Here is a 56,387-nt window from a genome sequence, read left to right as displayed (position 1 = left end):
CGGGCTGCCGATGACCTCCTTGACGACGAAGTCCTCCTCGCCGCCGACGGGGGCGTCCGGGTGGACGATGTTGCCGAGCTGCAGCAGGAGGCGGTGCGCCTCCTCGGCGGCCTCGTGCTGCTCGGCGTCGGCGGTCTTCACGGAGGCCTTGAGCTGCTCGGCCCGCTTCAGCAGCTCGGCCCGCTCCTCGCCCTGGGCCTTGCCGACCAGCTTGCCCAGCGACTTCTGCTCCGCGCGCAGCTCGTCGAAGCGGGTACTGGACGACCTGCGCCGCTCGTCTGCGGAGAGCAGGGCGTCGACGAGCGCGACGTCCTCTCCACGGGCGCGCTGGGAGGCGCGCACACGGTCGGGGTCCTCACGAAGCAGGCGAAGGTCAATCACGGGAACAGGCTACCGGTGCGCCGGGTGCCGACGCGACAAGTTAAGTGCTTTATGGGGTGTTATGTCCGCTTCGAAAAGCGGGTGCGGGGAATGCCGTACGGCCGATAATGGCGGGTCGGTTACCGTCAACCGAATTCTTCGCGTCCCTCCGGGGAGGGCATGTGGCCTGTGGACAAAGGCAGTTGGGGCAGGTCCGGAGCGGAGAGTTATCCACAGGGGGAGGGGGGTCCCCCTCACTTGTCCACAGCGGGTGTGGATGGGCTGTGGAAGATGGACCTGATCATTCCGCGGGGTGGGTGCGGGGGCATGGATTCCCGGTCCAAACCCTCCTAACACTCACTTTCGAGTGAGAACTCTTCCCTCTATCGAGTTGTTCGAAGGTATTGGGATGACGAATGATGACCTGGGGGTCTGTGGGACCAGTTGGCGCGAGTGTGCCGATTTGTCGATCTGGCGGTTCCTTGGGCGACTTGTTCTGTCGACTTATCCCCAGCCCGCGGCAAGGGCCTGTGGATAACGCGGTGGACAACCGAAGGGGCCACCGGTTGTTCACCGAAGGCCCCCGGGAAGCGGTGCGCGAGCGCCTCAGACCCGCCCGTCCAGGGCGCGCCCCAGCCAGTCCGCCGCGGCCGTGAACTCCTCGTCCGTGGTCCCCTTGCGCTGCTGCGGCGGCACCTCGTCCGCGCGCGGGTACGAGCCGAGGAAACGCACCTGCGGACAGATCCGCTTCAGGCCCATCAGCGCCTCGCCTACCCGGCGCTCGGTGATGTGCCCCTCGCAGTCCACCGAGAAGCAGTACCGGCCGATCCCCTCGCCGGTCGGCCGCGACTCGATGCGGATCAGGTTCACCCCGCGCACCGCGTACTCCTGCAGCAGTTCCAGCAGCGCGCCGGGGTGGTCGTCGCCCAGCCAGAACACCGCCGAGGTCTTGTCGGCGCCGGTCGGCGCGACCGGCCGGGCCGGACGGCCGACCAGCACGAAACGGGTCTCGGCGTTCGCCGCGTCGTGGATCTGCGTGGCCAGCGGCTCCAGCCCGTACGTCGGCGCCGCGAACTCGCCCGCGAACGCCGCGTCGTACCGGCCCTCCGCCACCAGCCGGGCCCCGTCCGCGTTCGACGCCGCCGACTCCCACGCGGCGTCCGGCAGGTGCGCCGTCAGCCACTTGCGGACCTGCACCTGCGCCGCCGGGTGACCGGTGACCGTCTTGACGTCCCCGAGCCCCGTACCCGGGCGCACCAGCAGCGCGAACGCGATGTGCAGCCGCACCTCGCGGTAGATCATCAGCGGGGTGCCCGCCGCCAGTTCGTCCAGCGTCGCGGTGATGCCGCCCTCCATCGAGTTCTCGATGGGCACCAGGGCGGCCGCGGCCTCCCCGCTGCGCACCGCGTCGAGCGCGGCCTGCACCGAGACCATCGGGACCAGCTCGCGTGTGGCGGCCTCCGGAAGCGTCCGGAGCGCGGCCTCGGTGAAGGTGCCCTCAGGGCCGAGATAGGTGTAACGGCTCGCCGGCGACATGTCTGTCAGCCTAGGCCCTGCCGCCGAAGTCCCGCCTCAGGACTCCAGCAGCCGCTGGCCGACGTACTCGCCCGGTGCCGCGCCGCCCGGGACCGCGAAGAGCCCGCTGGCCTCGTGCCGCAGGAAGCGCGACAGGCCGTCGCCCCGGTCGAGTTTGCGCTGCACCGGCACGAACCCCTTGAGCGGGTCGGCCTGCCAGGCCACGAAGAGCAGTCCGGCGTCCGGTGCGCCGTCGTCACGGTAGCCGTCGTGGTACGAGTACCCGCGCCGCAGCATCGCCGCGCCGCCGTTGGAGGCCGGGGCGGCGACGCGGACGTGCGCGTCGGCGGCGATCGCGAAGGTACGGCCGTCCGGGCCGAGCTTGTCGAGGTCGGGCCTGCTCGCCTCGGTGCCGCCGGACAGCGGGGCGCCGTCGGCCTTGCGTCGCCCGATCACCTTCTCCTGGCGCTCCGGGGGGAGGTTGTCCCAGGTGTCCAGCAGCATGCGGATGCGCCGGACGACCGCGTAGGAGCCGCCCGCCATCCACTGCGGGGAGCCGGAGGCGGGGACGAAGACGCGGGCGTCGAAGTCGGGGTCGGAGGGCCGGGGATTGTTGGAGCCGTCGACCTGGCCCATCAGGTTGCGGGCGGTGCGGGGCTCGGCGGTCGTGCCCGGGGTGCGGTTGAAGCCGTTCATCTGCCAGCGCAGCGTCGCCGTGCCCGCGGCCTCCTTCTGCAGCACGCGCAGGGCGTGGAAGGCGACCAGGGCGTCGTCGGAGCCGATCTGAATCCACAGGTCGCCGTCGCTGCGCCCGCGGTCGAGCGCGTCGGAGGCGAAGTCCGGCAGCGGGGCGAGCGCCTGCGGCATCCGCCCGGTCAGCTCCGTCCGGGCGAAGAAGCCGCGGCCGAAGCCGAAGGTGACGGTGAGCGAGGACGGCCCGGCGTCCAGGGCGATCTGGTTGTCGCCCGACGGGGCCCGGCCCTCCGTCATCGCCTCGGCCGCCGTCGACCAGCGGCGCAGCAGCGCCGCGGCGCCCTTGCGCCCGGCGCCCGCGGCCAGGTCGAAGGCGACCAGGTGGCCGCGGGCCTGCAGCGGGGTGGTGATGCCGGCCTGGTGGGTGCCGTGGAAGGGGACGGCCGTGGCGCCGACGGAGGTCAGCGCGGTGGCCTCGTCCCGCGTGGCGTGCGCGGTGACGGCGCCCGAGGTGCCGCCCACGAGCAGTCCCGCGGCGCCCGCCGCTCCGGCGGTGCCGAGCAGACGGCGCCGTGAGAGGTCCTGAGGGCGGTCGTTCATGAGCCGATCTTCACTACCTTCGTGCGGGTGACCTGGTCGATGTCCGAGGTCCGTACGGTCACGGCGACCGTCCACTCCCCGGGGACCGGGATCTGGACGTTCTCGGCGCTCCAGTGACCAGTGTCGATCTTCCCCAGCGTCACCGGGATGGGGCCGATCTTCTTGGACTTCAGGGTGAAGGAGACCTGCACCTCGGGGACGTCGAAGGCCCGTCCGTCGGGGGAGGTGACCAGCAGGTGGAGTTCGTTCTCGGCGACGCCGCCCGGGTCCAGGGTCACCTCCGCCTCGCCCTTGCCGTTCGTGCCGCCCGTGTCGAACGGGATCCTCACGTCCAGCGGCTCGGGCACCTCGGACACCGGCGCGGAGGCCTGCTGCTGCGCGGCGCCCTCCTCGGCGGCCCTGCCCGGCTGGGTGCCGGTCAGCAGCGTCGTGACGGCCAGCACCACGACCGCGACGGCCACCTCCGCCAGCACCGACTTGCGCAGGCCCGTGCGCTCGGTGTCGGCGTCGCGGTCCTTGCGGGCCCGCTCCTTGGCCAGCGCCGCCTCCTGGCGGGCCAGCTGTTCGGCACGCTCGGACGCACCCCCGCCACCGCCGCCGGCGCCCTTCCGTCCCGCGGCGACCGGCTGGGCGACGGCGGGCTTGCCGCGGACGGCCGTGTCGCCGAGCCGCGCGGTCCAGCGGCGGGACAGCCAGGCCAGCTCCACCAGGAGGATGACCAGGCCGATCTTGACCAGCAGCAGCTGGCCGTAGCCGGTGGACACCAGCGCGTCCCAGGAGCCGAGCTGGCGCCAGGACTGGTAGACGCCGGTGACGACCAGGGTCACCACCGCCCCGAAGGCGATCTTCGAGAAACGCTGCACCACGGCCCGTTCCACGCGCTGCCCGCTCCACAGCGCGACCAGCAGCGCGGTGAGACCGCCGAGCCAGACGGCCATGGCCAGCAGGTGCACGATGTCGACGGGCATCGCCACCGAGGCCTGGATGCCGACCGAGGCGTGCTCGGCCATGGCCCATGTCGCGGCCAGGCCGACCGACACGACCGTGCCGCCGATGGCCAGGCCCCAGGCGAGGTCCTGGCGTTCGACCGGGTCCTCCCGCTTGGCCCAGCTGCCGAAGAGCACGGCGATGAACACCGCGCCCGCGGCGAGCAGCAGCAGCCGGGACACCAGCGCGGCGCCGGGCCGGGTGTCCAGGACGTCCCGCACGCCGCCGAGGTCGAAGGCGTCGCCCAGCCCGCCCCCGTTGGCGTAGGGGGCGCGCAGCATCAGCAGCAGTATCGTCGCGGCGACCATCGCGGCCCAGCCGGCGGCCACCAGCCGCCGCATCGACCGCGTCCGCGCGCCGTCCGGCCAGCACACGCCGATGAAGAACGCGGCGCCGACCAGCAGTGCGAAGCCGAGGTAGGCGGCGTAGCGGGCGATGTCGTACAGGGTGCCGACGGTGCCCCCGCCCACCTCCTGGTCGGGCAGCTGGACGGAGGTCTTGGAGGGCGCGCCGATGGAGAAGGTGAAGGCGCCCGCGACCGGGTGGCTGTCGGCCGAGACGACCTTCCACGCGACGGTGTACGTGCCGTCGCCGAGCCCCGGGCGCAGGGCGACGGCCGCGGTCGTGCTCCCCCTGCCGCCGTCGTTCGCGTCGCCGGTCTCGGCGCGCTTGCCGTCCGGGCCGAGGACCCGGATGGAGTCCCTCGACAGCAGCACACCCTCGGAGAAGGACAGCCGCACCTGCGCCGGCGCGGTCTTGACGACCGATCCCTGGGCCGGGTCGGAACCGACCAGCGCGGCGTGCGCGGACGCCGGTGCCGCGGTGCCGAGCAGCAGGCCGAGCACGGCGAGCGGTACGGCCAGCAGCCGCAGCGCGGACTTCGTCATCACCCTCATGGCGCTCTCCTCAGTCCCCCGGGTGGTAGCCCGCGGGCTTGACCGGGACCCGTACGTCGATGGTGTCGGCGTCGTCGAAGTGCAGCCGCAGCGAGACCTGCTCGCCGGCCGCGGGCTTGTGCTCCAGGTCCGTCAGCATCAGGTGGTTGCCGCCGAGCGCGAGCGTGAGCCGCCCGCCCGCCGGGACCGTGAAGGAGGTCACCCGGCGCATCCGGTTGTCCTCGGTGCTGTGCAGGGTGATGTCCCCGGACAGGTCGCTGGTGACGGAGGTCAGCCGGGCGTCCCGGTCGCCGGTGTTGCTGACGGTGAAGTAGCCGGCCGCCATGTCCGCCAGCGCTGGCTGCGGGATGTAGGCGCCGCTCACCGTCAGTTCGGGGCCGTCCGGTGACCCGGAGCAGGCCGTGGCGCCGAGCAGCACCAGGGCCGCCGCCACGGGGATCCGCCGCAGGGAGCGGGTCGGGGTCACGGCGTCCGCCCCGTGATGATCTTCGGCAGGTCGGCGGCGAACTCCTCGGACGTCGTGCCCGACATGTACAGCGCGTGCGCCTTGTCGTCCTTCGGCGAGTACGCGATGACCTGGGCGCCGTGCGTCACGGTGATGCTGCCGTCCTTCTCCTTCACCGGCTTCTCCACGTCCACGCCGAGCGAGCGCGCGCCCGCCTGGATCGTGGCGAAGTCACCGGTGAGGCCGACGAAGGACTTGTCCTGCGCGCCCAGCCATTCGCCGAGCCGCTGCGGGGTGTCGCGTTCGGGGTCGGTGGTCACGAAGACCACGAGGAGTTCGTCCTGCTCGGCCGCGGGCAGCTTCGACTTGGCGATGGCGATGTCGCTCATCGTCGTCGGGCAGACGTCCGGGCAGTGGGTGTAGCCGAAGAAGAGCAGGGTCGGCCGGCCCTTGGTCCGCTCGACGAAGTCGTACGTCGCGCCGTGCGTGTCCGTGAGGATCATGTCCGGCTTCTCGAACGGCGTGTCCAGGACGGTCGCGGCCTTCGGTGTCCCCTCGACGGAGACGACCGGCCCGGCGCCGGAGGTGTCCGCCCCGCCGTTCGGGCCGCCGCAGGCGGCGAGGGTCAGGGCGAGTGCGGCGACGGCGGCGGCCGAGGCTGCCGCCCTGAGGGTGGTACGCATCAGGGGTTCCCCAGGAATTCGTTGCGGCGCCGGGGCGGCCGCGGTGCGTGCGCGGCGGCCGCCCCGGCGATGGTGCGTCAGGCGGACGGGGTGCCCGCGCCGCGACGGCGGCCGGCCACCACGCCGAAGGCGACGCCGAGCACGCCCACGACGATGCCGACGATGCCCAGCACCCGGGCCGTGGTGTCACTGGCGTCGGCGGAGGCGGCCTTCTCGGTGGCGCCGTCGCCGGACGCCGAGACGGCCTCGGCCTTGGCGTCGTCCTTCTTGTCGTCAGAGGTGGAGGCGTCGTGGCCGTGGCCGTCGTCCGCGGCGTCGGCCAGGGTCAGCACGGGCGCCGGGTGCTCCGGCTCCTCCTGGCCCTTCTGCTGCTCCTCGATCCAGCGCACGACCTCCTTGTTGTCGTACGTCTGGAGCGCCTTGAAGACCAGCTGGTCGGTGTCCTCGGGCAGCGGGCCCAGGGAGACGGGGAACTGCTGGAACTCGCCGGGCTTGATCTTCCCGCCGCTCCAGGTGATCTTCGTGACGGCCTCGGTGAGGTCGCCGTGCCCGGTCTTCAGCGGGGTCTTGAGCTTGGTCTTGGTGATCTGCACCGTCCAGCCGGGCACCGGCTGGGTGGAGACGGAGGCGATCGGGTGGTCGCTCGGCAGGTTGACCTCGACCTTGATCGTCGAGGCCTTGTCGTCCTCGTTGGGGACCTTGAACGCGACCGTGCTGTAGCCGCCCTTGGCGGCGTTGCCGGGCTGGACGCTCACGTGCGCGAAGGCGGGGACGGCGGTGGCGAGCACGGCCGCCCCGGTGACGGCGGCGAGGGCGGTGGCGCGGCGCATGACGGTGTTCATGATGCGGAGACTCCACGGTGACGGAGGGAAGGTGACGGATGGCACGCGTGCGGCGCGCGACTCCGCCCTCGTACGTCGGTGGAGCGGGTCGCGTTCAGGCCGCGGGGGCGTACGCCGGCGGACCGCGCCGGGCCAGGCTGTGCCGCAGCAGCACCGTGCGCGGCACGCGGGTGGAGCCGCCGGCACGGCTCGGGACGAGGACGGCGCGGGGCTCGGCCGGGCTGCCCGACAGCAGGAGGCGTACGAGCGCGACGGCGTGGCGCAGGGCGCCGCCCGACAGCTCGGCCAGCCCGCGGGCCGACAGGGCGACCAGCCGCCACAGCGCGGCCTCGCCGCGGCGCAGCAGCCAGCCGGCGGTCACCGCGGCGACGACGTGCCCGAGCAGCATGGGGAGGCTGTAGGAGAGCATCGTGCTCTCGGCGGCCGCGGAGGGCATGCCGGGCATCGCGGGCATGCCCACCATGTGGCCCGTCCCGGCCGCGGAGTGCGCGTGGGAGCGCAGCGCCGCCGCCCGCTCGTCGCAGAGCAGCCGCCCGGCGATCTCGGCTATCCCGCCGGCACCGCAGACCCCGCCCACGTTGAACAGCACGTGCAGCACGAGTTGTCCGCCCGCGAGCCCGGTCGCGATGGCGGGCATCGAGCGCTCCCGCCCGGCGAGCGGCGCGACGACCGCGAAGACGGCCAGCCAGCCCACCGCCAGCGTCCAGCCGGGCACCCCGTGCCCCGACGCCAGCATGTGCGCGCCCGCGGACAACACGACGCAGACCGCGGTGAACACCGCGGCCCGCAGCAGTCGCAGATCGGCGCCGGCGCGCACGGGGGTAGACATGACGGGCGTCATCTTCTCACCGCGCGCCCGCCTTGCGAACGGCGGGTCCCGGAACACGCCGGTCTGTGCTATGGCGTCCGGCGGCGTTCCTACCACCCGCCTGAGGAGCGACGGCATCCGCCGTATGGCTGGCATCACGTCAACGCCACGCTTACCGACCGTGTTTCGGGGCAATACGTATCGGTATGTCGAGCCGCAGCCAGGAGGCTGAGCATGAGCATCTGGTGGTCCCTCCATTTGCGGCGCGAGGCTGCGAGCGTTCCGCTCGCCCGCCGGCTCCTGCTGGGGACGATGGAGACCGCCGGGGTGGACCCCGACATCTCCTACGACCTGTCGGTCGCCCTCACCGAGGCCTGTGCCAACGCCGTTGAGCACGCCGCCCACGGCGAGTACCGGGTGACGGCCCGCATCGAGGGCGATCGCTGCCGCATCGAGGTGGCGGACTCCGGCCCGGGCTTCGCCCCGGACCTGCGCCGTACGCACCACTCCGTACGTCCGCTGGCGAAGAAGGACCAGCACGCCGAGCACGGGCGCGGGCTGTTCCTGATCGAGGCGCTGGTGGACCACGTCCACTTCCACAACCGTCCCGGGCACGGGGCGGTGGTCAGTTTCGACAAGATCCTCAAGTGGCGGGACGACTCGCTGCTCAAGGTCTCCTAGGCGACAGGGCCCAGGCGTACGGGGACCGGGGCCGGCCCGTGACGCACGGAGGCCGGGGCCCCACGGAGGTCCGTGGGGCCCCGGCCGTCGGTCCGGGCGGCGGGGGTCAGCCCTTGAGGGCGGCCATCCAGCGCTCGACCTCGTCGGAGCGGCGCGGCAGGCCGTCGCTGAGGTTCCGGTTGCCGTCCTCGGTGACGAGGATGTCGTCCTCGATGCGGACGCCGATGCCCCGGTACTCCTCCGGCACGGTCAGGTCGTCGGCCTGGAAGTACAGGCCCGGCTCGACCGTGAGGACCACGCCCGGCTCCAGCGTGCCGTTGACGTAGGTCTCCGTGCGGGCGGCGGCGCAGTCGTGGACGTCCAGGCCCAGCATGTGGCCGGTGCCGTGGAGGGTCCAGCGGCGCTGCAGGCCGAGTTCGAGGACGCGGTCGACCGGGCCCTCGACCAGGCCCCACTCGACGAGCTTCTCGGTGAGCACGCGCTGGGCGGCGTCGTGGAAGTCGCGGTACGCGGCGCCCGGGCGGACGGCGGCGATGCCGGCCTCCTGCGCCTCGTACACGGCGTCGTAGATCTTCCGCTGGATGTCGCTGTACGTGCCGCTCACCGGCAGCGTGCGCGTGACGTCGGCGGTGTAGAGGCTGTGGGTCTCCACGCCGGCGTCGAGCAGCAGCAGGTCGCCGGAGCGGACCGGGCCGTCGTTGCGGACCCAGTGCAGGGTGGTGGCGTGCGGGCCGGACGCGCAGATGGAGCCGTAGCCGACGTCGTTGCCCTCGACACGGGCGCGCAGGAAGAACGTTCCCTCGATGTAGCGCTCGGAGGTCGCCTCGGCCTTGTCCAGGACCCGGACGACGTCCTCGAAACCGCGCGCGGTGGAGTCGCAGGCCTTCTGCAGCTCGCCGATCTCCCACTCGTCCTTGACCAGCCGCAGCTCGGACAGGAACTCCTTCAGCTCGGCGTCGCGCTCGGCGGTGACCTTGTCGGTCAGCGCGGCCTCGATGCCGGCGTCGTAGCCGCGGACGACCCGCACCGGGCCGCCGGCCTCGCGCAGCACGTCGGCGACCTTGCGGACGTCGGCGCACGGCAGGCCCAGCAGGACCTCGCCCTCGGTCAGGCTGTGGCGGCGGCCGGTCCACAGCTCGCCCTGGCCGTCCAGCCAGAACTCGCCGTTCTCCCGGGAGGAGCGGGGGAGCAGGTAGGCGGTCGCGTCGTGAGATCCGTCACCGTTGGGCTCCAGGACCAGGACGGCGTCCTGGGTCTGGTCGCCGGTGAGGTGCACGTACTCGCTCGCGGCACGGAAGGGGTAGTCCGTGTCGTTGGCGCGGGTGCGCAGGTTGCCGGCCGGGACCACCAGCCGCTCGCCGGGGAAGCGCGCGGACAGCGCCGCGCGCCGCTTGGCGGCGTACGGTGCCTGCTCGATCGGCTGCAGGTCGCGCAGTTCGGTGTCGGCCCAGCCGGACTTCATCACCTCGGTGAGCTCGTCGGAGACGGCCGGGTACAGGCCGTTCTTCCGCTGCTTGATGGGCTCGTCGCCTTCCGGGGTCTCCGGAGCGCGGTCCTCGGCCACGTCATGCCTCCTCGCAGTAGACCACCCCATCGTAAGTGGGTGGGCGGGGAGGACCGGCGGCGGTCCCCGCCGGTGGTCAGTCGAAGCGGGCGGCGAGCAGGACGACGTCCTCGGTCGGGTGGGGGTCCTCGCGGTCGCCGGGGAGCATGGCGTGCAGGACGTGCTCCACCAGCTGCGCCGGGTCGTCCCGGGCGGTCCGCGGGGCGGACGCCGCGGCCGCGTGCAGGCGGGCGAAGGCGCGGTCGACGGGATCGCCGGTGCGGTGCAGCAGGCCGTCGGTGTAGAGCAGCAGGGTCTCCCCGGCCAGCGCCCGGAACTCGACGCTGGGCGCCTCCCAGCAGCTGAGCATGCCCAGTGGCGCGGACAGCGAGGTCTCCACGTACTCGACCCGGTGCCCGCCGACGATCAGCGGGGGACAGTGCCCGGCCCCGGCGACCAAGACCTTCCGGGAGGCCGGCTCGGCGTAGGCGAACAGGGCCGTCGCCGACCGGGCGGGCTCGGTCAGCCGCAGCAGCAGCTCGAGGTCGGACAGGACCGCGACCGGGTCCTCGCCCTCCATCACCGCGTACGCCCGCAGGGAGGCCCGCAGCCGCCCCATCGCGGCGACCGCGCTCATGCCGCCGCCGCTCACGCCGCCGACCGACAGCCCCAGCGCGCCCTCGGGCAGCGGGAGGGCGTCGTACCAGTCGCCGCCGCCCCCCGCGGCCGGGCGGTGCCGCACCGCCAGACGGACCCCGGGGACCCGGGGCAGCCGGGTCGGCAGCAGCTCCTGGCGGAGCGTGGCGACGGTGGCGCGGCTGCGGTCGAGCTCGAGCAGCCGGGCGAGGTGCTCGGTGGCGTGGCGGCAGTACAGGCCGATGAGGTGGCGCTGCCGTTCGCCGGGTTCGGCCGGCTCGTCGTAGAACCACAGGGCCGAGCCCAGCCGGCCTGCGGAGTCCGCGGACAGCCGGAGGGCGTAACTGGCGCCGAAGCCGAGCCGCAGGGCGACCTCGCGGTGGCGCGGGCCGAGTCCGGGCTCGCGGCACAGATCGGTGTGGATCTCCTCCGCCGGCACCGCCTCGGGTGCGGCCGGCAGCGGGACGGTCTCCAGCGCGCCGAGCTCGGCCGGGCCGAGACCGAGGCCCACGACGGTGGCCGGACCGAGCCGGTCGACCGGGGAGACGGCGGCCAGTCCGCGTCGCGCACCGACCAAGGTGCCGCCGGCGCGCAGCAGTTCGCGCAGCGCGTCCTGCAGGGTCGCGGTCCTGGCCAGCCGCCCGGTGAGCTCGTGCAGGGTGGTCAGGTCGGAGATCCAGGAGGCCATCCGGTCCTGGGCCGCGGTGAGTTGGCCGACCGGATCCGGCGTCCCGGAGTGTGCGTCCGGGTCGGCCGGATGGGATTGTTGTTCGACCGCGGGGGAGGAAGTGTGCGCCGGTGTCGGAATGGGTGCGTCGATTCCGGCCACTTTCGGTAGGCGCGCGGCGCTCATGGCCGCCGGCTTTCACGCTCTTCGTCGTGACGCGGCGACGGCTCCGCAGAGCAGCGCATTTCCCTCAATAGCATCGCAAACCCCCAAGCTCGTGCTGCGCCGCTATCAATGGATTACCTTGTACCGCCTACTCGTGGGTGTGTCCAGGATTGCGCAGGTGGAAGGGCTGGTGTCGGCGCGTCCGAGGAGATGCAGGACTATGGCCGAAAAAGGGCACCGCGTGCCACAATTAGTTGTCGACTGAAGGGGTTCGACAGCGCGTCATATCCATCGCAGCGGGTACGTAAGGGATGGGAGTTGGCGGCCGCAGGAACCCGGCGCCCTGCCAGGGCGTCATAGACGGAGACGGCCGACCCTCCCCCCATGGCGGGGTGTTGCACAGCCGGCGGGACCGCACACAGCAGCAAACGCAAGCACACGCAGCAGTTCCCAGCACTCCGCAGGACGAACAAGCGCCAGTGTGCGCCACCCCCCGCCACGTTCCACGCTCGGCTCGAGACGTGATGCGCTGCCTCGTAAGCGGTGTGTTCCAGATTACGTTGTGTCATGGGCAGATCCCTGAGCGCCAACGGAAAGGAACGAGCGCAGATGCGCGAGATCCTCGGAAAGCGACGCAAGAGCAGTCCTGAGCTGCTGCGTGCGGCGCTCACCTGCGCCGAGCGGTGGCAATGGCCCGTGGTGCCCGGAGCCGGTACGGACGCGCGGGGCGGATGCGCCTGTCTGCGGCCCGACTGTCCGGTGCCGGGCGCCCATCCGCACGATCCGGGCCTCCTCGCGGCGACCCGCGATCCACGGATGGTCCGCTGGTGGTGGACGCGGCGGCCGGACCAGCCGGTCGTGCTCGCCACGGGCGACCGGGTCTCGGCGGTGAGCCTGCCGGCCGTCGCGGGAGCGCGGGCGCTGGGCGTCTTCGACAAGCTGGGGGTGCGCACCGGCCCGGTCGTGGCCACCCCCACGCGCTTCGCGGTCCTGGTGGAGCCGTACTCCCTGGAGGAACTGGGCGAGTTGCTCGACCGCCACGAATGGGTGCCGACCTCGCTGCGGTACCACGGCGAGGGCGGCTACCTCGTCCTGCCGCCCTCGCCGGTCGGATCCGACGGTTCCGACGGCACCGCGGGGGCGCGCTGGGTCCGGCGGCCGGTGGTGGACCCGGGCGACCGGGCGCCGTGGCTGCCCAGCGTCCGGGTGATCGTCGACACCCTGGTGCAGGCGGGCCGCACGGCGCCGGACGGCAGCCGGCTCTCGTACTGAGCGGGACCCGGTGAGGGGTCCCGCGGGAGGTGCGTGACGGTCGCCGTCCCCGTCGGTCGTCACTCGTTCGGGTAGGAGCGGGGGCCGTTGCCCTGCGAACGGGCAACGGCCCCCGCTCCATGTCCGTTTCTCCCGCTATGTTCTGTGCATGATGCGTGCGCCGAACCTGCGGATGGCCGCCCTCGCCACGGTCGTGGCGGTCGCCGCGATGCTGCCCCTGACCGACGCCACCGCCGGGCCCGTCCTCCCCGCGGTGCCCGTGGACGTCACGACGGCGCTCACGGACGACAAGCCCTTGTCAAGCGGTCCCGGTGTCTTCGACGCCCTGCCGAAGCTGGCCGGATCCGAACGCCAGACCGCATCCTGCGGTCCCCAACTCACCTCCGCGGAAGGCCTGCGGGCGCAGACCTGCACCATCGACGAGGACGGCGACACCTGGGCGCGCACGCACTACAGCAACTCCACGGGCCGGCCCCTGGACGGGGTGCTGAGCCTCATGCGGCCCGACGGCGGGACCGTACAGGCGCGGTGCGTCATCACCGCGGACGCGGGGAGCGGGAGCTGCGAGACGCCGCGCGAGCCGACGGTGGCGGGGGCGGCGGAGCCGTACACGGCGGTGGCGGAGATCGCCGAGCGGGGCGGGGAACGCCCGTTGCTGCGCAGCGGATCCGCGTACTGACCCGCGCATGGAAACGTCCGGTCGCTGGCGACGGGGGATGCACCAGCGACCGGACTGTTTAAACGGTAACAAGACTTCGCCCGTACGCAAATCCGGGGTACGGGTTCCGGCCCGGGTTCCGGGCCCGGCCGGCAGCGGCTGTGACCAGGATCACCCGGGCGCGATCATGGCCTGAACTGCGGCTACCGGCGCGGGAGACCGGTCAGCTCAGGGTGATCTGCCGGTTGGTGAAGCCGCTGCGCGCCCGCCGCTCCTCCGCCGTCAGCGGGGTCGTCCGCTCCAGCACCTCGGCCAGCCGCTCGCCGAAGGCCGCCGCCGGCTTCTCGACCTCGTCCGCGAAGACGCCCGTCGGCAGGTCCCACACCGGGACGACCAGCCCGTGCGCCCGGAACGAGCCCACCAGCCGCGTGCCCTCGCCCAGCGACGAGGCGCCCGCGGCGTGCAGCCGGGCCAGCGCGTCCAGCAACTGCTCCTCCGGGTGCGGCATGACCCAGCGCAGGTGGTTCTTCTCCGGGGTCTCGCACCAGTACGCCGCATCGACACCGGTCAGCCGCACGGTCGGGATCACGGCCGCGTTCGCCCGCTCCAGCGAGGCGGCGACCTCGCCGGTGGCGGACTCCGCGTCCTCCAGCCAGAACTCGAAACCGGTGTGCACCACCGGCTCGAACGCGGCGTCCAGGTCCAGCAGGTCCTGCAGCCGGGGACCCTCGGGCGCCGGGCGCTCCCCGCCCACCGGGTTGCCCGGCTCCGCCTGCAGCGCGCGCAGCAGGGTGTCGGCCAGGTCCCGGCTGATGTCCCCGGAAGCCGTGTCGTTCTGCAGGCCCAGCAGCACCGTGCCGGTGTCACGGCGCAGCCCCGGCCACGCCATCGGCAGCACGGTCGCCAGCGTGACGGACGGCACGCCGTCGGGCAGCGGGTCCTTGAGCGTCAACGCGGCCGTGGCGGCGGGCACCAGCTCGCGCAGCGCCACCCAGTCGCACTCGGCCGGCAGGCCCTCGAACGGCCGTCGCACCAGCTCCGTCACCGCGTGCGCCGCCTCACGGCCGTGGCACGCCTTGTAACGCCGTCCCGAGCCGCACGGGCAGGGTTCCCGGGCCCCGACGACGGGGATCTCCCCGTCGGTGATCTGCGGGCGGGCAGGGGCCTTCGTCTTCGTCGGGCGCTTCTTCGCCATGGCTCGATCTCTCCCGGTAACGGCGGTGTTCCGGCCGTGAGCCTAGCGCCACGCCGTCCGCCCTCATCGGAGGTCGCGCCCGTGGAGGCCGGGCAACTCCCCTGCGGGGGCTACGGGAGGTCGTCGAAGGGGTCCGCGAAGTCGATCGGGATGTCGAGTTGGGGCACGAGGTCGTCGCGCCGCGCGTGCCGGCTGCGCACCGCGAGCATCGCCCACACCGTGACCTCGCCGGGGGCGTCGCGCACGCCCCAGCGCAGCGACAGGTTCCGCACGATGCCGAGCCCGCGGCCGCCGCGGGCGGTGAGCGAGGGACTGGCCGGAAGCGGGCGGGTGGGCCCGCCGCCGTCGGTGACCTCCACCGTCAGCAACCCGTCCTCGTCGATCCCCCAGGCGGCCCTGATGCCGCTGCCGCCCGAGGACGGCGCGTCCTCGCCCAGCGGCCGGGCGTGCCGGCAGGAGTTGCTGAGCAGTTCCGACAGGATGAGCACCGCGTCGTCGACGACCGGCTCCGCGACCCCGTACGCGCACAGTTCCTTGCGCAGCCTGCGCCGCGCCTCGGCCACGCCCGCCGGACCATGAGGCAGGGCCATGGTCGAGGACGTCGGCACCTCCTGGGCCACCACCAACGCCACCCCCGAGACCTCCTTCACCCCACGCCACGGGATGGATGCCCTCTCGTTCTGGGCCGGAAACCGGCCAACTGCGATCTCTTGGGGCACACACAACGATCGAACAGGTTCCGAACGCGCCGGTGCACACCACCCGGGGAGGGAGGGAATCCGTATTCCCTTCAGCAGCACCCGAGTTGGGCCAGAACCTGTCGTGGGCGGTTGGTGATGACGGCGTCGACGCCCAGTCGCACGCAGAGTTCGACGTCCTCGGGTTCGTTCACCGTCCACACGTGGACCCGGTGCCCCGCCTCGTGCAGCCGCTCCACGTACCCCGGGTTGGAGCGCAGGATGCGGATGCCCGGCCCGGCGATCCCCACCCCGGCCGGCAGCCGGCCGTCGCGGTGCCGGGGCAGTACGTACTGCATCAGGAAGACGGTCGGCAGGTCGCGCGAGGCCATCCGGATCCGGCGCAGGGAACGGGAGGAGAAGCTCATGACACGGACCCGGGACGGCTCGCCCGGCTCGGGCCACAGCATCCCGAACCGGTCCAGCAGCTCCACCAGCCGTTCCTCGACCTGCCCCGCCCAGCGCGTGGGGTGCTTGGTCTCGATCGCCAGCTCCACCCGGCGGCCGGTGTCCGCGACCAGTTCCAGCAGCTGCTCCAGGGTCAGGACGCGGCTGAGCTCGTCCGGGTCGCCGTCGGTGCGGTCGGGGGCCTCGGCGTCGGCGTCGAGGAGGGAACGCAGCTCCGCGGACGGGCGCCGCCGCGTCCCGCCGGCCCTGCCGGCCCCTCCGGCGCCCGGCTGCGCCTTCCAGCTGCCGAAGTCCAGGGTCCTCAGGTCCGCCAGCTCCAGCGCGGAGACCGCGCCCCGCCCGTTGGAGGTGCGGTTCACCCGGCGGTCGTGCACACAGACCAGCGTGCCGTCCGCGGTGAGGCGTACGTCGCACTCCAGGGCGTCCGCGCCGTCCTCGATCGCCTTCCGGTAGGCGGCGAGCGTGTGCTCCGGGGCGTCCTCGGACGCTCCCCGGTGAGCCACGACCTGGATCGCGCGGAGATCAGTCACCGGGCTATCGTGCCATCCGCCGGGCCGGGAACGGCCGCTGCTTACGGCGGCCTGACACCCGGTGGGAAAAGCTGTGTCCATCACGACGGTCGTCGTACGTACCGTAGCCGTAACCGTACGCACGGCATACAACGCATATCCGAGGAGAACAGCCGTGAGCACCGAGAACGAGGCCGGCCCGGTCCCGGCGGCGCTGCCGACGCAGCCGCCCGCTGACGCTGGGTCCGCCGCTCCCGCTGCACCTCCCGTGCCCCCCGCCGCCCCGCCCGCCGCTCCCCCGGCCCAGGCGCAGGCGCAGGCGTCGGCGCCGGGCCCGGCCGCCCCCGCGGCTCCGGAGGCTCCTGCGGCTCCTGCGGCCCCTGCGGCCCCTGCGGCCCCGGCGCCCGCCGCGGTGGCGCCTCCGGCCGGTCCCCCCGTCGGACCCCCTGCCGGACCTCCCGCCGCGCCTCAGGCCGCGCCTCAGGCCGCTCCCCCGGCCGCCCCCGCGGCACCGCCCGCCGAGGTGCACACCGCGCCCCTGCCGCCGGTCGCCCCGCCGCCCACCCAGCCGTACGGCGGTCCCGTCGGGCCCTCCGGCCCCATGGGCCCGTCCGGTCCCGTGGGCCCGGTGTGGGGCACGCCGGTGCCGGCCGCCCCCGCGCCCAAGAAGCGCGGCAACGGCGGCCTGGTCGCCGCCGTCCTGGTCGCCGCGCTCGTCGCGGGCGGCATCGGCGGCGGGGTCGGCTTCTGGGCCGCGGACCGCAACGACAGCTCCTCCTCGACCACCGTCTCCTCGGTCGGCAACCCCAAGGACCTCAGCCGCGCCGCCGACTCGGTCGCGGGCATCGCCAAGCAGGCCCTCCCCAGCGTCGTCACGATCGAGGCCACCGGCCGCCAGGAGAGCGGTACCGGCACCGGTTTCGTCTACGACAAGGAAGGCCACATCCTCACCAACAACCACGTCGTGGCCCCCGCCGCCGACGGCGGCAAGCTCACCGCCACGTTCTCCGACGGCAAGAAGTACGAGGCCGAGGTCGTCGGCCGCGCCCAGGGCTACGACGTCGCCGTCGTCAAGCTCAAGGGGGTCACCCCCGACAAGCTCACCCCGCTCGCCGTCGGCGACTCCGACAAGGTGGCCGTCGGCGACTCCACCATCGCCATCGGCGCCCCCTTCGGGCTCTCCGGCACCGTCACCACCGGCATCGTCAGCGCCCTGCACCGCCCCATCGCCTCCAGCGACGGGGAGGGGTCCAACGCCTCCTACATGAGCGCCATACAGACCGACGCCTCGATCAACCCCGGCAACTCCGGCGGCCCCCTCCTCAACTCCGAGGGCGCGGTCATCGGCATCAACTCCGCGATCCAGTCCACCGGTAGCGACGGCACCTCCCAGTCCGGCAGCGTGGGCCTGGGCTTCGCCATCCCGATCGACCAGGCCCGCCGCGTCGCCGAGGACCTGATCAAGAACGGCGAGCCCGTCTACGCCGTCATCGGCGTCCACGTCGACTCCAGCTACAGCGGCGAGGGCGCCAAGATCGCCACCGGTGCCGACGCCGTCACCTCCGGCGGCCCCGCCGACCAGGCGGGCCTGCGCTCCGGCGACGTCATCACCAAGTTCGACGACACCGTGGTCGACTCCAGCCCCACCCTCATCGGCGAGATCTGGCAGCACGAGCCCGGCGAGAAGGTCAACCTCACGTACACCCGTGACGGCCAGACCCGCACCGCCACCCTCACTCTCGGCGAACGCAAGGGCGACAGCAGCAGCTGAGCCGACCCGTTAGGCTGTCCCCGCGCCGCCCGGCCCACCAGCCGGACCCCGCGGCGCGGGGAGAGTTGCCCGAGCGGCCTAAGGGAACGGTCTTGAAAACCGTCGTGGCAGCGATGTCACCGTGGGTTCAAATCCCACACTCTCCGCAGTAGGCCGGCGAAGGCGCTGGACAGAAGGGGTGCCCCAAGACACGGGGGCGCCCCTTCTTCGTGCGCGATGGTCGCTGTGGATCCGGAAAACCGGATGCCGCACGCCGGACCTGGTGCGGCACCACGGCTCGGCCCTACAGTCCCTGATCATGACCTCGACAGACACCGTGTTCGAACTCGCGCTCCGCCGACGCGGTGGAGGGTTCCACTTCTACTACGGCACCCCCGGATTGGGGCTGGCGCTGCTGTGCCTGATCACTGTCGTGGCGGTCGTGATCTGGTGGCAGGTCACCAAGCGACGTGATGGCCGATGATCGGACCGCGCTGAACTTCGGGTAGTGGGGTGCAGGCAGGAGGCGCGGGGATGAGCGTGATGTGGGCGGCGACCGCGCCGGAATCAGGACGATTCTCCGCATTTGAGAGGCGCTCGGACGTGGCGGCTCTGGCGGAACGCTTCGGCGAACTGCGCACCCGTGGCCAGGGGTACGTTGAAGTCCGGCTGTCAGGCAGTGGCTTTCCCTTGCTGGCTCTGGGCTTTCGCGGTGATCAAGCGGTCATCCATCTGTTCGATGACGCGGACAGGTCGTCCCTTCTCTGCGGCGATGGCACCGCCGCGGCGGATGCCGTTGTCGAAGTCCCGGTCATGGACGACCTGGTTGTCTTCAGTGGCGATTTCGTCCTGGCTGTCGATCGCGCCTGGCTCCTGGTTCGCACGTTCATCCAGGCGGGGGCGCCTGGCGAACTGGGCGAGTGGCGTGAGTTGTGACCACGGCGCGAGCCCCGCGTGCCTGAACGGGACCGCCGCAACAGGCCCCTGGACGAGTGCGACGGCGTGCCGGCCGGATCATCGGAGGCCGAACCTCGGTCCTGAGCAGGGCCTTATTGGTCGCCTACACGCTGGGGGAAGGTATTGAGAACCGTCCTGGCGGCGATGTCACCGTGGGCTCACGTCCCACGCTCTCCGCACCGGGCCGGCGAAGGCGCTGGACGGAAGGGGTGCCCCAAGACACGGGGGCGCCCCTTCTTCATGCGGCGGGGACGGGTGAAGGCCTCGACGCCGCCGTACGCCGGCCCTGTCGGGGCCGACCGTCCGGCGAACCGCCGGTGTCGGTGACCGGGCGGCGGGGGCGGGGGTGAGAGAATACGCTTAACGGTCAAACCGGGCATGGGATCTGCTCGCGTGCCGCGGGCGGTCACCGCGCCGGTGCAGGCCGCCGTCCCGAACGGCAAGGGCTGATCACCATGACGGGTGTCGCGCTCCTGGGTCTGCTGCTGGCCTCGGCCGGTGGCCTGGCCTATGCCCGTCGACGGTTCCCGGTGGCGTTCTGGCTGTTGTTCGGGCTGCCGCTGGCCTGGGGGCGGTTCCTGTCGACCTACGGTTCCACGATGGCGGCGTGCGGGCTGGCCGTACCGCCGTCGTGGGCGCGGGCGTTGGCGGGGCGGGCGGCGGGGCGCAAGGAGGTGCGGCCGGTGCCGCCGAGGATCCGGCGGGTGGGCGGCTCGCTGACCGGCATGCGGGTGCGGCTGCGGCTGCCGGGCGGGCTGGAGCCGGCCGATGTGGCCGCGGCGTCCAACCGGTTGCGGCACGCGTGGGGCGTGCACGCGGTGCACGTGGTCGAGCTCGGCCCCGGGGTGGTCGAGTTGCGGATGACCGGCTACGACGTGCTCCGCGACGTACGGATGCCGCGCCGCCTGCCGTCCGGCCCGATGGTGGTGGCGGTGGCGCTGCGGGACGACGGGACCGCCTTCGTGCGGAACTACCGGGAGATCCCGCACGCGCTCACCCTCGGGGCGAACCAGTCGGGCAAGTCGGTGTACCAGCGCAACCTGATCATGAACCTGGCCCGGTTGCCCGTGGCCCTGGTGGGGATCGACTGCAAGGGCGGGGTGGAGCAGATCCCGTACGCGTCCCGGTTGTCGGCCCTGGCGACCGACCGGGAGCAGGCGGCGGAGCTGCTGGACGCGCTGGTGGGGGAGATGGAGCACCGGTTCGCGGTGCTCAAGGAGTGCCAGCGCACGGCGCTGGACGCCGCGGACGAGGAGGTGGCCTCCGACATCTGGGGGCTGCCCGCGTACGTGCGGCCGGTGCCCGTCGTGGTGCTGGTCGACGAGGTCGCCGAACTGTTCCTCAGCGCGACGAAGAAGGACGAGGAACGCCGGGACCGCATGGTGGCGAACCTGATCCGGCTGGCGCAGCGGGCCCGCGCGGTCGGCATCTACCTGGAGATCTGCGGGCAGCGCTTCGGGGTCGAGCTGGGCAAGGGCGCCGCGACGCTCCGGTCCCAGCTCTCCGGTCGCGTCGTGCACCGCGTCAACAAGCAGACCGCCGAGGTGGGTCTGGGCGACATCTCGTCCGAGGCGATGGCCGCCGCGACCGCCATCGCCCCGGACCGGGTGGGGGTCGCGGTGGCGGGCGACGCCTCGGGCGGCTGGTCCCACATCCGCACCCCGCTGGTGTCGATCGCCGAGACCGCGGCCGTGTGCCGGGCCCACGCCCATCTGGTGCCCGACCTGCCGGCCCTGGACCGGTACCGCCCCTCCGCCGAGGGCGAGGAGGACGGACCGGCGGAGCCCGGGCCCTTCCCCCGGCCCCGCTCGGGCCCCGAGTGAGGACCGGTAGCCTCGCGGGGTCGTTCACCGGTGCGGAGGAGGGGATCGTGATGGCAGCAGCGGGATTTCCGCTGATCGAGCCGTACGCGTCGGGGCTGCTCGACGTCGGGGACGGGCAGCGCGTCTACTGGGAGACCAGCGGCAACCCGGACGGCAAGCCGGTCCTGTGCGTGCACGGGGGCCCGGGCTCCGGGGGGAAGCGGGGCAGCAGGAAGACCTTCGATCCCGAGGCGTACCGGATCGTGCTGTTCGACCAGCGGGGGTGCGGGCAGAGCCTGCCGCACGCCTCGGACCCGGCGGTGTCGCTCGAGCACAACACGACCGAGCACCTGATCGCCGACATGGAGCGGCTGCGCGAGCACCTGGGCGTCGAGCGGTGGATGCTGTACGGCGGTTCGTGGGGCTCGACGCTGATCCTGGCGTACGCGCAGCGGTACCCGGAGCGGGTGTCGGAGATCGTGATCGTCGGGGTCACCACGACCCGGTGGGAGGAGATCGACTGGCTCTACCGCGGCGTGGCCCGGCTGGTGCCGGGGCCGTGGGAGGCGTTCCGGGACGGGGTGCCGCCCGGCGAGCGGGACGGGAACCTGCCGGCCGCGTACGACCGGCTGCTGAACGGTCCGGACGCCGCGGCGCGGGAGAAGGCCGTACGCGACTGGGTCACCTGGGAGGACGCGGTCATCGCCCACGAGACCAACGGCAAGCCGGGGGCCTACGGTGACCGGCCGGACGACGACCTGGTCGCCTTCGTGCGGATCTGCGCGCACTACTTCGCCAACGGCGCCTGGCTGGAGGACGGGCAGCTGCTGCGGGACGCGTACCGGCTCGCCGGGATCCCGGGGGTGCTGATCCACGGGCGGCTGGACCTGGGCAGTCCGCTGACGACCGCGTGGGAGCTGGCGAAGGCGTGGCCCGACGCCGAGCTCCAGGTGATCGACGACTCCGGTCACACGGGCAGCCCCACCATGGGGGAGGCGGTCGTTGCGGCGGCGAGGCGCTTCGGCACGCGCTGACGCGGACGGTCACTTGCCGCGGGGCGGTCACTTGCCGCGGGGACGGGGCGGGACGATGTCGAGCACGGCCATCATGCCCATGTCCTCGTGGTTGAGGATGTGGCAGTGCAGCACCGTCCGGCCGGTGAAGTCCGTGAAGGGGATGCGGATGACGACCCTGCCGCGGGCGGGCACGTTGACCGTGTCGAACCAGCGGTGGTCCGGGTCGCCGGCCTTCCCGTTGGTGCTCATCAGCTGGAACTGGTTGGTGTGGACGTGGAAGGAGTGCTCCTCGTCGCTGTCGTTGCGGACGGTCCACTCCTCGACGGTGCCGAGGACGGAGGTGAAGTCCACCCGGTCCGGCGCGTACGTGCGGCCGTTGACGTAGAACACGTCGCCCGCCGCGTTCTCGGTGAACACCACCGTCTTGCGGTCAGCGACCGTGGCGTGCGCCAGGTCCTCGTTGGGGGCGAAGTCCGTCGGGATCCGCGCCGGGGTCACCGGGGTGCCGCCGGTCACGACGGTGGCCAGGTCGGTGCGGGGGAACCGGTTGCCGGCCTTGCCGGTGTCGTAGGCGAGGGTCTCCAGCGTCGTGGTGCCGGGCCGGCCGCCGCCCTGCACCAGGACCTCGAACCGGGCGCCGGCGGCGACGACCAGCGTGTCCGCCGTGTAGACCCGGCGGACCGGGTAGCCGTCCTGGGCGATCACGTGGAAGCGGCTGCCCTTCAGGTGCAGGCGGTAGTAGATGTTGGCGCCGATGTTGGCCAGCCGCCACAACTGGGTCTCGCCGGGTCGGATGCCGATCACCGGGTTCTGCTGCCCGTTGACGGTGCGGTTGGTGCGCGTCCCGATTTTCAGTTTGTGGGTCCTGATCGCGTCCCCGTGGATCTGGAAGTCCTTGAGCGCGACGACGTGCTCGGTGATCCCGCGCAGGGACGGGGGCAGGTACCGCCGCAGGCCGTCCACGACGATGACGCCCGACTCCCCGCCCGCGACCTGGGCGGCGGACATCATGTCGGCGTGCGAGTGGTACCAGTAGGTGCCGGGCGTGATGGTGCGCGGCAGCCGGTAGGTGTAGTGGTGGCTCCGGCCGTACGTGACGGCGACGAAGATGTCGTCGGCGGGGCTGCGCGGTGAGACGTGGAGCCCGTGCACGTGGACGTTGGTGTCCTCGCGCACCCGGTTGGTCATGGTGAGGTCGATGCGGTCGCCGGGCCGTACGCGCAGCGTCGGCGGCATGTACGTCCCGTTGTAGGTGAGGGCGTACAGCCGGTGGTCGCCGACCCGGACCTTGCGGCGCTCGACGACGATGGTGGCCTTGAGCACGCCGTCGCGGCTGACCAGTTCCGGGGGGTCCTGCAGCCGTGGGCCGGGTCCCGCCGGGGGCGCCTGCCGGTCCTGCGGGGCGGGCCGGTCCGGGGCGTGGGGGTGCCCGGACGGGGCGTGCCCCGCGCAGCCGGCGAGCCAGGCGGCGGCGAGGAGCAGTGCGGCGACCAGCCGGGTCAGCGGGGTTCGGGCGCGGGACCGGGTCACATCTCTCCCCTGGGGAAGCGGTGCGTCCGGGCGGGGACGTCCGGACGCGGGGCGCGACGGGCGGCGGGGGTCCGTCAGCCGGAGCGTAGGAAGCGGACGGCCGCCGCCCGGCGCGCCACGCACCGGGGAGGTGCGGCATCCGCTCGAACGGCGCCGCGGTGGCCACCCGGGCGGCGGCGCCGGCGGGGAGGATCGGGTCGCCGAGGTTGGCCGAAAGTCGTGCCGTAACGATTCCGCGCCCACCGGGCCCGGGTTGTGGTGGCCGGGACGCGGCCGAGCGGGTCAGCGGCGGCGGTTGTGGAGGTTTGTCGACAGATCGTCACGCTTGCGAGCGAAAGGGATCAAGGTCCGGCTTGTCCGTCGTGGTGCTGGGCAACTCTGCTTGCGGCGACGTCGCAGAGCCGGCGGAGCGGTCGGCCGGCCGCGCCGCGCACCTCGTATCCACTCCTCGGAGGGAAACACATGGCAAGCATCCGTACCGCCCGAGTCGTGTCCGCCCTGGCCGCGCTGCCGCTCGCGGCCGCGCTGTTCGCCGGCACGGCGGTGGCCGACAACGGCGCCGTGGCGGGTGGCACCTCCAACGCGACCGTGGTGAGCAACAGCGGCGGCAACGTGGGCCGCGACAACTTCGGGACGGTGACGACGACGCAGCAGGCGGCGACCGGGGCGGGGGCCTCGAACCAGAACAGCACGGCCAGCGTGGTGGGTTCGGCCTTCACCACCATCAACCAGCCGACGCTGAACATCCACTTCGGCCCCATGTGGTGAGCGGACCGGCCCGCCGGGGCGGGCCGAGGGGCTGAAGGGTCGACTGCGCGACGGCAACCTCACTGCCGTCGCGCAGTCACGTCCGGAGTTTTCCACAGCCTGTGGACGACTCCTTCCGTCCGGGCGTCTTGACAGTGGCGCCGCTCTCTCGCCAATCTGACGATCAGTCAGAAACTGGGGGCGGTGGCGGCGACGATGACGACCGACGACCTGTACGAGCGGCTGGTGGCGTACGAGGGGCGCCCCGCCGCCGTCGCGGGCGAGGGCAAGGACCCCGTCAACCCGTCCATGATCAGGCACTGGTGCGAGGCGCTGGGCCATCCCGTCCCGCAGGACGGCACGGCACCCGCCCCCATGCTCCAGGTGTGGACCATGCGCGGGCTCCCCGGGCCGGGAGGCGTCGCCGGGGGCGGTTCCCGCGCCGGCGCCTACGACGAACTCCTCGCGCTGCTCGACGAGGCCGGCTGCACCGCGGTCGTCGCCACCGACTGCGAGCAGGAGTACCTGCGGCCGCTGCGCCCCGGCGAGCGGATCACCTTCGACGCGGTGATCGAGTCGGTGTCGCCGCGCAAGACCACCCGCCTCGGCAGCGGCCACTTCGTCACCACGCGCATGGACGTCCGGGCGGACGGCGAACTCGCCGGCCGCCACCGCTTCCGCATCCTCAAGTACGCCCCCGTGCGGGCGCCGGGCGAGCGGCCGCGACGACCCCGCCCGGTCGTCAACCGGGACAACGCCGGGTACTGGGAGGGCGTCGGGCGGCACGAGTTGCTCATCCAACGCTGCTCCTCCTGCGGCACCCTGAGGCTGCCGTGGCTCCCCGGCTGCAACAGCTGCGGCTCCGACGCCTGGGACACGCTACCGGCCTGCGGGCGCGGCACCGTCTTCAGCCGCGTCGTCGTGCACCACCCGCCGTTCCCCGCCTTCGACCCGCCGTACGCGGTCGCCCTGGTCGAACTGGCCGAAGGGGTCCGCCTGCTCGGCGGCGTGGTCGGCGTGCCGTACGAGAAGGTGCGCATCGGCATGCCGGTGACGCTCGAGTTCCGGCAGGCCGACGGGGAGCCGGCCGTGCCCGTCTTCCGCGCGGAGGTGTGAGATGACCGGACCGGGGGCGCGGGCGGGCGACGTCCTGCCGGAGCTGCGGATCCCCGTCACACGGACGCTGGTCGTCGCCGGGGCGATCGCCACCCGTGACTTCCAGGATGTGCACCACGACCCCGACGCGGCACGGGCCAAGGGCTCGCCGGACGTCTTCCTGAACATCCTCACCACTGGCGGGCTCGTCGGCCGGTACCTCGCCGGGCACTTCGGCCCCTCGGCGGTGCTCCGCTCGCTGCGCGTACGGCTGGGCGCACCGGCGCACCCCGGCGACGAGCTGGTGTTCACCGGGAGCGTCACGGCGGTGCGCGGCACGGAGGCGACCGTCGAGGTCATCGGCGCGGTCGGGCGGGGGCGGCACGTCACGGGCACCGCGGTGCTGGAGGTGGAGGGCGGATGAGCGTACGCCGGCGCGACGGCCTGGGCGGACGGGCCGCGATCGCGGGGATCGGCGCGACGGAGTTCTCCAAGGATTCCGGGCGCAGCGAACTGAAGCTCGCCGTGGAGGCCGTGCGCGCGGCGGTCGAGGACGCCGGGCTGACGCCGGGCGACGTCGACGGCATGGTCACCTTCACGATGGACACCAGCCCGGAGATCACCGTCGCCCAGGCGGCCGGCATCGGCGAACTCGGCTTCTTCTCCCGGATCCACTACGGGGGCGGGGCCGCCTGCGCCACCGTGCAGCAGGCCGCGATGGCCGTCGCGACCGGCGTCGCGGACGTCGTCGTCTGCTACCGGGCCTTCAACGAGCGCTCGGGCCGCCGCTTCGGCTCCGGCGTCCAGCAGCGCGAACCCTCGGCGGAGGGCGCGGCGCTCGGCGTCAACCTGCCGTCCGGGCTGCTCACCCCCGCGTCCTGGGTCGCCATGTCGGCACAGCGCTATCTCCACACGTACGGGCTGGAACCGGAGGTTTTCGGCCATGTCGCCGTCGCCGGGCGCCGGCACGCCGCGACCAACCCGGCCGCGTACTTCCACCGCCGGCCCATCACCCTGGCCGACCACGCCGCGTCACGGTGGATCGTCGAGCCGCTGCGCCTGCTCGACTGCTGCCAGGAGACCGACGGCGGCCAGGCCCTGGTCGTCACCTCCGCCGAGCGCGCCCGCGACCTGAGGCACCCGCCCGCGGTGATCAGGGCGGCCGCCCAGGGCGCGGGGCGCGGCCAGGAGCAGATGACCGGCTACTACCGGCCGGACCAGGACCTGTGCGGGCTCCCCGAGTCGGCGGTCGTGGCCCGCCAGTTGTGGCGGACCTCCGGCCTGCGGCCGCAGGACGTCGACACCGCCGTGCTCTACGACCACTTCACGCCCTTCGTCCTGATGCAGCTGGAGGAGTACGGATTCTGCGGGCGCGGCGAGGCGGCCGCCTTCGCCGCCGACGGAGGTCTGGAACGGGGCGGGAGGCTGCCCGTCAACACCCACGGCGGACAGCTCGGCGAGGCGTACCTGCACGGAATGAACGGCATCGCCGAGGCGGTGCGGCAACTACGCGGCACCAGCGTCAACCAGGTCCCCGGCGCGGCCCACGTCCTCGTCACGGCCGGCACGGGGGTGCCGACCTCGGGACTGCTGCTGGGCGCGGCGGACTGAGCCGGCCCCGGCGCGGCGGCCCATCCGGGGCCGGGCGTTGCTGCGTACGGCTGACAGCGGGGCGTGGCTGCCCCGTTCGGAGGCGGCCGCCTGCGTTCACTCGAGCCATGCGCGAACACAAGCCGATCATCCGACACGGGGCGATCGTGGCGATGGTGCTGGCCTGCCTCCTGGCCGGACCCACCGCGGCCGAGGCCGTCGTGCCGCGTCCCGCCGCGCCGGTCGCCAAGCCGGCCTCGGTGACGGCTGCCACGCCGGGCGCGGTCCGTACGTACCGGCCGGCCCGGTCGGCCCGGGCGCCCGGTGACGGCGGTGACGACGACCCGTTCGGCTTCGCCGACACGGGCCTCCTCGACGGCCTGGACCTCCCCTACGGCCTCGGCGGTGAGGAACGCGCCCCGTCCGGGGGCGGCCCGACCCGCGTCTACCGCGGCTACGGCTTCGACACCTGCCGCACGCCGCCGCTGTCCACGATGCGGGCCTGGCTGCGCTCCAAGTACCGCGCCATCGGCGTCTACTACGGCGGCCGCGCCCGTGCCTGCAGCACCCAGCGGCACCTCAACCGCACCTGGGTGCGCTCGGTGCACCGCATGGGCTGGCGCATCCTGCCGATCTACGTCGGCTCGCAGTCCCCCTGCGTACGCGGCAGACACCTGCGCAACCACCGGATGAGCACCGACGACCCCTGGGACCAGGGCGCGAGCGAGGGCTGGGACGCCGTGCGCAGGGCCGCCGCCCTCGGCTTCGAGGAGGGCAGCGCGCTCTACCTCGACATGGAGGCGTACAACGTCAAGCGGTCCCGCTGCGCCGACCAGACCCTCGACTTCATCCGGGCCTGGGACCGCGAGGTCGACGACGCCGGCTACCTGCCGGGCCTCTACAGCAGTTCGGAGTCCGGCATCCGGCACGTCGAGCGGGCCCGCCGGGAGGGGTACGACGACCTGCCGCGCGCCGTCTGGTTCGCCCGCTGGCAGGGCAAGCCCGCGGTGCGCAGCGAACCGGTGCTCGGCCGGGACGCCTGGCATCCGCACGGGCGCATCCATCAGTACTCGGGCAGCGTGCGCGAGAAGCACGGTGGCCGGCGCCTGGCGATCGACCGCAACCGGCTGGACGGGCCGGTGGCCGTCGTCGGATGACGCGGCGGGCGGCCGCGAGGACGCCGCCCCTGCGGGGTGACCCGTAGGGGCGGCGGGCGCGGCCTCAGCCCTCCGGAGGTGGGGCGGGCCCCCGCCCTACGACTTCAGGGTGACCCCGCTTCGGCACCTGCGGCGGATCCCCCGCACCCGGACCGGCTCCTAGCGTGGAGCCATGACGACGCCCGTGTGCACCAGCGCCTCGCAGGCCCAGTTCACCCGCTACGTCCGGGCCAAGGGCCCGGCGCTGCTGCGGACCGCGCGCTCGCTCACCGCCAACCCCTGCGACGCCGAGGACCTGCTGCAGACCGCCCTGACCAAGACCTACCTGGCGTGGGACCGGATAGACGACCACCGGGCGCTGGACGGCTACGTGCGCCGCACGCTGGTCAACACCCGCACCTCGCAGTGGCGCAGGCGCCGCGTCGAGGAGTACGCCACCGACGAGCTCCCCGAGCCGCACGGCCACGCCGTGACCGGCCCCGACGAGGCCGAGCGGCAGGCCCAGCGCGACGCGTTGCTGCGCGCGATCGCCCGGCTGCCGGCCCGCCAGCGGGCGATGGTCGTCCTCAGGTACTACGAGGACATGAGCGAGGTGCAGACCGCCGAGGCGCTCGGGGTGTCGGTCGGCACGGTCAAGAGCGCGGTGTCGCGCGCCCTGGGCAAACTCCGCGAGGACCCCGAATTGCGCCTGGGGTAGTGACATACCGCTCGGTATGCCAGCAGAATCTCAGCACCCACCTACCCACGCGTAGCCGCTTCAACGAGGAGGCGCCCGGTGCTGAGCACAATGCAGGATGTTCCCCTGCTGGTGTCACGGATCCTGACCCACGGCTCGACCGTGCACGGCCGGTCGCAGGTCACGACCTGGACCGGCGAAGGCGAGCCGCAGCGCCGCTCGTTCGCCGAGATCGGGGCCCGCGCCGCCCGCCTCGCGCACGCGCTGCGCGACGAGCTCGGCGTCGAGCGCGACGACCGCGTCGCGACCCTGATGTGGAACAACGCGGAGCACGTCGAGGCGTACTTCGCGATCCCCTCCATGGGCGCGATCCTCCACACGCTCAACCTCCGGCTCCCCGCCGAGCAGCTGGTCTTCATCGCCAACCACGCCGCCGACCGCGTGGTCCTGGTCAACGGCACCTTGATACCGCTGCTGGCACCGCTGCTGCCGGCCATGGAGTCGGTCGAGCACGTGGTCGTCGTCGGCCCCGGCGACACCTCGCCGCTGGAGGGCTGCCGTCCCGCCCTGCACACGTACGAGTCCCTCATCGAGGGCCGCCCGGACCGCTACGACTGGCCCGAGCTGGACGAGCGTTCCGCGGCCGCCATGTGCTACACCTCCGGCACCACCGGCGACCCCAAGGGCGTGCTGTTCTCGCACCGTTCGATCTACCTGCACTCGCTGCAGGTCAACATGGCCGAGTCGATGGGCCTGACCGACGCCGACACCACCCTGGTCGTCGTGCCCCAGTTCCACGTCAACGCCTGGGGCCTGCCGCACGCCACCTTCATGACCGGCATCAACATGCTGATGCCGGACCGCTTCCTGCAGCCCGGCCCGCTCGCCGAGATGATCGAGGGCGAGCGTCCCACGCACGCCGCCGCCGTCCCCACCATCTGGCAGGGCCTGCTCGCCGAACTCGCCGCCAAGGCCCGCGACATCGGCAGCATGCGGCACGTCACCATCGGCGGCTCCGCCTGCCCGCCCTCCCTGATGGAGGCGTACGACAAGCTCGGCGTCCGCCTCCTCCACGCGTGGGGCATGACCGAGACCTCCCCGCTGGGCACCATGGCCCACCCGCCGGCCGGCCTCACCGAGGAGGAGGAGTGGCCGTACCGGATCACCCAGGGCCGCTTCCCCGCCTCCGTGGAGGCCCGGCTGGTCGGCCCGTCCGGCGAGGTGCTGCCCTGGAACGGCGAGTCCGCGGGCGAACTGGAGGTCCGCGGGCCGTGGATCGCCGCGGCCTACTACGGAGGCGCCGACGCCGAAACGCTCCTCCCCGAGGACAAGTTCAGCCCCGACGGCTGGCTGCGCACCGGCGATGTCGGCACCATCACCCACGACGGCTACCTGACGCTGACCGACCGCGCCAAGGACGTCATCAAGTCGGGCGGTGAGTGGATCTCCTCGGTCGAGCTGGAGAACGCCATCATGGCCCACCCGGCCGTCGCCGAGGCCGCGGTGGTGGCCGTACCCGACGAGCGCTGGGGCGAGCGGCCGCTCGCCACGGTCGTCCTCAAGGACGGCACCACGGTCGCCTACGAGGAACTGCGCGCCTTCCTCGGCGAGAGCGTCGCCCGCTGGCAGCTGCCCGAGCGCTGGGCCGTCATCCCGGCGGTACCGAAGACCTCGGTCGGCAAGTTCGACAAGAAGGTGATCCGCCGCCAGTACGCGGCGGGAGAGCTGGACGTCACCAAGCTCGTCTGACGACGCGCCACGCGTACGCTGGGCCCCGGGGGTGCGCCCCCCGGGGCCCGGCGTACGTCGTGCGGTGGGCCCTCAGGAGCCGATCTTGCCCAGCATGTCGACGATGCGCCCCTGGACGTCCGTGCTGGTCGACCGCTCCGCGAGGAAGAGGACCGTCTCACCGGACGCCAGCCGCGGCAGCTCCGCCGGGTCGATGTCGACCGCGGTGTAGACGACCATCGGCGTGCGTTCCAGCCTGCCGTTCGCCCGCAGCCAGTCGATGATGCCCTGGCGCCTGCGGCGGATGAGCATCAGGTCCATCACCACGAGGTTGGGGTGCATCTGCGCGGCGAGCGTCATCGCGTCCGCCTCGGACTGGGCGTGCGCGACGTGCATCCCGCGCCGCTCCAGCGTGGCGGTGAAGGCCTGGGCGATCGGCGTGTGGGCCTCGATCAGCAGCACCCGCGGCGGGTGCTGCTCGCTGTCGCGCGGGGCCAGTGCCTTGAGCAGCACGGCGGGATCGGCTCCGTACGCGGCCTCGCGGGTGGCCTGGCCGAGGCCGGCCGTGACGAGGACGGGCACCTCGGCCTGCGCCGCCGCCTGGCGCAGCGACTGCAGCGCGGTACGCGTGATGGGCCCGGTCAGCGGGTCCACGAAGAGCGCGGCGGGCGGATCGGAGACCTGGGCGTCGACCTCCTCGCGCGAGCGGACGATGACCGGGCGGTAGCCGCGGTCCGTCAGCGCCTGGCGGGTGGAGACGTCCGGCTCCGGCCAGACCAGCAGCCGGCGCGGCTCGTCCAGCACGGCCCCGGGCTCGGGGCCGGTCTCCTCCGTGACGTCGACGGCGCCGTTGGGGCCGTCGAGCGGCTCGGGGCCCTCGGTGGCCTCCGTGGGAGCGCCTATGGCGTACGCCCGGCCGGGTGTCTCCGTGCCGTTCACGGCCGCGGGTGCCACGGCCTTGGGCGCCTCGGGCTCCGCGGGGGTGGCGAGCTTGCGGCGGCGCCCGGAGCCGCTCGACGGCTGGGCGACCTGCTCGTTGATCTGCTGGGCGAAGGCGACGCCCTGGCCGAGGGTGCGCACGCTGATGGCCCGGCCCTGCGTACCGCCGTCGCTCGGCATGGACGACGGCTGGGGCTGCGCGGGCGTGGGTGCGGGTGCGGGTGCCTGGGGCGGGACCATGGGCTGCGGCTGCGGCGGCACCACGGGCTGTGGCTCCGGAGTGCGCTGCGACTGCTCGGGGATCATCGGCGGCTCGACGGCCGGCGGTTCCGGCAGCGGCGCCGGGGCGGGCGGGGGAAGCCGCCGCGGGTCGACGATCGCCGACGGGCGCGGGGTGCTCTCCACGATGCCGCGCGGGCGCCGGGCCGAGCCCTGGGCCTCCGGCCACTCGGTCGCCGGTGTGGCCGGGACCGAAGGGGCGGCCGGAAGCGCGGGGAGCTCCGGCGTCGCCCGGGCCTCCGCGGTGGGGGCCCGTCGCGCACGGCGGCCGTTGCCCGGCGCCTCCTGCTCCGGCGCGGGGGCGGCCGGCAGCGCGGGCACCAGGCCCGGCTGCGGCTCCTGCGGGGCGCCACGTCGGGCCCGCCGGCCGGTGGGCTGCTCCTGTGCCGGAGCGGGTGCCGGAGGGAGGGCGGCCTGCGGCTGGGGCTGCGGTTGCGGCGGGGTCTGCTGCTCCTCGGGACGCCGCAGGGCACGGCGCCGCCCGGTGGGGGTCGGTGCGTCGGTGGTCGGCGCGGCGGGCAGCGCGAGCGCGGCACCGGGGGCCGGCACCGGGGTCGCCACGGGCGCGGCGGGCCGGGGCGGCTGCGGGGCCGGGACCGGCACGGGCGCCGGGGACGGTGCCTGCGGCAGCGCGGCCGGGGCGGTACCGCGCACCGGCTCGGCCGGCACCGGCATGACGGTCGTCTCCGACTCCCGCCGGGGCTCCTTGACCGCCGTCCTCGCCCCGCCCTTGCCGACCGGCACCTCCATCACGTACGCGCTGCCCTGCCCGGGCACCTCGTGCGTCTGGAGCACGCCGCCGTGCTTCTCGACGATGCCGCGCGCGATCGGCAGGTGCACCGGGTTGTCGCCCGCGTGCGGGCCGCGCACCTCGATGCGGACGGAGTCGCCGCGCTGCGCCGCCGCCACCACGATCGTGGAGTCGACGCCGCCGACCACGACCGGCACGTTGCCGGCCGCGTCGACACCCGCCACGTCCGCGATCAGGTGGGACAGCGCCTGGGACATCCGCTCGGCGTCGACGGTCGCCTCGATCGGCGGCGCGTGCACCGCGTACTGCGCCCGCCCGGGACCGATCAGCTCGACCGCCGCCTCGACGCCGGACGCCACGACCTTGTCCATCGAGGTCGTCTCGCGCTGCAGCTTCTCCTCGCCCCGGTCGAGCCGCTGGAAGGAGAGCACGCTGTCGATGAGCGTGGTGATCCGCGCGTAGCCCGCGGTGAGGTGGTGCAGGATCTGGTTGGCCTCCGGCCACAGCTGCCCGGCCGGGTCGTTGGCGAGCCCGGCCAGCTCGGCCCGCAGTTCGTCCAGCGGCCCGCGCAGGGCGTCGCCGAGCAGCGACTGCAGTTGCGCGTTGCGGGCGGCGAGCGCGTCGAAGCGCGTGCGGTCGGTGAAGGTCATCACCGCGCCGACCAGCTGGTCGCCCTCCCGCACCGGCGCCGTGATCAGGTCGACCGGCACCGAGCGCCCGTCCTTGCGCCACAGCACCTGGCCGCGGACCCGGTGCTTCAGCCCGGAGCGCAGCGTCTCGGAGAGCGGCGTCTCCTCGGCCGGCAGCGGGCTGCCGTCCGGACGGGAATGGTGCACCAGCGGGTGCAGCTCCTGCCCGCCGAGGTCGGTGGCCCGGAAGCCCAGGATCTGCGCCGCCGAGGGGTTGACCAGGACGATCTTGCCGTCGGTGTCGACGCCGACCACGCCCTCGCTGGCGGCGCGCAGGATCATCTCGGTCTGGCGCTGCTGGCGGGCGAGTTCGGCCTCGGTGTCCAGCGTCCCGGTCAGGTCGCGGACGACCAGCATCAGCAGCTCGTCGCCGGTGTAGCTGTAGGTCTCGGCGAAGGGTGTGCGGGCGTCGTCGAGGTTCGCGCTCGTGACCTCCACCGGAATTTCACTGCCGTCGGTCCGCCGGGCGACCATCCGGGTCGGCTTGGTGCGGCCCACGTCGTCGTCGGGGCGGCGCATCGAACCGGGGATGCGACGCGCGTCGAACGCCGGCAGGAGGTCGAGCAGCCCGCGGCCCACGAGGGCGGTGCCCGGCGACTCGAAGGTCTCCAGGGCGATGGAATTGGCGTTGACGACGGTCCCGTTGGCGTTCACCAGCAGCAGCGCGTCGGGGAGCGCGTCGAGTATTGCCGCGAGGCGAGCAGCGCCTCGGGATGGCCTGCTGCTCACGAGACGCGTCCTCCCTGAAAACCGCACTTGCTGCCGCGCCACCACCCGCGAAGGGGGCATCCACCGGTGGTGGCCATCTTGCCGCCGACCGGGGGGCATGTCACTAGAGCGAGTGTACGGGCAGAGGTTGGCGGCGAGGCTCCGGATGCCCATGTCCCGTACGCGTGAGTAGTGTTCGTGGCCGAGCCGTGCGGATGTGGTGTCGGTCACCTCCGCAGGTCACGCCCCCGGGCCGCCGGACCCGTCGTGGACGGCGGGTGCGGGCAGCACCGGGGCCATCCGCCGCCAGCGGGCCGTCTCGCAGCCGTTGCTGCGGTCGTAGCGGGCGTCCACGGGCCGGCCGCGCCAGCTGCCCCGCACCGTCGCCCGCTGCGGGCCGCCGTAGATCATCGTGCACATCGTGCCCTCGGGCTCGGGTCCCACCGGCCCGCCCAGCCGCTCCAGGAGCGCGCACGCCTCCGTCGCGTCCGGGTGCGTCCCGCCCGCGGGGTCGCAGCGCAGGTCGTACTCGGACAGGTGCCCGCCCCCGTCGTCCACGGTCACCCGCAGCACGTCGGGCGACTCCCCCGCCCCCGGAGGGCAGGCCAGGGCCGGTGCGGCCACCGTCAGCGGCAGGCCGAGCGCGAGCGCGGCGGTCATGGGTACACGAGCCAATCGCATGCTCCGTCCCTACCTCCCCGGCACCGTCCGCGCCCGTCAATCCACCCGATCGTGGGCGCGCCGCCCCGGCGTCCGCCGCAACGCCTTTGCCCTGGCCGCGCACGGCCGAGTAATCTGGTCAGCGATTGGTCCCAGCCCGGTGGGCTGTGCCATCATCTGCACACACCCGCTCACGCGGGTACGTGAGGAGGCGTCGCCTAGTCCGGTCTATGGCGCCGCACTGCTAATGCGGTTTGGGCTTTACCGTCCATCGAGGGTTCAAATCCCTCCGCCTCCGCCTCACAGAAGCCCCGGCCACCCGGCCGGGGCTTCTGCCGTTCCCGGCACCCCTGCTGGACCCCGGATTCGGCGTTTCGGCTGGTCAGAGCGGGTGCGGCTAATGGATTTCACCTCACGGCGCGGGTCATGTAATGTTGTTCCCGCAACGCCGACCGGCAAGAAAACGCCGGGAAGCACAAGCACTCGTAGCTCAACGGATAGAGCATCTGACTACGGATCAGAAGGTTGCAGGTTCGAATCCTGCCGAGTGCACAGCAGGCGAGAGGCCCCCGGGATCACCCGGGGGCCTCTCGCGTTGGGGGGTCGTTGCGGCGGCTAGGGTGTGCGCAGTCAGGACCGAGTACACACAAGGAGGGGTGGTCACGATGGCGGACATCGAGGCGGCCAAGAAGGCGTTCACGCGATTCGATGTCGATGGGGACGGGCTCATCACGGCGGGCGAGTACAAGAGCGTGATGGCGCAGCTCGGGGACTTCAACGTGACCGAGACCGTGGCGCAGAGCGTCATCAGGGCCGTCGACGCCAACGGCGACGGCAAGATCTCGTGGGACGAGTTCTGGGCGGCCCAGCAGGCCTGACGCCGGGCCGGGGGTTCAGGTCTCCTCGAGGAGGAGCTGGGGGACCTCGGTCGCGCCGCAGAGCCGCAGGGTGCGCGCGTGCAGTCGTGGGCAGTGGATGGTGACGCGGTCGGCGGGGCCGAGGGACGCCACGTGGCGGATCAGGACGGATGCGCAGCGGGCGTCGAGGAAGGCGAGCCGGGTGAGGTCGACCCGGTACGGCGGGCCGGAGGGCGCCGCGAAGGCGTGACGGACGGCCAGTTCGAAGTCGTTGCGGGTGGCGAGGTCCGCGTCGCCGCGGAGGGCGAGGGTGTCGCCGGAGCGCTCCGCGCGCAGTGATCCGTGGCGGGGGCGTACGCAGACCGGGTGGGCCGCCCGGACCCGGTCGAGGAGCGAGGCGGCGAAGCGCCGCTGGTCGTACTCGCAGATGGTGGTGAGGCCGAGGCCCGCGAGGATCGGGGTCATGGCGGTCTCGTGGCCGAGCAGGCGGTCGCGGTCCAGGCGGGGGCCGAGGGCCCAGGACATGTCACCGGCCACGCGGAGGCCGGAGAAGCCGTGGCAGTGGGCGGTGTTCGTGAGCGCGGTCCAGGCGGCGGCGCCGTCGTAGCCGGGGACCTCGGGGGTGATGACGAGGGCGCTGTGACGGACCGCGTCGGCGGCGCGGACCCCGTGGGCGCTGAGGCGGGTGACGGCCTCGGCCGGGGGCGTACCGGGATCGGTGAAGAGCAGGACGCGTTCGCCGCGGGCCAGGCCGATCGCGGTGAAGGCGGCGCGGATCTCCCAGCGGTCGTCCTCGTCCTGGAAGCCGAGGCAGGCGTGGTCGCCGGACGCCATGCGGTCGACCGAGACAGTACGGGGCACGGTGCCGCTGTCCATGGGGCCGAACATACGCCCGGCCCCGTGGAGCGGCCGGGCGCTGAACGCCTTTGAGCGGAGGGTTCCGTTCCTGTCGGTGGGCTGTCCCCGATTGCCTGCGGGCGGACCTTCAGTGACCGGTGGGCTTCAGCGCCGCGGCCAGCCGGCGCCACTGCTCGCGCGGCAGTCCGGACCGGTCCTCGCCCGAGGCCAGCACCTGGACGGCGACGTGGTCGGCGCCCGCGTCGAGGAAGGCGTCGATCCGCTGCCGGACCCGCTCCTCGTCGCCCCAGCCGAAGAGCGCGTCGACCAGGCGGTCGCTGCCCCCGTCGGCGAGGTCGTCCTCGGTGAAGCCCAGGCGCAGCCAGTTGCCGGTGTAGTTGGGGAGCGTCAGGTAGAACGCCAGCATCTCCCGGGCGGTCTCGCGGGCCCGCGCCGGGTCGGTCTCCAGGACGACCGTGAACTCCGGTGCCAGCAGCGGTCCCTCGCCCAGCGTGGCGCGCGCCTGAGCGGTGTGCTCGACGGTGACCAGGTAGGGGTGGGCGCCCGCCGAGCGGTCGCGCGCGAGCTCCAGCATCCGCGGGCCGAGCGCGGCGAGCACCCGCTTCCCGGCCGGCGCGCCGGCGGCGTCCAGTTCGTCGAGGTAGCGGTTCATCGCGGCGTACGGGTGCTTGTACTGCTCGGCGAGGCGGGCGTGGCTGACGCCCAGCCCGAGCAGGAAGCGCCCGGGGTGGGCGGCCTCGAGGCCCGCCTGGCGGGCGGCGGTGTCCTCGGCCCCGTACTGCCAGATGCTGAGGATGCCGGTCGCGACGGTGATGGAGGAGGTGGCCTCGATCAGCGGTACCGCGTGCTCGACGCCGCTGCTGCCACCGAGCCACAGGGCCCCGTAGCCCAGTTCCTCCAGTTCGGCCGCGGTCTCGGCGAGTTCGGCCGCGCGGGCCGGGTCGGGGTCGCGCAGCCCGGCGTTCCACAGGCCGTAGCGCCCGATCGCCGGCGTCTGGCTGTCGCTCATGGGTCTTCTCCCGCCGTGAAGTCCGTTTGAAGTTCGACGTCCTTCGTACCAAAACGGGGTCCGCGGCCCGCGCATTCCCGGCCCGGCGGCGCGTCAGGGTGTCCGCCGGGACCGCCGGCAGGTCCCGCGAAAGGTCCCGCGGGAGGTCCCGCGGCAGCCTCCGCGACAGGGGATTCTCAGGGAAATCACAGGCAGCGGAAAGTGGGTTCTCAGCGGCGGCTCACAGGATGCGGGCATGACCGCGTCTCCTTCCCCCGCCGCCGACCTCACGCGTCCCGACGGCGCACCTGTCCGGGTGCTCGTCGTCGACGACGAGAACGCCCTCGCCGACCTGCTCTCCATGGCCCTGCGCTACGAGGGCTGGGACGTCCACACCGAAGGCACCGGCTCCGACGCGCTGCGCGCCGCGCGTGAGCTGCGACCGGACGCCGTGGTCCTCGACGTCATGCTGCCCGACATGGACGGCCTGGAGGTCCTGGCCCGGCTGCGCCGCGAACTGCCCGACGTGCCGGTGCTGTTCCTCACCGCCAAGGACGCCGTCGAGGACCGCATCGCTGGCCTCACCGCGGGCGGTGACGACTACGTCACCAAGCCGTTCAGCCTGGAGGAGGTCGTGGCCCGGCTGCGCGGGCTGCTCCGCCGGGCCGGGGCCGCCGCCGCCCGCCAGGAGTCGCTGCTGGTCGTGGGCGACCTCGTGCTCGACGAGGACAGCCACGAGGTCAGCCGCGGCGGCCAGGGCATCCACCTCACGGCCACCGAGTTCGAGCTGCTGCGGTACCTGATGCGCAATCCGCGCCGGGTGCTGAGCAAGGCGCAGATCCTCGACCGCGTCTGGTCCTACGACTTCGGGGGCCAGGCCAACGTCGTCGAGCTCTACATCTCCTACCTGCGCAAGAAGATCGACGTGGGTCGCCCCCCGATGATCCACACCCGGCGCGGCGCCGGCTACCTGATCAAGCCGGGCGAAACGGCGTGAGCCGGGCCCGCCGGCGCCCCTCCCTGCGGACCCGGCTGGTGGTCTCCTCGGTCGCGCTCATCGCGGTCGTGTGCGCGGTCATCGGTACGGTCACGACGCTCGCCCTGCAGTCCTTCCTCTTCACGCAACTGGACAAGCAGGTCGGGGCGGTCGCAGGCCGGGCCCGGCTGGACCCGGGTTACGGCGGCGAGCAGCCGGGCGGGCCGCCGGTGGTCCCCAGGACCACCGGGACGGGGGCCGACGGATCCGCAACCGAGTCCCTGCGCTTCATCACCGGGCCCGGCATCGCCCCCGGGACCGTGGGCGCCCGGCTCGACGCGACCGGCGCGGTGACCGCCGCCGGCGTCAGCGCGCAGCCCAGCGGTACCCAGTCCCGGCTGAAGGCCCGGCCGCTCACCGCCCCGCAGCGCGAGGCGTTCGCGGCCGTCCCCCTGGACGGCCTGCCGCACACGCTCGACGTCCCGGGACTGGGGGGCTTCCGCGTGCAGTCGGCCGCCGACGGCACCGGTGGGTGGCTGCTCGTGGGACTGCCGACGACGACCGTCCGCGACACCATCGGCACCCTCGTGGTCGTCGAGGCCTGCGTCACCGCCGCGGGGCTGGCCGCCGCCGGGATGGCCGGCTTCGTCATGATCCGGCTCAGCCTCCACCCGCTGCGCCGGGTCGCCGCCACCGCCACCCGGGTCTCCGAACTCACCCTCCACCGTGGCGAGGTCGCCCTCCACGACCGCGTGCCGGACGCCGACACCGATCCGCGCACCGAGGTCGGCCAGGTCGGCGCCGCGCTCAACCGCATGCTCGATCACGTCGGCAACGCCCTGCACGCCCGCCAGGAGAGCGAGACCCGGGTCCGGCGGTTCGTCGCCGACGCCAGCCACGAACTGCGCACCCCGCTGGCCTCCATCCGGGGGTACGCCGAGCTGACCCGGCGCGGCCGGGAGGCGATCGGCCCGGACACCCGGCACGCGCTCGGCCGGATCGAGTCGGAGGCGAGCCGGATGACCACCCTGGTGGAGGACCTGCTGCTGCTCGCGCGGCTGGACGCCGGGCGTCCGCTCGGCCTGACCGGGACGGACATGTCCCCGCTGGTCGTCGACGCCGTCAGCGACGCCCGCGCGGCCGGGAGCGACCACCGCTGGCTGCTGAGCCTCCCGGACGAACCCGCCGTCGTGCACGGCGACCCGGAGCGCCTGCACCAGGTGCTGACCAACCTGCTCGCCAACGCCCGCACCCACACCCCGCCCGGCAGCACCGTCGTCGCGCGCGTCGTGCCGCGCGGCCGGGAGGTGCTGGTCGAGGTCGAGGACGACGGTCCCGGTATCCCGTCCGCCCTGCTGCCGCACGTCTTCGAGCGCTTCGCGCGCGGTGACGCCTCCCGCTCCCGGGCGGCCGGCAGCACGGGCCTGGGACTCGCCATCGTCCAGGCCGTGGTGGCCGCGCACCGCGGCACGGTGTCCATCGACAGCGTGCCCGGCCGCACCGTCTTCCGCGTCCACCTGCCCGCCGCGCACTCACAGCTGCCGCTCAGCGCCGCCACAACGTCATGACAGCGCGCCGGACGAAGGTCGTCGCCATGCGAACCCAACAGCTCCCACCGACCGGCCGTCCGGCCCGGGGCCCGGAGGCCCTCCCCGCCCGTGAGCACCTGGCCGTCGCGCAGACCGAACCGGTGCTCGACGTCGTGATCCCCGTGTACAACGAGGAGAAGGACCTCGAAGGCTGCGTTCGCCGGCTCCGCACGCACCTGCGGCGCACCTTCCCCTACCCGTTCCGGATCACCGTCGCCGACAACGCCAGCACCGACCGCACGCCGCTGATCGCCACGGCCCTGGAGGCCGAGCTCCCCGAGGTCACCGCCTTCCGGCTGGAGCGCAAGGGCCGCGGCCACGCCCTGCGCGCGGTGTGGTCGGCCTCCGGGGCGCCGGTGCTGGCGTACATGGACGCCGACCTCTCCACCGACCTCAACGCGCTGCTGCCGCTGGTCGCCCCGCTGATCTCCGGCCACTCCGACCTGGCGATCGGCTCCCGGCTGGCCCGCAGCTCGCGTGTCGTGCGGGGCGCCAAGCGGGAGTTCATCTCCCGCTCCTACAACGTCCTCCTGCGGACCTCGCTGGCCGCCCGCTTCTCCGACGCGCAGTGCGGCTTCAAGGCCATCCGCAAGGACGTCGCGGAGCGGCTGCTGCCCCTGGTGGAGGACACCGGCTGGTTCTTCGACACCGAGATGCTCGTGCTGGCCGAACGGGCCGGGCTGCGCATCCACGAGGTGCCGGTCGACTGGGTCGACGACCCCGACTCGAGCGTGGACGTCGTCAGGACCGCCACCGACGACCTCAAGGGCGTGTGGCGGGTCGGCAGGGCACTCGCCACGGGCGCACTCCCGCTCGACCGGCTGCGCCGGCCCTTCGGCGACGACCCGCGCGACCGCGGTCTCGCCGACGTGCCGGCGGGGCTCGCCCGGGAGTTGGTCGGCTTCTGCGTCGTCGGCGGGCTGAGCACGGTCGCCTACCTGCTGCTGTACACGCTCTTCCGCACCCTGTGCGGCGCCCAGGCCGCCAACGCCCTCGCCCTGCTGCTCTCGGCGGTGGGCAACACGGCCGCCAACCGGCGGCTGACCTTCGGCGTACGCGGCCGCGACAAGGCCGTGCGGCACCAGGCGCAGGGGCTGGTCGTCTTCGGCATCGGCCTGGCGCTCACCAGCGGATCGCTGGCCGCGCTGCACGTCGCCGACACCACGCCCGCGCACGGCACCGAACTCGCCGTGCTCGTCGCGGCCAACCTCGCCGCCACCGTGCTGCGTTTCCTGCTCTTCCGCGCCTGGGTCTTCCCCGACCGCACGGGCGGCACGCGGCCCGTGGCGGTCGCGGATCCCACCCGGGACGCCACCGTCCCCCTGCCGACCGCGCGTCCCGACGCGCACGACCAGAGGAGCGACCGATGACCACGTCGCGCAGCGACGAGGCCCGGGACCGGGCCGTGCCGGCCCAGCGCCCCCTCCCCCCGCCCCCGGCCCACGCACCCGCGGTCGTGAGCCGTACGCCGGTCCCGGTGGACGCCCCGCCGCCCGGCGCCGACGGGCGCAGCCCCGTCCCGGCGGGTGCCCCGGCGCCGGTGGCGCCCCCGGCGCACCACGTGCCGCAGGGCGGCGGCACCGGCCGCCCCCGCGGGACCGCCGCCCGCCTGTGGCGCGGACGGCCGCAGGACCCGCGCTGGGCGCGGCCCGCCCTGCTGGCGCTGCTCGCCTTCACGACCGTGCTCTACCTGTGGGACCTGAGCAGTTCGGGCTACGCCAACAGCTTCTACTCGGCGGCCGCGCAGGCGGGCGGCGAGAGCTGGAAGGCGTTCTTCTTCGGCTCGTCCGACGCGGCGAACTCGATCACGGTCGACAAGCCCCCGGCCGCGTTGTGGCCGATGGCGCTGTCCGTGCGGCTGTTCGGCCTCAGTTCCTGGGCGATCCTGGTGCCCGAGGCGCTGATGGGGGTCGCCGCGGTCGGCGTCCTCCATGCCGCCGTGCGCCGCCGCTCCGGGCCGGCCGCCGGCCTGATCGCCGGACTGGCCCTGGCGCTCACCCCGGTCGCGGCGCTGATGTTCCGCTTCAACAACCCCGACGCGCTGCTGTGCCTGCTGATGGTGACGGCGGTGCACTGCGTCCTGCGCGCGCTGGAGGACGCCCGTACGAAGTGGCTGGTGCTCGCCGGCGTCGCGTTCGGCCTCGGCTTCCTCACCAAGACGCTGCAGGCCTGGCTGATCCTGCCGCCGCTGGCGCTGGTGTACGCCGTCTGCGCCCCGGCGACGGTGAAGCGGCGCTTCGCGCAGCTCGGTCTCGCCGGTCTGGCGACCGTCGTGTCCGGCGGCTGGTGGGTCGCGGTCGTCGAGCTGTGGCCCGCGTCCTCCCGCCCCTACATCGGCGGTTCGCAGGACAACAGCTTCCTGTCGCTGACCTTCGGCTACAACGGCCTCGGCCGGATCACCGGCGACGAGACCGGTTCGGTCGGGGGCGGCGGGCCGAACGGCGGCGGACAGTGGGGCGAGACCGGCTGGGGCCGGCTGTTCGGCTCGGACATGGGCGGTCAGATCGCCTGGCTGCTGCCCGCGGCCCTCGTGCTGCTGGTCGCCGGACTCTGGCTGACCCGGCGCGCCCCGCGCGCGGACACCGGCCGTTCGGCCTTCCTGGCCTGGGGCGGTGCGCTGATCGTCACCTTCCTGACCTTCAGCTTCATGTCCGGGATCTTCCACCAGTACTACAACATCGCCCTGGCGCCCTACATCGCGGCGCTGACCGGCATGGGCGCGGTGATGCTGTGGGAGCGGCGCACGCACCCGGCGCCCGCGGCGGTCCTCGCGGGCACGGTCGTGCTCACGGCGGTCTGGTCGTACGTCCTGCTGGGGCGCTCCGCCGACTGGTACCCCTGGGTGCGGTACGCCGTGCTGGTCACCGGGATCGCGGCGGGCGGGCTGCTGCTCGGGGCCCGGCTGCTCCGGCGGCTCGCGCCGCTCGCGGCCGCGGCCGGCCTGGTCGCGGCCCTCGGCGGGCCGCTGGCGTACACCGTGCAGACCGTCGGGACGGCGCACACCGGCTCCATCGTGACGGCGGGCCCGGCGGTGCAGGGCGGCGGCATGGCCGGCGGCTTCCCGGGCGGTACGCCGGGCGGCAACGGACGGCAGGGCCAGGGCGGGCAGGGCTTCCCGGGCGGCGGTCCCGGCGGTACGGGCGGCTTCCCCGGGGGCATGCCCGGCGGCAACGGGCAGCAGGGCCAGGGCCAGCAGGGCCAACAGGGTCAAGGCCAGGGCCAGGGCGGCCAGGGCTTCCCCGGTGGCGGTACGGGCGGCGAGAACCGCCGCGGCGGAGCGGCGGGGGGCCTCGGCGGACTGCTGGGCGGCTCACAGGTGGCCGACGCCACCAAGGAGGCGCTGCTGGAGGACGCCGACGCGTACACCTGGGTGGCCGCCGCCATCGGCTCCCAGAACGCCGCCAGTTACCAGCTGGCTACCGGCAAGCCGGTGATGGCGATCGGCGGCTTCAACGGCAGCGATCCGTCCCCGACGCTGGAGCGGTTCAAGGAGTACGTGGCCGCCGGGAAGATCCACTACTTCATCGCCGCCGGCGGCACGGGCGGGGGCGGCAGCGGCACCTCCTCGCAGATCGGCTCGTGGGTGGAGGAGAACTTCGGCTCCACCACCCTGGGCGGAACGACCGTCTACGACCTGACCGACCCGAGCTGAACCCAGGTCGTGGGACGCGGAAGGGGGCGGCGGCCACGGGGCCGCCGCCCCTTCGGGCGGTGGGGGCGCCTCCCGGCGGTAGCCGGGGGAGCTCCTTTGACGACAGGTCCTAGTCCTTCGGGGCCAGCCGCGCCGGGAAGCCGCCCGTGGCGATCGGGCCCCAGCGTTCCGGGGTCACGCGCACCAGGGACTTGCCCTGCTTGACCATGGCGGCGCGGTACTCGTCCCAGTCCGGGTGCTCGCCCGCGATGTTGCGGTAGTACTCCACCAGCGGCTCGACCGAGTCGGGGGAGTCGATGACCTCGGCGGTGCCGTCGACCTGGACCCAGGGGCCGTCCCACTCGTCCGACAGGACGATCACCGAGGCCCGCGCGTCACGGCGGGCGTTGCGGGCCTTGGCCCGCTCGGGGTAGGTCGAGACGACCAGGCGCCCCGCGTCGTCGACCCCGCAGGCGACGGGGGAGCCCTGGGGGCGGCCGTCGGCGCGGGTGGTCAGCAGCAGGGCGCGGTGGCGCGGTCGTACGAATTCCAGCAACTGGTCGAGTTGCACGCTGGTATTGGTCGCGATGTAGGCAGCCATGGACGGCAGCCTATGCTTCCCGCGGCTGGACGGCGGGGAGGGCCGTCCCCTGGACCGCCTGGATGTCGAGGGTGACCCTCAGCGTCGTCCCCATGGTGGCGATCCCGGCCCGTACGACCTGGTTCCAGTTCATCGCGAAGTCCTCGCGGCGCAGTTCGGCCGTCGCGCGGAAGGCGGCGCGCACGCCGCCCCAGGCGTCCGGCCCGGTGCCCAGGTAGGCCAGGTCGAGGTCGACGGGGCGGGTGATCCCGCGCATGGTCAGCTCCCCGTGGACGGTCCACCGGTCGCCGGCGGCCGGCTCCAGCGAGGTGCTGCGGTAGCTGACGGTGGGGTGCTCCCGCACGTCGAGGAAGTCCGCGGAGCGCAGGTGCTCGTCGCGGGTGCCGTTGCCGGTGTCGATCGACGCGGCGTCGATCACGGCCTCGACGGACGACGCGAGCGGCTGCTCCGCGACGTCGATCCGGCCCGCGAAGGTCCTGAAGCGGCCGTGCACGGTGGACAGGCCCAGGTGCTGGGCGACCGCGCCGGCCTCGGAGTGCGCCGGGTCGATCGTCCACGGTCCGGGTGGCGGCAGTTCGAGGCCGCCGGCGCGGCCCAGCAGCAGGGTCCCCAGGTCCGCCGAGCCGGAGGCGGTCACCAGCGCCGTCGCGGCGGCCGGGCGGTAGCCCACGGCCGTCACGATGACGGTGTACGCCCCGGGGGCCAGCGCGGCGGTGCGCACGGCGCCCTCGGCGTCCGCCGCCTCCCGCGCGATCTGCTGCCCGGTCATGTCGGTGACGGTCACCACGGCGTGCGGCACCGCCCAACCGTCCTTCGTCCGGATCCGCCCGCGCAGCCCGGCTCCTGCCGTCGTGTCCATGTACCTCGCTCGCCCTTCGGTGCGTTCCCCCGGCCGGGTCCGGTCGGGACGGCCCGGGCCGTCCCCTGCCCGGCCGTCCGACCGGACCCGCTGTCCCCCGTTCACCGGTCCGTGCGTCTCCGCAGGCGCACGGACCGGCCGATGGCTCACCCCTCGGGGTGGTTCAGTTCGACGTCGAAGCCGTCCTCGTGGCCGGCCGTGGCGTCCTTGCCGACGGTGACCTGGGTGGCCACCGGCGGGTAGCCGCCGGCGACCAGCGCGTACTCGCCGGCGTCCAGGTCGCCGAAGGCGTACGCCCCGTCGGTGCCGGTGGTGGCGGTCGCCACCACGTTCCCGGCCGCGTCGATCAGGGTGACGCGGGCCTCCGGCAGCGGTGTGCGGGCGGTGCCGCCGAGGATGGTGCCCCGCAGGCGGGCTCCGGCGCGGAGCGGGACCTCGACGTGGGTGGGGCCGTTGCCGGCGACCTCGACCGGCAGCGCGGCCGGCCGGTAGCCGGTGGCGTTGACGGCCAGGGTGAAGTCGCCCGCGGGCAGGTCCTGGAAGCCGAAGGCGCCGTCCTGGCCGGTGCCGCCGGTGGCCAGGACCTCGCCGCGGACGTCGGTCACCACGACCATGGCGCCCGCGACGGGTATCCCGGTCGCCTCGGCGACCACCGTGCCGGTGAGCCCGCTGGTGCCGGCCAGGACCACGTCGTAGGGGACGGGCTCCTCGCCGACCACCACGGTGGACGCCTGCGGCTGGTGGCCGTCGGCGGCGGCGATGAGCACGTACGAGCCGGCGCCGGGCGCGGTCAGCGTGTAGCCGCCGTCCGCGCGGGTGGAGGCGCGGCCGAGTTGCCGGCCGGTGAGCGATATCAGGGTGAGGGTGGCCCGCTCGACGCCCGCGCCGTCGGCGTTGCGCACCTGGCCGTGGACCGTGGTGCCCTCGGCGGGCAGCGGTGCCGTCGGCGCGGCCACGCCGACCGCCTCGGCGGCCTCGGCCGCGGTCCCGGCGACGGTGTCGGCCGCGGGGGCCTGGGCGGGTATGACCGGGGTCTGCTCGGCGTGGCCGGCGACACCGGCCGCCTGCTGCAGACCGCTGGCGGTCTTCAGCGGCACTTCCTTGATGAACAGCACCAGCAGCAGCGCGAGGAACGCCACCGGGGCCGCCACCAGGAAGACGTCGCCGGCACCGTGGCCGTACGCGCTCTCCACGACGTGGCGGATCGGAGCGGGCAGCGTGGCCAGGTCCGGGATCGCGCCGTCGGACTCACCGGTGGACTTCACGCCCAGGGCGGCCAGGCCGTCCTTGACGTAGTGCGTCACACGGTTGCCGAGCACCGCGCCCAGCGCGGAGACGCCGATCGCGCCACCGAGCGTGCGGAAGAAGGTGACGACGGAGCTGGCGGCACCGAGGTCGGCGGCCCCCACCTGGTTCTGCACGGCCAGCACCAGGTTCTGCATCATCATGCCGACGCCGAGGCCCAGCAGCGCCATGAAGAGCGCCAGGTGCCAGTACGTGGTGTCGGACCGCAGGGAGCCCAGCAGGGCGAGGCCGCCGGTGAGCAGCACGCCGCCGGAGACCAGGAACGCCTTCCAGCGCCCGGTGCGGGTGATGATGAGCCCGGAGGCGGTGGAGGAGACGAACAGACCGGCGATCAGCGGGATGGTCATGACGCCCGACATCGTCGGCGACTCGCCGCGCGCCAGCTGGAAGTACTGGCTGAGGAAGACCGTGGCGCCGAACATCGCGGTGCCCACGAAGAGCGAGGCGACCGAGGTCAGGCTGATCGTCTTGTTGCGGAACAGCCGCAGCGGCATGATCGGCTCGCTCGCGCGGGACTCGACCAGGACGAAGATCAGGACGAGCAGGACCGCGCCCGCGACCATGGCGTAGGTCTGCCAGGAGATCCACTCGTACTTGTCGCCGGCGAAGGTCACCCAGACCAGCAGCAGGCTGACGGCGGCGGTGACGAAGGAGGCGCCCGCCCAGTCGACCTTGACCCGGCGCTTGGTGACCGGCAGGTGCAGGGTCTTCTGCAGCACGATCAGCGCGACGATCGCGAAGGGCACGCCGACGTAGAAGCACCAGCGCCAGCCGAGCCAGTCGGTGTCGACGATCACGCCGCCCAGCAGCGGGCCGCCGACCGTACCGAGGGCGAAGGCCGCGCCCAGGTAGCCGCTGTACCGGCCGCGCTCGCGCGGGGAGATCATCGCGGCCATGATGACCTGGGTCAGCGCGGTCAGACCGCCGGCGCCGATGCCCTGGACGACACGGCAGGCGATCAGCATCCCGGCGTTCTGCGACAGGCCCGCGACCAGCGAGCCCACCACGTAGATCACCAGCGCCAGCTGGACCAGCAGCTTCTTGCTGAACAGGTCCGAGAGCTTGCCCCACAGCGGGGTGGTGGCGGTGGTGGAGAGCAGGGCGGCGGTGACGACCCAGGTGTAGGCGCTCTGCCCGCCGTCCAGATCGGAGATGATCTTCGGCAGGGCGTTGGAGACGATCGTGGACGACAGGATCGCCACGAACAAGCCGAGGATCAGCCCGGTGAGGGCCTCCATGATCTGCCGGTGCGACATGGGGGCCGCGTGTCCTGCGTGGGCATCGGTCCCCCGCACACCGGTCGGTGGTGCGGTTGTTGCCATCGTCATCCTCTTCACGTCGTGGAATGCGTACGGGGGCGGCAGTCGGCGGCGAAGTCCCTGCGCAGCCGGTCCAGCAGCCGGGAGAACTCGGTGACGTCCTCGTCCGGCCAGTCCCTCAGGTGGTGGGCCAGCGCCTCGGCGACCCCGTCCTGGGCGGCGCGCAGCATGTCCGTGCCGCCGGGGGTCAGGCGCAGCAACCGTGACCGCTTGTCGTGGGGGTCGGGCAGCCGGTCGATCCAGCCGCGCTCGGCGAGGTGGGCCACGTGTCTGCTGGTGACGGACATGTCGACCTCCAGCAGCTCGGCCAGCCGGCTCATCCGCATCTCGCCGTGGCGGCTGATCACCGAGAGCACGCCGAGCGATGACGGCGGGCACTGCGGTGGACAGGCCCGGCTGAGTTCGCGGGCGACCACCGGGATCGCACGCAGCTGGCTCGCGAGTTCCGCGAACTGCTCCTGCGTCGCCATGGCGCCTCGCTTCCCCACTCTTGTTGGTTGCCTCAAGCAACCTTAGGAACGTTGGTTGCTGCAGGCAAATTCTTTCGGGTAAAAACCTCCAAAAGGAACGACCCGCCTCCGGTCAAAGGAGACGGGTCTTCGGGTAAAAGGCGCAGGTCAGGCAGATGCCTCCGTGAGCCGCTCCAGCTCCGCCGCGGTCACCTCCAGGGGCGCCGAAGCCAGCAGCGCGGTCAGCTGCGCGGGCGTACGGGCGCTGGCGATCGGCGCCACGACGGTCGGCCGGGTCCGCAGCCAGGCCAGCGCGACGCTCGCCGGCTCCACGCCGTGCGCCGCCGCGACCTCGTCCAGCGCGGCCAGCACCCGCGGACCGCGCTCCGACTCCAGGTAGGCGCCCGCGCCTTGCGCCCGGGGGCTGTCCACCGTGACGCCGGGCCGGTACTTGCCGGTGAGGAAGCCCCGCGCCAGACCGAAGTACGGCACGGAGGCGAGGCCGTGCGCCTCGACGACCTCGCGCAGCGGCCCCTCGTAACTCTCCCGCTCGACCAGGTTGTAGTGCTGCTGCAGCGCCACGTACTTCGTCAGGCCCTCGCGCTCGGCGAACTCCAGCGAGGCCGCCAGCCGCTCGGGGCTGATGTTGGAGGCCGCGACGTGGCGGACCTTGCCCTCGCGGACCAGCTCGTCCAGGGCGCCGACGATCTCCTCGACCGGGGTCGCGGGGTCGTCGTAGTGCGTGTAGTAGAGGTCGATCCGGTCGGTGCCCAGGCGGCGCAGCGACTCCTCCGCCGCGGCCTTGACGGTCGCGGCCTTCAGCCCCTTGAAGTCGGGGTGGGAGCCGACCTTGGTCGCGACGACGACGTCGTCGCGGCGGCCGCGCTTGGCGAGCCAGGAGCCGATCACGGTCTCGGACTCCCCTCCGGTGTGGCCCGGGACCCAGGCCGAGTACACGTCCGCGGTGTCGACGAAGTTGCCGCCCGCCTCCGCGTAGGCGTCCAGCACCTCGAAGGAGGTCGCCTCGTCCGAGGTCCAGCCGAAGACGTTGCCACCGAGGCAGAGGGGGAAGACGTCGAGATCAGAGTTGCCGATGAGTGCCATGCGGTCTTGGACACGGCGGGGACGAGCGGTATTCCCGGGGTGTTCCCCTTCCCAACAACGGGGCGGGGGTGACCGGCGCGGCGTGACTTCGCTAGGGTCCTGCCCCATGACTACCCCTGACAACAACTACGACCCGGCCGGCAACACCCAGATGTTCCGCGCCTTCGTCGACGAGGAGCCCGCCCAGGCCCAGGCCGCGGGCGGCAACAAGACCGGGCTGATCGTCGGCATCGTCGCGGCCGTCGTCGTGATCGCCGCCGTGGTCTGGTTCGCGGTCGCCTGACGGGCGCGCCACCCCACCACGTCCCCTGACACCGGACGCCGGCGGTCGCCGGCCGTCCGGCGGCCGTCGTGCGCCCGCGTCCGCGCCCGCGTCCGGCGGCCCCGCCCCCGCTCAGCGGAACAGCGACGCCAGCTCGACCCGCGAGCGCACCCCGAGCCGGCTGAAGACGTTCCGCAGGTGGTACTCGACCGTGCGCGTGCTGAGCAGCAGCAGATCGGCGATCTCGCGGTTGGTCGCGCCCTGCGCCACCAGCTCGGAGATCCTCGTCTGCTGCGCCGTCAGCTCCCGGCGGCCCCCGGGCTGCCGGTCCACCGGGCCCACCCGGTCCCCGGCGGCACGCAGTTCGGCCGCGGCCCGTTCCGCCCAAGGGCGGGCGTCGAACTGCCGGAACACCGCCACCGCGTCCCGCAGCAGGCCCCGGGCCTCGCCGGGCCGGCGGGTGCGCCGCAGCCGGGAGGCGTAGAACAGCTCCGTCTTGGCCAGCTCCAGGACGGTGTCGTCGTCCTGGTGGAGCCGCAGCGCCTCCCGGAAGTGGTCCACGGCGCTCGCGTCGTCCTCCGCCAGCAGCCCGTGGCATCGGTGCGCCAGGGCCAGCCGTACGCTGCTGTGGCTCGCCGCCGCCCAGTGCTCGTACGCGCGCAGCGCCCCCGCGGCCTTCGCCCGCTGCCCGCAGCGCACCGCCGCCTCGATGAAGTGGGGGGCGGCCATCCCCCGGACCGCCAGGTTCACCTGGCCCGCGCCGCCGCGCATGCGGGCGAAGCGGGACAGCGCGTCGGCGGGCCGGTCCGCGGCGAGGTCGGCGCAGGCCGAGACCCAGCAGTTGAACGCCCCGGGGCGGCCCAGCCCCCGTGACGCGACGGCTCCTTCGGCGGCCGCCATCCGCAGCCCGGCGGTCACGCTGTCGCCCTGCAGGGCCGCCAGCAGCGCCAGGACCGCGAGGTGGTCGACGGCCAGGTTGCGCTGGCCGGTCGCCTCCGCGAGCCGCAGTCCCTCCTCGGCGGCCGCCCCGGCCGCGGCGTACCGGTCGAGCGCCAGCGCGCACAGCGCCTCGTAGACCAGGGCCGCGGGCACCAGCGCGCCCGCGCCCTGCCGCCGGGCCCGGTGCACGGCCGCGGTCGCCAGGGCGTGCGCCCTCGGTGCGTCCCCCAGGGTGTACGCGGCCTGGGCGGCCCAGATCACGGACTCCGGGTCCTGAAGCGTCTCGGCGAGCCGGACCACCCGGCGCAGCGCCCATTGCGCGCGGTCGTGCCGGCCCCGGAAGGTCGCCGCGAGACCCGCGAAGTGGTCGAAGACCAGGCGCTGTTCCGGCGGGTCGTCGCTGCGGCGCAGCGCGTCGGCACGCTCGGCGAGGGCGAAGAAGGCGGCGAAGTCGCCGGCCACGCACCCCGCTTCGCCGGCGAGCATCAAGGCCCGTACGGCCGGTGCGCGCCGGTCGGCGGGGAACCGGCCGGCCGCGGCGGTCAGGTCGCGGCAGGCCACGGCGGGCACCCCGTCGCGCAGTTCGATCTCGCCCTGGACCAGGGCGCCCAGCGCCCCGCCCGGCGCCGGGCCGCCCTGTGCGCCGGCCCGGCGCATCAGTCCGCGCGCCCGGCGGGTCTCCCCGGCGGCCTGCGCGTCGGCGGCGGCCGCGACCAGCCACCGGACCCGGGTGTGCGGACGGGCGGCGGCCTCGGCGCCCCGCTCCCACGCGGCGGCGGCCGCGGCGTGACCGGCGGACCGGCGGGCCGCCCCGGCCGCGGCCTCCAGTTCCCGTTCCGTGTCCGGCGACGGGCCGGCCGACCGGCCGAGCCGGTGGAGCGCCCGGAAGAGCCGGGCGGCCGAGGGGTCCGGCACCGAGGCCAGCGTCGCGTGCGCGGCCAGCCGGTCGGCGGGGGAGAGCAGTGCGGCCAGCGAGGCGCGCAGCAGCCGGCCCGGTACGGTCGCCGTCCCGTCGCGCAGGTCGACCAGGCCGCAGGCGCGGGCCTCCTCGACACTGCCGGAGCCCAGCCCGCGGCGGCGGGCGGCGGACTCCAGCACCGGTACGGCCAGCGGCCCGCCGCAGAGCAGCAGCGCCACCACGGTGCGGGCGCCCGGCGTGAGGGCGTGGAAGCGCTGCCGGTGCCGCTCCCGCAGCCGGCTTCCCGCGGGCAGCGCGGGCGGTTCCGGCAGCCGCCCGTCCACGGCCGCCCCGGCGAGTTCGACCAGGGCCAGCGGGTTGCCCGCGGCCAGGTCGAGCACCGTGACCGCGTCCGCGCCGCGCGGTGGCAACCCGGGGAAGCGGTCGGCGAGCATCCGGCGTGCGGCGTCCGGTGCCAGCGGGCGCAGGCGCAGGACGTCCAGGTCCTCCAGTGCTCCGGCGGTGGGGCAGCCCTCGTCGGCGGCGAACAGCACGGTGGCCGCGAGGCCCGTGAGGCGGCGTGCCGCCATGCCGAGCGCGCACAGCGTCGCGGGGTCCAGCCACTGCGCGTCGTCCACGCACCACAGCAGCGGTGCCGGGCGGGCGAGTCCGGCCACCAGGCCGGACAGCGCGGCGCCCAGCGCGAGTTCGCCCCCGGCGGGCACCCGCCCGGCGAGGAGTTCCGTCAGCGCCACGCCGTACGGTCCCGGCACGGCCCGCACGCGCGGGGCGACCGGCAGCAGGGTGCGGTGCAGTGCCGCGAGCGGGACCCGCGCCTCGGCCCGTACGCCGTCGGTGCGCAGCACGGTCGCGCCGGCCGCCGCGGCGGTGCGCGCCGCGCCCGTGAGCAGGCAGGTGCGTCCGGTGCCCGGTCCGCCGAGCAGCAGCAGCGCCCGTCCCCCGGCCTGCCGGGCCCGGCCCGACAGGGCGTCCAGGAGGGCGCGTTCGCGGTCCCGGCCGTACAGCGCCGGCGGCCACGCGGCGGGGTCGCTCCGTCCGGCCTCCATGACGCCAGTGTCTGCTGGCGTCCACCGGGAGGGAAGGGTCCTGCATCATGTTCCGTGCATGACAGGAAAACACTGGTGATTCCACCGGTCCGTCGCCCGCGTGCCGCTCCGAGACTCCTGTCGACCCCCACGACAAGGAGTTCAGATGCGACGAATATGGGCGATCCTGCTCACCGTGGCGGCCGCCGTCGGCCTCGGCACCTTCGTGATGCCGGGCACCGCGAACGCCGCGACCCACACCCCGGTGGTCTTCGTGCACGGCTACACCGGCAGCGCGAGCAACTGGGACTACGCGGAGTCGGTCTTCGTGGCCGGCGGCTACAGCCGCAGCGAGCTCTTCGCGTACGAGTACAACTGGGCCCAGTCGAACAAGACCAGCGCCGCGGGGCTGGCGAGCTACGTGCGCCAGGTGCTGACCCGCACCGGCGCGACCAAGGTCGACATCGTCAACCACTCGATGGGCGGCCTGGTCACCCAGTGGTACCTCACGCAGCTCGGCGGCACCTCGTCCGTCCGCCGGGTCGCCTCGGTGGCGGGCGCGAACCACGGCACCACCTACGCCTCGGCCTGCGTGATCTACGCGTCCTGCGTCGAGATGCTGCCGGGCTCGTCCTTCGTCCGCACCATCAGCAGCGGTGACGAGACGCCGGGCAGCACCCTCTACGCAACCTGGTACTCGCCGTGCGACGGGATCATCATCCCGTACACCAGCACCCCGTTGAGCGGCGCGAACAACCACCTGGTGGCGTGCACGACCCACATCGGGTTCCTCAGCGACACCGGCACCCTCGGCCAGATCCGTTCGTACCTGGCCGGCTGAGCGCACCACCGCTCCTCCCCGGAGAGGCGGGGGCCGGTCCCGGGACGGGCCGGCCCCCGCCTCCGCGTGCCCGGGGCGTACCGGCGTTCAGGAGTCCGCGACCGAGACGTCCCGGGTCTCGACGTGCATGCCCAGCGGCACCCGCCACGCCTCGACGCAGACCTCCCAGGTGCCCTTCGCGCTGCCGCCGCCGGGGACCGGCACCGGCGCGGCACGGCTGCTGCGCAGCGTGGCCCAGTCGACGCCCAGCAGGCCGATGACGTGCGTGCCGAAGGTGACGGTGCCCGTCGTCGCGGCACGGTCCCCGGTGTTGGCGAGGGTGACGGTGACCTTCTCGCACCAGCGGTCGGCGGCCGCCGCGCGTTCGACCGCGCTCACCACCAGGTGCGCCGGCGCACCGGTCGCCGGTGGCGGCGGGGAGGACGCCGAACCGCCGGGGGCCGGCCGCCCGGTGGGGCCGCCGGAGGCCGTCGCGGGCGGCGCGGTGCCGCCCTGCCGCGGCGGGGCGCTCGTGGCGCCGGGCCCGTCCGGCCCGTCCGTCGCGTCCGCCGGAGGTGAGGAGCCCGCGCCACCGCTGCCGGCCGGTGCGCCCGGCGCGGTGGGCGCCGTCCGGCCGGGCCCGGCCGGGGAGCCCGTACGGCCGTCCAGCGGCACGAGGTCCACGTCGCCGGAGGGCGGGGCGTTCACCGCGGGGCCGCCTGCCGGGCCCGGGGCGCCGACGGCCACGTAGCCCGCACCGTTGCCCTCGCAGTCCGGGCCCAGCGCGGCGAAGGCACCCAGACAGACGACGGCCGCCGAGGCAGCGGCCAGCGCGCCCCGGCGGCCCGGTGGTATGTGCACCATCCCGCCAGTGTACTGACGAACCGTCAGGAATAAACCGCCCGGTCCTTCCGTCGCCGGGCCTCCGCCCTACTGCTCGGCGGTCAGGCCCTCGCGCAGCTGCGCCAGGGTCCGGGTCAGCAGCCGGGAGACGTGCATCTGGGAGATGCCGACCTCCTCGCCGATCTGCGACTGCGTCATGTTGGCGAAGAAGCGGAGCATGATGATCCGCCGCTCCCGCGCGGGCAGCTGGGCGAGCAGCGGCTTGAGCGACTCGCGGTACTCCACGCCCTCCAGCGCGGTGTCCTCGTAGCCCAGCCGGTCGGCCAGCGAGCCCTCGCCGCCGTCGTCCTCCGGGGGCGGCGAGTCCAGCGAACTCGCGGTGTACGCGTTCCCGACCGCGAGGCCGTCGACCACGTCCTCCTCGGAGACGCCGAGCGCCGCCGCGAGCTCGGAGACGGTGGGCGAGCGGTCCAGCCGCTGGGCGAGCTCGTCGCTGGTCTTGGTCAGCGCCAGCCGCAGCTCCTGCAGCCTGCGCGGCACCCGCACCGACCACGAGGTGTCGCGGAAGAAGCGCTTCACCTCGCCGACGATCGTGGGCATCGCGAAGGTGGGGAACTCCACCCCGCGGTTGCAGTCGAAGCGGTCGATCGCCTTGATCAGCCCGATCGTGCCGACCTGGACGATGTCCTCCATCGGCTCGTTGCGGCTGCGGAAGCGGGCCGCCGCGTAACGCACGAGCGGCAGGTTGAGCTCGATGAGCGTGTCCCGTACGTACGCCCGCTCCGGGCTGTCGTCCGGCAGCTCGGCGAGCCGCAGGAACAGCGAGCGGGAGAGCGTGCGGGTGTCGACGCTCGTGTCGATGGCCTCGATCGTGCTGTCGACGGCGGCGGTGTCGGCGACGGCGGTGCCGGCGGTGTCGATGGCCTTGTCGTCAGGAGCATCGTGCGGCGCGTCGGAGTTCAGCACCTTCGGACTGCCCACTTCTACGGACATGCCACCCCCTTGAGGTCGCGGACGGGTGTCGCGGGCGACGGTTCGTTCCCCCACTGGAATACCGGAGGCCGGACCGCGACAAACGCAGTTCCCGCAGAATGTCACATGTCGGCAACGCGCTGTAGCGCCATGTCGACTTATTTCCCGGGGGGTGGGTAGTCCGTAAGGGTTACGATTCGAGCTGGTTTGCGGATCGCAGCCGGGCGAAGCTGCGCGAGAGCAGCCGGGAGACGTGCATCTGCGAAACCCCGAGTTCGGCGCTGATCTGCGATTGCGTCAGATTGCCGAAGTAGCGCAGCAGCAGGATCCGCCGCTCCCGCTCGGGGAGCTGCACCAGCAGGTGCCGCACCAGGTCCCGGTGCTCCACGCCGGTCAGGGCCGGGTCCTCGTAGCCGAGCCGGTCCAGCAGCCCGGGCGCCCCGTCCCCGCCCTCCTGGGCCGCCTCCAGGGACGTGGCGTGGTATGCCCGCCCGGCCTCCAGGCAGGCCAGCACCTCGTCCTCGGAGAGCTTCAGCCGGTCGGCGATCTCCGCGGTGGTGGGGGTGCGCCCGTGGGCCACCGTCAGGTCCTCGATGGCGCCGCTGACCTGGACCCACAGCTCGTGCAGCCGGCGCGGGACGTGGACGGTGCGGACGTTGTCCCTGAAGTAACGTTTGATCTCGCCGACGACGGTCGGCATCGCGAAGGTCGGGAACTGCACCCCGCGTTCCGGGTCGAAGCGGTCGATGGCGTTGATCAGCCCGATCGTGCCGACCTGGACGACGTCCTCCATCGGCTCGTTGCGGCTGCGGAAGCGCGCGGCCGCGTACCGCACCAGCGGCAGGTTCACCTCGATCAGGGCGGCCCTGACCCGGGAGTGCTCCGGGGTGCCGGGCTCCAGCCCCGACAGCTGGTCGAACAGCACCTGTGTCAGCGCCCGCGCCTCCACCGCGTTGCTGTTGGTGCTTCCGCCGCGATTGCCGCCGCCGGTGGTCGTACCGGTCCCGCTGCCGTCTCCGGAGGTCGATGGTGACGCGGGTCGGGCCGACACGGACATGCCACTCCTCATCGGTCCACTCATCCGGCAAAAGCGGTCATAGCATCACAATTCATGTGGACTGTGTGCAAGTGAGGCGCGGCCCTCAATGAAAAAGCCCTCCGCCCGGCGGGCGGAGGGCTGTACGGCAGGAGCGGGGCCCGAGGGGCCGCCGCGGGGGGTCACTCGAACATGTAGTCGGCGACCACCCAGGTGGAGAACTCGCGCCACAGCGCCACCCCGGCCTGGTGTGCGGGATGCTCCAGGTACGCCTTGAGCGCGTCGGCGTCCGCCACCGAGGAGTTGATGGCGAAGTCGTAGGCGATCGGGCGGTCCGAGATGTTCCAGCCCAGTTCCCAGGAGGCCAGCTCGGGGATCTGCCCGCCGAGCCGCTCGAAGGCGTCGACGCCGGCCACGACCCGCGGGTCGTCGCGCTCCACGCCTTCGCCGAGCTTGAAAAGGACCAGGTGGCGTATCACGGTGCTGTGCTCCTCACCGGCTCCCGGCCGGTCAGTTGACCAGCGCGGTCATGAACTCTCCGACGCCCTTGGCGGCGTCCGATATGCCCTGGAAGCCTATCTGCACGAGATCGGCTGCGCGGGCCGGCGACGTCACGATCGTATAGAGCACGAAAGCCACGATGACGTACATGGTGATTTTC

Annotated in this window: 51 protein-coding genes and 3 tRNA genes (2 of these 54 running past the window's edge); 25 read left to right on the top strand and 29 right to left on the bottom strand. The window is 73.6% G+C overall.

All coding sequences use genetic code 11. The annotated features are described in order from the left end of the window. The 8 genes from serS to OG937_22320 form a co-directional block, all read right to left on the bottom strand. A protein-coding gene (serS, locus tag OG937_22355) for a serine--tRNA ligase (GenBank protein WUD74238.1) crosses the window boundary here: on the bottom strand, positions 1–381 show its 5' portion. The gene continues 897 nt to the left of window position 1, outside the view; 381 of the gene's 1,278 nt are visible here — the first part of the coding sequence; the start codon lies at positions 379–381; its stop codon lies off the left edge, out of view. A 585-nt stretch (positions 382–966) separates the two neighbouring features. After that, positions 967–1,896, bottom strand: a complete 930-nt coding sequence (gene pheA, locus OG937_22350; protein ID WUD74237.1) for a prephenate dehydratase — start codon at positions 1,894–1,896, stop codon at positions 967–969. 36 nt (positions 1,897–1,932) lie between these two features. Then, positions 1,933–3,168 carry an iron uptake transporter deferrochelatase/peroxidase subunit gene (efeB, locus tag OG937_22345; GenBank protein ID WUD74236.1) on the bottom strand — a complete coding sequence of 412 codons (1,236 nt, stop codon included), beginning with the start codon at positions 3,166–3,168 and terminating at the stop codon, positions 1,933–1,935. Continuing rightward, positions 3,165–5,051, bottom strand: a complete 1,887-nt coding sequence (locus tag OG937_22340) for a copper resistance protein CopC (protein ID WUD74235.1) — start codon at positions 5,049–5,051, stop codon at positions 3,165–3,167. The genes efeB and OG937_22340 overlap by 4 nt, the downstream gene beginning before the upstream one ends. A 10-nt stretch (positions 5,052–5,061) precedes the next feature. Continuing rightward, positions 5,062–5,517, bottom strand: coding sequence for a copper chaperone PCu(A)C (locus OG937_22335; protein ID WUD74234.1), 456 nt, complete (start codon positions 5,515–5,517; stop codon positions 5,062–5,064). Next, entirely contained in the window at positions 5,514–6,179 is a 666-nt protein-coding gene (locus OG937_22330; protein WUD74233.1) for an SCO family protein, read from the bottom strand. The genes OG937_22335 and OG937_22330 overlap by 4 nt, the downstream gene beginning before the upstream one ends. A gap of 77 nt (positions 6,180–6,256) precedes the next feature. Then, positions 6,257–7,021: a YcnI family protein gene (locus OG937_22325; protein ID WUD74232.1), complete on the bottom strand. Its 765-nt coding sequence runs from the start codon at positions 7,019–7,021 to the stop codon at positions 6,257–6,259. 94 nt (positions 7,022–7,115) lie between these two features. Beyond that, positions 7,116–7,850, bottom strand: coding sequence for a hypothetical protein (locus OG937_22320; GenBank protein WUD74231.1), 735 nt, complete (start codon positions 7,848–7,850; stop codon positions 7,116–7,118). 213 nt (positions 7,851–8,063) lie between these two features. Between OG937_22320 and OG937_22315 the strand changes: the two genes are divergently transcribed. Further along, a complete protein-coding gene (locus tag OG937_22315) occupies positions 8,064–8,510 on the top strand; it encodes an ATP-binding protein (GenBank protein ID WUD74230.1) in 447 nt (148 codons plus the stop codon). Between the two features lie 106 nt (positions 8,511–8,616). Here the strand turns inward: OG937_22315 and OG937_22310 are convergent, their stop codons facing one another. After that, a complete protein-coding gene (locus tag OG937_22310; GenBank protein WUD74229.1) occupies positions 8,617–10,074 on the bottom strand; it encodes an aminopeptidase P family protein in 1,458 nt (485 codons plus the stop codon). Positions 10,075–10,150: 76 nt separating this feature from the next. Next, the gene (locus OG937_22305) at positions 10,151–11,542 is read right to left on the bottom strand and encodes a serine/threonine-protein phosphatase (GenBank protein WUD74228.1); all 1,392 of its coding nucleotides are present in this window, start codon (positions 11,540–11,542) and stop codon (positions 10,151–10,153) included. Positions 11,543–12,130: 588 nt separating this feature from the next. Between OG937_22305 and OG937_22300 the strand changes: the two genes are divergently transcribed. Then, the gene (locus OG937_22300; protein WUD74227.1) at positions 12,131–12,793 is read left to right on the top strand and encodes a bifunctional DNA primase/polymerase; all 663 of its coding nucleotides are present in this window, start codon (positions 12,131–12,133) and stop codon (positions 12,791–12,793) included. A gap of 148 nt (positions 12,794–12,941) precedes the next feature. Beyond that, a complete protein-coding gene (locus tag OG937_22295; protein ID WUD74226.1) occupies positions 12,942–13,472 on the top strand; it encodes a hypothetical protein in 531 nt (176 codons plus the stop codon). 202 nt (positions 13,473–13,674) lie between these two features. Here the strand turns inward: OG937_22295 and OG937_22290 are convergent, their stop codons facing one another. From OG937_22290 to OG937_22280, 3 genes are all read right to left on the bottom strand, one after another. Then, positions 13,675–14,646, bottom strand: coding sequence for an SEC-C domain-containing protein (locus tag OG937_22290; protein ID WUD74225.1), 972 nt, complete (start codon positions 14,644–14,646; stop codon positions 13,675–13,677). 110 nt (positions 14,647–14,756) lie between these two features. Next, complete coding sequence (locus OG937_22285) at positions 14,757–15,365, bottom strand: ATP-binding protein (protein WUD74224.1); 609 nt, start codon at positions 15,363–15,365, stop codon at positions 14,757–14,759. 71 nt (positions 15,366–15,436) lie between these two features. Beyond that, a complete protein-coding gene (locus OG937_22280; protein ID WUD74223.1) occupies positions 15,437–16,321 on the bottom strand; it encodes a glycerophosphodiester phosphodiesterase in 885 nt (294 codons plus the stop codon). 154 nt (positions 16,322–16,475) lie between these two features. Here OG937_22280 and OG937_22275 point away from each other — a divergent pair, with 154 nt between their 5' ends. The 6 genes from OG937_22275 (at position 16,476) to pip (ending at position 21,843) form a co-directional block, all read left to right on the top strand. Next, a complete protein-coding gene (locus OG937_22275) occupies positions 16,476–18,071 on the top strand; it encodes a trypsin-like peptidase domain-containing protein (protein WUD74222.1) in 1,596 nt (531 codons plus the stop codon). A 59-nt stretch (positions 18,072–18,130) separates the two neighbouring features. Then, positions 18,131–18,217 (top strand) — tRNA-Ser (locus tag OG937_22270). Positions 18,218–18,369: 152 nt separating this feature from the next. Then, positions 18,370–18,534: a hypothetical protein gene (locus OG937_22265; GenBank protein ID WUD74221.1), complete on the top strand. Its 165-nt coding sequence runs from the start codon at positions 18,370–18,372 to the stop codon at positions 18,532–18,534. 50 nt (positions 18,535–18,584) lie between these two features. Further along, on the top strand, positions 18,585–18,986 hold the full coding sequence (locus OG937_22260; GenBank protein ID WUD74220.1) for a hypothetical protein: 402 nt from the start codon (positions 18,585–18,587) through the stop codon (positions 18,984–18,986). Between the two features lie 476 nt (positions 18,987–19,462). Continuing rightward, positions 19,463–20,830 (top strand): FtsK/SpoIIIE domain-containing protein, encoded by a 1,368-nt coding sequence (locus tag OG937_22255; GenBank protein ID WUD74219.1) that lies wholly within the window; start codon positions 19,463–19,465, stop codon positions 20,828–20,830. A 50-nt stretch (positions 20,831–20,880) separates the two neighbouring features. Continuing rightward, positions 20,881–21,843, top strand: a complete 963-nt coding sequence (gene pip / locus OG937_22250) for a prolyl aminopeptidase (GenBank protein ID WUD74218.1) — start codon at positions 20,881–20,883, stop codon at positions 21,841–21,843. 27 nt (positions 21,844–21,870) lie between these two features. Here the strand turns inward: pip and OG937_22245 are convergent, their stop codons facing one another. Next, positions 21,871–23,355, bottom strand: a complete 1,485-nt coding sequence (locus tag OG937_22245) for a multicopper oxidase family protein (protein WUD74217.1) — start codon at positions 23,353–23,355, stop codon at positions 21,871–21,873. 462 nt (positions 23,356–23,817) lie between these two features. Between OG937_22245 and OG937_22240 the strand changes: the two genes are divergently transcribed. The 7 genes from OG937_22240 to OG937_22210 all read left to right on the top strand — a co-directional run bounded on the left by OG937_22240 (position 23,818) and on the right by OG937_22210 (position 30,369). After that, positions 23,818–24,123 (top strand): hypothetical protein, encoded by a 306-nt coding sequence (locus tag OG937_22240; protein WUD74216.1) that lies wholly within the window; start codon positions 23,818–23,820, stop codon positions 24,121–24,123. Positions 24,124–24,318: 195 nt separating this feature from the next. Continuing rightward, entirely contained in the window at positions 24,319–25,218 is a 900-nt protein-coding gene (locus tag OG937_22235) for an OB-fold domain-containing protein (protein WUD74215.1), read from the top strand. Position 25,219: 1 nt separating this feature from the next. Continuing rightward, positions 25,220–25,621 (top strand): MaoC/PaaZ C-terminal domain-containing protein, encoded by a 402-nt coding sequence (locus OG937_22230; GenBank protein WUD74214.1) that lies wholly within the window; start codon positions 25,220–25,222, stop codon positions 25,619–25,621. Beyond that, complete coding sequence (locus tag OG937_22225; protein ID WUD74213.1) at positions 25,618–26,808, top strand: lipid-transfer protein; 1,191 nt, start codon at positions 25,618–25,620, stop codon at positions 26,806–26,808. Before OG937_22230 ends, OG937_22225 begins: the two co-directional genes overlap by 4 nt. A gap of 107 nt (positions 26,809–26,915) precedes the next feature. Then, the gene (locus tag OG937_22220) at positions 26,916–27,944 is read left to right on the top strand and encodes a DUF1906 domain-containing protein (GenBank protein WUD74212.1); all 1,029 of its coding nucleotides are present in this window, start codon (positions 26,916–26,918) and stop codon (positions 27,942–27,944) included. A gap of 172 nt (positions 27,945–28,116) precedes the next feature. Further along, positions 28,117–28,641, top strand: coding sequence for a SigE family RNA polymerase sigma factor (locus tag OG937_22215; protein WUD74211.1), 525 nt, complete (start codon positions 28,117–28,119; stop codon positions 28,639–28,641). A 78-nt stretch (positions 28,642–28,719) separates the two neighbouring features. Beyond that, a complete protein-coding gene (locus OG937_22210; protein WUD74210.1) occupies positions 28,720–30,369 on the top strand; it encodes a long-chain fatty acid--CoA ligase in 1,650 nt (549 codons plus the stop codon). Between the two features lie 72 nt (positions 30,370–30,441). On the opposite strand, the gene OG937_22205 is transcribed toward OG937_22210, so the two are convergent. Both OG937_22205 and OG937_22200 read right to left on the bottom strand, forming a co-directional pair. Beyond that, positions 30,442–33,735: a PAS domain-containing protein gene (locus OG937_22205; GenBank protein ID WUD74209.1), complete on the bottom strand. Its 3,294-nt coding sequence runs from the start codon at positions 33,733–33,735 to the stop codon at positions 30,442–30,444. A gap of 219 nt (positions 33,736–33,954) precedes the next feature. Then, on the bottom strand, positions 33,955–34,374 hold the full coding sequence (locus OG937_22200; protein ID WUD74208.1) for a subtilase-type protease inhibitor: 420 nt from the start codon (positions 34,372–34,374) through the stop codon (positions 33,955–33,957). 207 nt (positions 34,375–34,581) lie between these two features. On the opposite strand from OG937_22200, the gene OG937_22195 reads away from it, so the two are divergent. The 3 genes from OG937_22195 to OG937_22185 all read left to right on the top strand — a co-directional run bounded on the left by OG937_22195 (position 34,582) and on the right by OG937_22185 (position 35,252). After that, positions 34,582–34,672: transfer RNA gene (locus OG937_22195), tRNA-Ser, on the top strand. Positions 34,673–34,853: 181 nt separating this feature from the next. Beyond that, positions 34,854–34,926 (top strand) — tRNA-Arg (locus OG937_22190). 113 nt (positions 34,927–35,039) lie between these two features. After that, a complete protein-coding gene (locus OG937_22185; GenBank protein WUD74207.1) occupies positions 35,040–35,252 on the top strand; it encodes an EF-hand domain-containing protein in 213 nt (70 codons plus the stop codon). 15 nt (positions 35,253–35,267) lie between these two features. Here OG937_22185 and OG937_22180 read toward each other — a convergent pair whose 3' ends face one another. Both OG937_22180 and OG937_22175 read right to left on the bottom strand, forming a co-directional pair. After that, entirely contained in the window at positions 35,268–36,107 is an 840-nt protein-coding gene (locus OG937_22180) for an MEDS domain-containing protein (protein ID WUD74206.1), read from the bottom strand. Positions 36,108–36,216: 109 nt separating this feature from the next. Further along, positions 36,217–37,098 carry an LLM class F420-dependent oxidoreductase gene (locus tag OG937_22175; protein WUD74205.1) on the bottom strand — a complete coding sequence of 294 codons (882 nt, stop codon included), beginning with the start codon at positions 37,096–37,098 and terminating at the stop codon, positions 36,217–36,219. Between the two features lie 235 nt (positions 37,099–37,333). On the opposite strand from OG937_22175, the gene OG937_22170 reads away from it, so the two are divergent. The 4 genes from OG937_22170 to OG937_22155 are packed head-to-tail and all read left to right on the top strand — an operon-like array spanning position 37,334 to position 43,294. Beyond that, the gene (locus OG937_22170; protein WUD74204.1) at positions 37,334–38,074 is read left to right on the top strand and encodes a response regulator transcription factor; all 741 of its coding nucleotides are present in this window, start codon (positions 37,334–37,336) and stop codon (positions 38,072–38,074) included. Next, a complete protein-coding gene (locus tag OG937_22165; protein ID WUD74203.1) occupies positions 38,071–39,621 on the top strand; it encodes a HAMP domain-containing histidine kinase in 1,551 nt (516 codons plus the stop codon). The genes OG937_22170 and OG937_22165 overlap by 4 nt, the downstream gene beginning before the upstream one ends. A 26-nt stretch (positions 39,622–39,647) precedes the next feature. Then, complete coding sequence (locus OG937_22160; protein WUD74202.1) at positions 39,648–41,012, top strand: bifunctional glycosyltransferase family 2/GtrA family protein; 1,365 nt, start codon at positions 39,648–39,650, stop codon at positions 41,010–41,012. Beyond that, on the top strand, positions 41,009–43,294 hold the full coding sequence (locus OG937_22155; protein WUD74201.1) for a glycosyltransferase family 39 protein: 2,286 nt from the start codon (positions 41,009–41,011) through the stop codon (positions 43,292–43,294). The genes OG937_22160 and OG937_22155 overlap by 4 nt, the downstream gene beginning before the upstream one ends. 109 nt (positions 43,295–43,403) lie before the next feature. On the opposite strand, the gene OG937_22150 is transcribed toward OG937_22155, so the two are convergent. The 5 genes from OG937_22150 to OG937_22130 form a co-directional block, all read right to left on the bottom strand. After that, the gene (locus OG937_22150; protein ID WUD74200.1) at positions 43,404–43,874 is read right to left on the bottom strand and encodes a PPOX class F420-dependent oxidoreductase; all 471 of its coding nucleotides are present in this window, start codon (positions 43,872–43,874) and stop codon (positions 43,404–43,406) included. A gap of 10 nt (positions 43,875–43,884) precedes the next feature. After that, the gene (locus OG937_22145; protein WUD74199.1) at positions 43,885–44,733 is read right to left on the bottom strand and encodes a YceI family protein; all 849 of its coding nucleotides are present in this window, start codon (positions 44,731–44,733) and stop codon (positions 43,885–43,887) included. 146 nt (positions 44,734–44,879) lie between these two features. Further along, complete coding sequence (locus tag OG937_22140) at positions 44,880–47,360, bottom strand: MFS transporter (protein WUD74198.1); 2,481 nt, start codon at positions 47,358–47,360, stop codon at positions 44,880–44,882. Between the two features lie 11 nt (positions 47,361–47,371). Beyond that, positions 47,372–47,827, bottom strand: coding sequence for a MarR family transcriptional regulator (locus OG937_22135; protein WUD74197.1), 456 nt, complete (start codon positions 47,825–47,827; stop codon positions 47,372–47,374). A 147-nt stretch (positions 47,828–47,974) separates the two neighbouring features. Continuing rightward, positions 47,975–48,910 carry an aldo/keto reductase gene (locus OG937_22130; GenBank protein WUD74196.1) on the bottom strand — a complete coding sequence of 312 codons (936 nt, stop codon included), beginning with the start codon at positions 48,908–48,910 and terminating at the stop codon, positions 47,975–47,977. 106 nt (positions 48,911–49,016) lie between these two features. On the opposite strand from OG937_22130, the gene OG937_22125 reads away from it, so the two are divergent. Beyond that, complete coding sequence (locus tag OG937_22125; protein WUD74195.1) at positions 49,017–49,193, top strand: hypothetical protein; 177 nt, start codon at positions 49,017–49,019, stop codon at positions 49,191–49,193. A gap of 111 nt (positions 49,194–49,304) precedes the next feature. On the opposite strand, the gene OG937_22120 is transcribed toward OG937_22125, so the two are convergent. Next, positions 49,305–52,076, bottom strand: coding sequence for a helix-turn-helix transcriptional regulator (locus OG937_22120; protein ID WUD74194.1), 2,772 nt, complete (start codon positions 52,074–52,076; stop codon positions 49,305–49,307). A gap of 145 nt (positions 52,077–52,221) precedes the next feature. Here OG937_22120 and OG937_22115 point away from each other — a divergent pair, with 145 nt between their 5' ends. After that, the gene (locus tag OG937_22115) at positions 52,222–52,896 is read left to right on the top strand and encodes an alpha/beta hydrolase (GenBank protein WUD74193.1); all 675 of its coding nucleotides are present in this window, start codon (positions 52,222–52,224) and stop codon (positions 52,894–52,896) included. Positions 52,897–52,983: 87 nt separating this feature from the next. Here OG937_22115 and OG937_22110 read toward each other — a convergent pair whose 3' ends face one another. From OG937_22110 to OG937_22090, 5 genes are all read right to left on the bottom strand, one after another. After that, entirely contained in the window at positions 52,984–53,739 is a 756-nt protein-coding gene (locus OG937_22110) for a hypothetical protein (GenBank protein WUD74192.1), read from the bottom strand. Between the two features lie 66 nt (positions 53,740–53,805). Then, positions 53,806–54,711, bottom strand: coding sequence for an RNA polymerase sigma factor SigF (locus OG937_22105; GenBank protein WUD74191.1), 906 nt, complete (start codon positions 54,709–54,711; stop codon positions 53,806–53,808). A 169-nt stretch (positions 54,712–54,880) separates the two neighbouring features. Then, positions 54,881–55,747, bottom strand: coding sequence for an RNA polymerase sigma factor SigF (locus OG937_22100; GenBank protein WUD74190.1), 867 nt, complete (start codon positions 55,745–55,747; stop codon positions 54,881–54,883). 161 nt (positions 55,748–55,908) lie between these two features. Further along, positions 55,909–56,205 carry a Dabb family protein gene (locus OG937_22095; GenBank protein ID WUD74189.1) on the bottom strand — a complete coding sequence of 99 codons (297 nt, stop codon included), beginning with the start codon at positions 56,203–56,205 and terminating at the stop codon, positions 55,909–55,911. A 31-nt stretch (positions 56,206–56,236) separates the two neighbouring features. Beyond that, positions 56,237–56,387: the 3' portion of a hypothetical protein gene (locus tag OG937_22090; GenBank protein ID WUD74188.1), read on the bottom strand. It continues 14 nt past the right edge of the window; only the last 151 of its 165 coding nucleotides appear in the window; its start codon lies off the right edge, out of view — the gene reads right to left on this strand; the stop codon is at positions 56,237–56,239.

Origin of the sequence: Streptomyces sp. NBC_00510 (genome assembly GCA_036013505.1) — a bacterium.
In the GTDB taxonomy this organism is placed as follows: Bacteria; Actinomycetota; Actinomycetes; order Streptomycetales; family Streptomycetaceae; genus Actinacidiphila.
The sequence above is the reverse complement of the archived record's forward strand: the minus strand, read 5'-3'. Positions and strand labels throughout refer to the sequence as shown.

Excerpts from the sequence above, each read along its gene's own strand:
- OG937_22115 (WUD74193.1), top strand. The coding sequence starts at position 52,222 with ATGCGACGAATATGGGCGATCCTGCTCACCGTGGCGGCCGCCGTCGGC.
- OG937_22180 (WUD74206.1), bottom strand. The coding sequence starts at position 36,107 with ATGGACAGCGGCACCGTGCCCCGTACTGTCTCGGTCGACCGCATGGCG.
- OG937_22225 (WUD74213.1), top strand. The coding sequence starts at position 25,618 with ATGAGCGTACGCCGGCGCGACGGCCTGGGCGGACGGGCCGCGATCGCG.
- OG937_22215 (WUD74211.1), top strand. The coding sequence starts at position 28,117 with ATGACGACGCCCGTGTGCACCAGCGCCTCGCAGGCCCAGTTCACCCGC.
- OG937_22325 (WUD74232.1), bottom strand. The coding sequence starts at position 7,021 with ATGAACACCGTCATGCGCCGCGCCACCGCCCTCGCCGCCGTCACCGGG.
- OG937_22340 (WUD74235.1), bottom strand. The coding sequence starts at position 5,051 with ATGAGGGTGATGACGAAGTCCGCGCTGCGGCTGCTGGCCGTACCGCTC.
- OG937_22160 (WUD74202.1), top strand. The coding sequence starts at position 39,648 with ATGCGAACCCAACAGCTCCCACCGACCGGCCGTCCGGCCCGGGGCCCG.
- OG937_22240 (WUD74216.1), top strand. The coding sequence starts at position 23,818 with ATGGCAAGCATCCGTACCGCCCGAGTCGTGTCCGCCCTGGCCGCGCTG.
- OG937_22140 (WUD74198.1), bottom strand. The coding sequence starts at position 47,360 with ATGGCAACAACCGCACCACCGACCGGTGTGCGGGGGACCGATGCCCAC.
- OG937_22255 (WUD74219.1), top strand. The coding sequence starts at position 19,463 with ATGACGGGTGTCGCGCTCCTGGGTCTGCTGCTGGCCTCGGCCGGTGGC.
- OG937_22320 (WUD74231.1), bottom strand. The coding sequence starts at position 7,850 with ATGTCTACCCCCGTGCGCGCCGGCGCCGATCTGCGACTGCTGCGGGCC.
- OG937_22185 (WUD74207.1), top strand. The coding sequence starts at position 35,040 with ATGGCGGACATCGAGGCGGCCAAGAAGGCGTTCACGCGATTCGATGTC.
- OG937_22100 (WUD74190.1), bottom strand. The coding sequence starts at position 55,747 with ATGTCCGTGTCGGCCCGACCCGCGTCACCATCGACCTCCGGAGACGGC.
- OG937_22145 (WUD74199.1), bottom strand. The coding sequence starts at position 44,733 with ATGGACACGACGGCAGGAGCCGGGCTGCGCGGGCGGATCCGGACGAAG.
- OG937_22315 (WUD74230.1), top strand. The coding sequence starts at position 8,064 with ATGAGCATCTGGTGGTCCCTCCATTTGCGGCGCGAGGCTGCGAGCGTT.
- OG937_22230 (WUD74214.1), top strand. The coding sequence starts at position 25,220 with ATGACCGGACCGGGGGCGCGGGCGGGCGACGTCCTGCCGGAGCTGCGG.
- OG937_22135 (WUD74197.1), bottom strand. The coding sequence starts at position 47,827 with ATGGCGACGCAGGAGCAGTTCGCGGAACTCGCGAGCCAGCTGCGTGCG.
- OG937_22155 (WUD74201.1), top strand. The coding sequence starts at position 41,009 with ATGACCACGTCGCGCAGCGACGAGGCCCGGGACCGGGCCGTGCCGGCC.
- OG937_22235 (WUD74215.1), top strand. The coding sequence starts at position 24,319 with ATGACGACCGACGACCTGTACGAGCGGCTGGTGGCGTACGAGGGGCGC.
- OG937_22260 (WUD74220.1), top strand. The coding sequence starts at position 18,585 with ATGAGCGTGATGTGGGCGGCGACCGCGCCGGAATCAGGACGATTCTCC.
- OG937_22125 (WUD74195.1), top strand. The coding sequence starts at position 49,017 with ATGACTACCCCTGACAACAACTACGACCCGGCCGGCAACACCCAGATG.
- OG937_22290 (WUD74225.1), bottom strand. The coding sequence starts at position 14,646 with ATGGCGAAGAAGCGCCCGACGAAGACGAAGGCCCCTGCCCGCCCGCAG.
- OG937_22120 (WUD74194.1), bottom strand. The coding sequence starts at position 52,076 with ATGGAGGCCGGACGGAGCGACCCCGCCGCGTGGCCGCCGGCGCTGTAC.
- OG937_22330 (WUD74233.1), bottom strand. The coding sequence starts at position 6,179 with ATGCGTACCACCCTCAGGGCGGCAGCCTCGGCCGCCGCCGTCGCCGCA.
- efeB (WUD74236.1), bottom strand. The coding sequence starts at position 3,168 with ATGAACGACCGCCCTCAGGACCTCTCACGGCGCCGTCTGCTCGGCACC.
- OG937_22305 (WUD74228.1), bottom strand. The coding sequence starts at position 11,542 with ATGAGCGCCGCGCGCCTACCGAAAGTGGCCGGAATCGACGCACCCATT.
- OG937_22300 (WUD74227.1), top strand. The coding sequence starts at position 12,131 with ATGCGCGAGATCCTCGGAAAGCGACGCAAGAGCAGTCCTGAGCTGCTG.
- OG937_22220 (WUD74212.1), top strand. The coding sequence starts at position 26,916 with ATGCGCGAACACAAGCCGATCATCCGACACGGGGCGATCGTGGCGATG.
- OG937_22110 (WUD74192.1), bottom strand. The coding sequence starts at position 53,739 with ATGGTGCACATACCACCGGGCCGCCGGGGCGCGCTGGCCGCTGCCTCG.
- OG937_22200 (WUD74208.1), bottom strand. The coding sequence starts at position 34,374 with ATGACCGCCGCGCTCGCGCTCGGCCTGCCGCTGACGGTGGCCGCACCG.
- pip (WUD74218.1), top strand. The coding sequence starts at position 20,881 with ATGGCAGCAGCGGGATTTCCGCTGATCGAGCCGTACGCGTCGGGGCTG.
- OG937_22265 (WUD74221.1), top strand. The coding sequence starts at position 18,370 with ATGACCTCGACAGACACCGTGTTCGAACTCGCGCTCCGCCGACGCGGT.
- OG937_22170 (WUD74204.1), top strand. The coding sequence starts at position 37,334 with ATGACCGCGTCTCCTTCCCCCGCCGCCGACCTCACGCGTCCCGACGGC.
- OG937_22105 (WUD74191.1), bottom strand. The coding sequence starts at position 54,711 with ATGTCCGTAGAAGTGGGCAGTCCGAAGGTGCTGAACTCCGACGCGCCG.
- pheA (WUD74237.1), bottom strand. The coding sequence starts at position 1,896 with ATGTCGCCGGCGAGCCGTTACACCTATCTCGGCCCTGAGGGCACCTTC.
- OG937_22175 (WUD74205.1), bottom strand. The coding sequence starts at position 37,098 with ATGAGCGACAGCCAGACGCCGGCGATCGGGCGCTACGGCCTGTGGAAC.
- OG937_22130 (WUD74196.1), bottom strand. The coding sequence starts at position 48,910 with ATGGCACTCATCGGCAACTCTGATCTCGACGTCTTCCCCCTCTGCCTC.
- OG937_22150 (WUD74200.1), bottom strand. The coding sequence starts at position 43,874 with ATGGCTGCCTACATCGCGACCAATACCAGCGTGCAACTCGACCAGTTG.
- OG937_22295 (WUD74226.1), top strand. The coding sequence starts at position 12,942 with ATGATGCGTGCGCCGAACCTGCGGATGGCCGCCCTCGCCACGGTCGTG.